Annotated in this window: 56 protein-coding genes, 1 tRNA gene and 1 other RNA gene (2 of these 58 cut by a window edge); 24 read left to right on the forward strand and 34 right to left on the reverse strand. The window is 67.8% G+C overall.

Annotated elements, in window-relative coordinates; genetic code table 11:
* The 4 genes from H6900_09105 to H6900_09120 all read left to right on the forward strand — a co-directional run.
* Positions 1–65, forward strand: the end of a protein-coding gene (locus H6900_09105) for an isoprenylcysteine carboxylmethyltransferase family protein (protein ID MCC0073434.1). The gene continues 556 nt to the left of window position 1, outside the view; only the last 65 of its 621 coding nucleotides appear in the window; its start codon lies off the left edge, out of view; its stop codon occupies positions 63–65.
* A gap of 152 nt (positions 66–217) precedes the next feature.
* Positions 218–1,219 (forward strand): DUF1611 domain-containing protein, encoded by a 1,002-nt coding sequence (locus tag H6900_09110; GenBank protein MCC0073435.1) that lies wholly within the window; start codon positions 218–220, stop codon positions 1,217–1,219.
* Positions 1,220–1,330: 111 nt separating this feature from the next.
* The gene (locus H6900_09115; GenBank protein ID MCC0073436.1) at positions 1,331–2,293 is read left to right on the forward strand and encodes a dipeptide epimerase; all 963 of its coding nucleotides are present in this window, start codon (positions 1,331–1,333) and stop codon (positions 2,291–2,293) included.
* A 60-nt stretch (positions 2,294–2,353) separates the two neighbouring features.
* Positions 2,354–3,217: a D-amino-acid transaminase gene (locus H6900_09120; GenBank protein ID MCC0073437.1), complete on the forward strand. Its 864-nt coding sequence runs from the start codon at positions 2,354–2,356 to the stop codon at positions 3,215–3,217.
* Positions 3,218–3,344: 127 nt separating this feature from the next.
* Here H6900_09120 and H6900_09125 read toward each other — a convergent pair whose 3' ends face one another.
* Both H6900_09125 and H6900_09130 read right to left on the reverse strand, forming a co-directional pair.
* Complete coding sequence (locus H6900_09125) at positions 3,345–4,661, reverse strand: calcium-binding protein (GenBank protein MCC0073438.1); 1,317 nt, start codon at positions 4,659–4,661, stop codon at positions 3,345–3,347.
* 224 nt (positions 4,662–4,885) lie between these two features.
* On the reverse strand, positions 4,886–5,200 hold the full coding sequence (locus H6900_09130) for a DUF1244 domain-containing protein (protein MCC0073439.1): 315 nt from the start codon (positions 5,198–5,200) through the stop codon (positions 4,886–4,888).
* 169 nt (positions 5,201–5,369) lie between these two features.
* Between H6900_09130 and pyk the strand changes: the two genes are divergently transcribed.
* Both pyk and H6900_09140 read left to right on the forward strand, forming a co-directional pair.
* Positions 5,370–6,815, forward strand: a complete 1,446-nt coding sequence (gene pyk, locus H6900_09135) for a pyruvate kinase (GenBank protein MCC0073440.1) — start codon at positions 5,370–5,372, stop codon at positions 6,813–6,815.
* 26 nt (positions 6,816–6,841) lie between these two features.
* On the forward strand, positions 6,842–7,072 hold the full coding sequence (locus H6900_09140) for a hypothetical protein (GenBank protein MCC0073441.1): 231 nt from the start codon (positions 6,842–6,844) through the stop codon (positions 7,070–7,072).
* Here the strand turns inward: H6900_09140 and H6900_09145 are convergent.
* Positions 7,057–7,521 carry a hotdog fold thioesterase gene (locus tag H6900_09145; GenBank protein MCC0073442.1) on the reverse strand — a complete coding sequence of 155 codons (465 nt, stop codon included), beginning with the start codon at positions 7,519–7,521 and terminating at the stop codon, positions 7,057–7,059. The genes H6900_09140 and H6900_09145 overlap by 16 nt on opposite strands.
* 197 nt (positions 7,522–7,718) lie before the next feature.
* Between H6900_09145 and rpmI the strand changes: the two genes are divergently transcribed.
* Together rpmI and rplT are read left to right on the forward strand one after the other, a co-directional pair.
* Positions 7,719–7,919, forward strand: coding sequence for a 50S ribosomal protein L35 (rpmI, locus tag H6900_09150; protein MCC0073443.1), 201 nt, complete (start codon positions 7,719–7,721; stop codon positions 7,917–7,919).
* Positions 7,920–7,936: 17 nt separating this feature from the next.
* Positions 7,937–8,299: a 50S ribosomal protein L20 gene (gene rplT / locus H6900_09155; protein ID MCC0073444.1), complete on the forward strand. Its 363-nt coding sequence runs from the start codon at positions 7,937–7,939 to the stop codon at positions 8,297–8,299.
* 57 nt (positions 8,300–8,356) lie between these two features.
* On the opposite strand, the gene H6900_09160 is transcribed toward rplT, so the two are convergent.
* On the reverse strand, positions 8,357–8,788 hold the full coding sequence (locus H6900_09160; GenBank protein MCC0073445.1) for an Lrp/AsnC family transcriptional regulator: 432 nt from the start codon (positions 8,786–8,788) through the stop codon (positions 8,357–8,359).
* 162 nt (positions 8,789–8,950) lie between these two features.
* Between H6900_09160 and H6900_09165 the strand changes: the two genes are divergently transcribed.
* From H6900_09165 to H6900_09180, 4 genes are all read left to right on the forward strand, one after another.
* A complete protein-coding gene (locus H6900_09165) occupies positions 8,951–10,111 on the forward strand; it encodes a type III PLP-dependent enzyme (GenBank protein ID MCC0073446.1) in 1,161 nt (386 codons plus the stop codon).
* Between the two features lie 68 nt (positions 10,112–10,179).
* The gene (locus H6900_09170) at positions 10,180–12,462 is read left to right on the forward strand and encodes a xanthine dehydrogenase family protein molybdopterin-binding subunit (protein ID MCC0073447.1); all 2,283 of its coding nucleotides are present in this window, start codon (positions 10,180–10,182) and stop codon (positions 12,460–12,462) included.
* Between the two features lie 73 nt (positions 12,463–12,535).
* Positions 12,536–13,654 (forward strand): pyridoxal phosphate-dependent aminotransferase, encoded by a 1,119-nt coding sequence (locus H6900_09175; protein ID MCC0073448.1) that lies wholly within the window; start codon positions 12,536–12,538, stop codon positions 13,652–13,654.
* The gene (locus tag H6900_09180) at positions 13,651–14,139 is read left to right on the forward strand and encodes a PaaI family thioesterase (GenBank protein MCC0073449.1); all 489 of its coding nucleotides are present in this window, start codon (positions 13,651–13,653) and stop codon (positions 14,137–14,139) included. Before H6900_09175 ends, H6900_09180 begins: the two co-directional genes overlap by 4 nt.
* On the opposite strand, the gene H6900_09185 is transcribed toward H6900_09180, so the two are convergent.
* The 3 genes from H6900_09185 to H6900_09195 form a co-directional block, all read right to left on the reverse strand.
* Complete coding sequence (locus tag H6900_09185; protein ID MCC0073450.1) at positions 14,124–16,181, reverse strand: capsular polysaccharide biosynthesis protein; 2,058 nt, start codon at positions 16,179–16,181, stop codon at positions 14,124–14,126. The two genes, H6900_09180 and H6900_09185, sit on opposite strands and share 16 nt — an antisense overlap.
* 16 nt (positions 16,182–16,197) lie before the next feature.
* Positions 16,198–17,247, reverse strand: a complete 1,050-nt coding sequence (locus H6900_09190) for a polysaccharide biosynthesis/export family protein (GenBank protein MCC0073451.1) — start codon at positions 17,245–17,247, stop codon at positions 16,198–16,200.
* A 330-nt stretch (positions 17,248–17,577) separates the two neighbouring features.
* Entirely contained in the window at positions 17,578–18,867 is a 1,290-nt protein-coding gene (locus tag H6900_09195; protein MCC0073452.1) for a capsular biosynthesis protein, read from the reverse strand.
* 129 nt (positions 18,868–18,996) lie between these two features.
* Here H6900_09195 and H6900_09200 point away from each other — a divergent pair, with 129 nt between their 5' ends.
* Positions 18,997–19,608 (forward strand): riboflavin synthase, encoded by a 612-nt coding sequence (locus H6900_09200; protein MCC0073453.1) that lies wholly within the window; start codon positions 18,997–18,999, stop codon positions 19,606–19,608.
* On the opposite strand, the gene guaD is transcribed toward H6900_09200, so the two are convergent.
* The gene (gene guaD, locus H6900_09205) at positions 19,605–20,885 is read right to left on the reverse strand and encodes a guanine deaminase (protein MCC0073454.1); all 1,281 of its coding nucleotides are present in this window, start codon (positions 20,883–20,885) and stop codon (positions 19,605–19,607) included. The two genes, H6900_09200 and guaD, sit on opposite strands and share 4 nt — an antisense overlap.
* Before the next feature lie 189 nt (positions 20,886–21,074).
* Between guaD and mgtE the strand changes: the two genes are divergently transcribed.
* A complete protein-coding gene (gene mgtE / locus H6900_09210; GenBank protein MCC0073455.1) occupies positions 21,075–22,430 on the forward strand; it encodes a magnesium transporter in 1,356 nt (451 codons plus the stop codon).
* Positions 22,427–22,984: a 5-formyltetrahydrofolate cyclo-ligase gene (locus H6900_09215; GenBank protein MCC0073456.1), complete on the forward strand. Its 558-nt coding sequence runs from the start codon at positions 22,427–22,429 to the stop codon at positions 22,982–22,984. The genes mgtE and H6900_09215 overlap by 4 nt, the downstream gene beginning before the upstream one ends.
* Here the strand turns inward: H6900_09215 and H6900_09220 are convergent.
* Together H6900_09220 and H6900_09225 are read right to left on the reverse strand one after the other, a co-directional pair.
* The gene (locus H6900_09220; protein ID MCC0073457.1) at positions 22,981–23,787 is read right to left on the reverse strand and encodes an inositol monophosphatase family protein; all 807 of its coding nucleotides are present in this window, start codon (positions 23,785–23,787) and stop codon (positions 22,981–22,983) included. The genes H6900_09215 and H6900_09220 overlap by 4 nt on opposite strands.
* An 87-nt stretch (positions 23,788–23,874) precedes the next feature.
* Positions 23,875–24,237, reverse strand: a complete 363-nt coding sequence (locus H6900_09225; GenBank protein ID MCC0073458.1) for a helix-turn-helix transcriptional regulator — start codon at positions 24,235–24,237, stop codon at positions 23,875–23,877.
* Between the two features lie 495 nt (positions 24,238–24,732).
* On the opposite strand from H6900_09225, the gene H6900_09230 reads away from it, so the two are divergent.
* The gene (locus H6900_09230) at positions 24,733–25,692 is read left to right on the forward strand and encodes an NADPH:quinone oxidoreductase family protein (GenBank protein MCC0073459.1); all 960 of its coding nucleotides are present in this window, start codon (positions 24,733–24,735) and stop codon (positions 25,690–25,692) included.
* A 3-nt stretch (positions 25,693–25,695) separates the two neighbouring features.
* Here the strand turns inward: H6900_09230 and H6900_09235 are convergent, their stop codons facing one another.
* On the reverse strand, positions 25,696–26,574 hold the full coding sequence (locus tag H6900_09235; GenBank protein MCC0073460.1) for a LysR family transcriptional regulator: 879 nt from the start codon (positions 26,572–26,574) through the stop codon (positions 25,696–25,698).
* 123 nt (positions 26,575–26,697) lie between these two features.
* On the opposite strand from H6900_09235, the gene H6900_09240 reads away from it, so the two are divergent.
* On the forward strand, positions 26,698–26,925 hold the full coding sequence (locus tag H6900_09240) for a DUF1127 domain-containing protein (GenBank protein ID MCC0073461.1): 228 nt from the start codon (positions 26,698–26,700) through the stop codon (positions 26,923–26,925).
* 98 nt (positions 26,926–27,023) lie between these two features.
* On the forward strand, positions 27,024–27,824 hold the full coding sequence (locus H6900_09245) for a Bax inhibitor-1/YccA family protein (GenBank protein ID MCC0073462.1): 801 nt from the start codon (positions 27,024–27,026) through the stop codon (positions 27,822–27,824).
* A 266-nt stretch (positions 27,825–28,090) separates the two neighbouring features.
* Here the strand turns inward: H6900_09245 and rpmG are convergent, their stop codons facing one another.
* The 3 genes from rpmG to rnpB all read right to left on the reverse strand — a co-directional run bounded on the left by rpmG (position 28,091) and on the right by rnpB (position 30,383).
* Positions 28,091–28,258, reverse strand: coding sequence for a 50S ribosomal protein L33 (gene rpmG / locus H6900_09250; protein ID MCC0073463.1), 168 nt, complete (start codon positions 28,256–28,258; stop codon positions 28,091–28,093).
* 99 nt (positions 28,259–28,357) lie between these two features.
* Positions 28,358–29,887 (reverse strand): undecaprenyl-phosphate glucose phosphotransferase, encoded by a 1,530-nt coding sequence (locus H6900_09255; GenBank protein MCC0073464.1) that lies wholly within the window; start codon positions 29,885–29,887, stop codon positions 28,358–28,360.
* A 107-nt stretch (positions 29,888–29,994) separates the two neighbouring features.
* An RNA gene (gene rnpB / locus H6900_09260) (RNase P RNA component class A) lies at positions 29,995–30,383 on the reverse strand.
* A 109-nt stretch (positions 30,384–30,492) separates the two neighbouring features.
* Between rnpB and H6900_09265 the strand changes: the two genes are divergently transcribed.
* Both H6900_09265 and H6900_09270 read left to right on the forward strand, forming a co-directional pair.
* Entirely contained in the window at positions 30,493–31,545 is a 1,053-nt protein-coding gene (locus H6900_09265) for an aldo/keto reductase (protein MCC0073465.1), read from the forward strand.
* Positions 31,546–31,555: 10 nt separating this feature from the next.
* Positions 31,556–32,038, forward strand: coding sequence for a hypothetical protein (locus H6900_09270; protein MCC0073466.1), 483 nt, complete (start codon positions 31,556–31,558; stop codon positions 32,036–32,038).
* A gap of 91 nt (positions 32,039–32,129) precedes the next feature.
* On the opposite strand, the gene H6900_09275 is transcribed toward H6900_09270, so the two are convergent.
* The 6 genes from H6900_09275 to H6900_09300 form a co-directional block, all read right to left on the reverse strand.
* The gene (locus H6900_09275; protein ID MCC0073467.1) at positions 32,130–32,549 is read right to left on the reverse strand and encodes a F0F1 ATP synthase subunit epsilon; all 420 of its coding nucleotides are present in this window, start codon (positions 32,547–32,549) and stop codon (positions 32,130–32,132) included.
* Between the two features lie 23 nt (positions 32,550–32,572).
* Positions 32,573–34,000, reverse strand: a complete 1,428-nt coding sequence (gene atpD / locus H6900_09280) for a F0F1 ATP synthase subunit beta (GenBank protein ID MCC0073468.1) — start codon at positions 33,998–34,000, stop codon at positions 32,573–32,575.
* Between the two features lie 19 nt (positions 34,001–34,019).
* On the reverse strand, positions 34,020–34,889 hold the full coding sequence (locus H6900_09285; GenBank protein MCC0073469.1) for a F0F1 ATP synthase subunit gamma: 870 nt from the start codon (positions 34,887–34,889) through the stop codon (positions 34,020–34,022).
* 23 nt (positions 34,890–34,912) lie between these two features.
* Complete coding sequence (locus H6900_09290) at positions 34,913–36,451, reverse strand: F0F1 ATP synthase subunit alpha (protein MCC0073470.1); 1,539 nt, start codon at positions 36,449–36,451, stop codon at positions 34,913–34,915.
* On the reverse strand, positions 36,451–37,011 hold the full coding sequence (locus tag H6900_09295) for a F0F1 ATP synthase subunit delta (GenBank protein MCC0073471.1): 561 nt from the start codon (positions 37,009–37,011) through the stop codon (positions 36,451–36,453). Before H6900_09295 ends, H6900_09290 begins: the two co-directional genes overlap by 1 nt.
* Positions 37,012–37,297: 286 nt before the next feature.
* Positions 37,298–38,092 carry a methyltransferase domain-containing protein gene (locus H6900_09300; GenBank protein MCC0073472.1) on the reverse strand — a complete coding sequence of 265 codons (795 nt, stop codon included), beginning with the start codon at positions 38,090–38,092 and terminating at the stop codon, positions 37,298–37,300.
* Positions 38,093–38,176: 84 nt separating this feature from the next.
* On the opposite strand from H6900_09300, the gene gloB reads away from it, so the two are divergent.
* Complete coding sequence (gloB, locus tag H6900_09305) at positions 38,177–38,929, forward strand: hydroxyacylglutathione hydrolase (protein MCC0073473.1); 753 nt, start codon at positions 38,177–38,179, stop codon at positions 38,927–38,929.
* 213 nt (positions 38,930–39,142) lie between these two features.
* Positions 39,143–41,464, forward strand: coding sequence for an ATP-dependent Clp protease ATP-binding subunit ClpA (clpA, locus tag H6900_09310; protein ID MCC0073474.1), 2,322 nt, complete (start codon positions 39,143–39,145; stop codon positions 41,462–41,464).
* Between the two features lie 45 nt (positions 41,465–41,509).
* Here the strand turns inward: clpA and plsY are convergent, their stop codons facing one another.
* The 8 genes from plsY to selD all read right to left on the reverse strand — a co-directional run bounded on the left by plsY (position 41,510) and on the right by selD (position 50,386).
* Entirely contained in the window at positions 41,510–42,121 is a 612-nt protein-coding gene (gene plsY, locus H6900_09315) for a glycerol-3-phosphate 1-O-acyltransferase PlsY (GenBank protein MCC0073475.1), read from the reverse strand.
* Positions 42,121–43,398, reverse strand: a complete 1,278-nt coding sequence (pyrC, locus tag H6900_09320) for a dihydroorotase (protein MCC0073476.1) — start codon at positions 43,396–43,398, stop codon at positions 42,121–42,123. Before pyrC ends, plsY begins: the two co-directional genes overlap by 1 nt.
* Before the next feature lie 55 nt (positions 43,399–43,453).
* A complete protein-coding gene (locus H6900_09325) occupies positions 43,454–43,996 on the reverse strand; it encodes a hypothetical protein (GenBank protein ID MCC0073477.1) in 543 nt (180 codons plus the stop codon).
* A gap of 66 nt (positions 43,997–44,062) precedes the next feature.
* Positions 44,063–44,512 carry a hypothetical protein gene (locus H6900_09330; GenBank protein MCC0073478.1) on the reverse strand — a complete coding sequence of 150 codons (450 nt, stop codon included), beginning with the start codon at positions 44,510–44,512 and terminating at the stop codon, positions 44,063–44,065.
* A 58-nt stretch (positions 44,513–44,570) separates the two neighbouring features.
* Positions 44,571–45,509, reverse strand: a complete 939-nt coding sequence (locus tag H6900_09335) for a protease modulator HflC (GenBank protein MCC0073479.1) — start codon at positions 45,507–45,509, stop codon at positions 44,571–44,573.
* Positions 45,509–46,693, reverse strand: a complete 1,185-nt coding sequence (hflK, locus tag H6900_09340; GenBank protein MCC0073480.1) for an FtsH protease activity modulator HflK — start codon at positions 46,691–46,693, stop codon at positions 45,509–45,511. Before hflK ends, H6900_09335 begins: the two co-directional genes overlap by 1 nt.
* Positions 46,694–46,797: 104 nt before the next feature.
* The gene (gene gorA, locus H6900_09345; protein MCC0073481.1) at positions 46,798–48,159 is read right to left on the reverse strand and encodes a glutathione-disulfide reductase; all 1,362 of its coding nucleotides are present in this window, start codon (positions 48,157–48,159) and stop codon (positions 46,798–46,800) included.
* A 67-nt stretch (positions 48,160–48,226) separates the two neighbouring features.
* Positions 48,227–50,386, reverse strand: a complete 2,160-nt coding sequence (gene selD / locus H6900_09350; protein MCC0073482.1) for a selenide, water dikinase SelD — start codon at positions 50,384–50,386, stop codon at positions 48,227–48,229.
* 128 nt (positions 50,387–50,514) lie between these two features.
* On the opposite strand from selD, the gene H6900_09355 reads away from it, so the two are divergent.
* Positions 50,515–50,591, forward strand: a tRNA-Met gene (locus H6900_09355).
* Positions 50,592–50,642: 51 nt separating this feature from the next.
* Here H6900_09355 and H6900_09360 read toward each other — a convergent pair.
* Positions 50,643–51,635: a WYL domain-containing protein gene (locus H6900_09360; GenBank protein MCC0073483.1), complete on the reverse strand. Its 993-nt coding sequence runs from the start codon at positions 51,633–51,635 to the stop codon at positions 50,643–50,645.
* Between the two features lie 106 nt (positions 51,636–51,741).
* On the opposite strand from H6900_09360, the gene H6900_09365 reads away from it, so the two are divergent.
* On the forward strand, positions 51,742–52,212 hold the full coding sequence (locus H6900_09365) for a hypothetical protein (GenBank protein MCC0073484.1): 471 nt from the start codon (positions 51,742–51,744) through the stop codon (positions 52,210–52,212).
* 99 nt (positions 52,213–52,311) lie between these two features.
* Here H6900_09365 and H6900_09370 read toward each other — a convergent pair whose 3' ends face one another.
* From H6900_09370 to H6900_09390, 5 genes are all read right to left on the reverse strand, one after another.
* On the reverse strand, positions 52,312–52,521 hold the full coding sequence (locus tag H6900_09370; GenBank protein MCC0073485.1) for a hypothetical protein: 210 nt from the start codon (positions 52,519–52,521) through the stop codon (positions 52,312–52,314).
* 223 nt (positions 52,522–52,744) lie between these two features.
* Complete coding sequence (locus tag H6900_09375) at positions 52,745–53,200, reverse strand: hypothetical protein (GenBank protein ID MCC0073486.1); 456 nt, start codon at positions 53,198–53,200, stop codon at positions 52,745–52,747.
* 64 nt (positions 53,201–53,264) lie between these two features.
* Positions 53,265–53,681, reverse strand: a complete 417-nt coding sequence (locus tag H6900_09380; protein ID MCC0073487.1) for a hypothetical protein — start codon at positions 53,679–53,681, stop codon at positions 53,265–53,267.
* Positions 53,682–54,087: 406 nt separating this feature from the next.
* Positions 54,088–54,924, reverse strand: a complete 837-nt coding sequence (locus H6900_09385) for a DMT family transporter (protein ID MCC0073488.1) — start codon at positions 54,922–54,924, stop codon at positions 54,088–54,090.
* A 3-nt stretch (positions 54,925–54,927) separates the two neighbouring features.
* Positions 54,928–55,167 carry the 3' portion of an alanine--glyoxylate aminotransferase family protein gene (locus H6900_09390; GenBank protein MCC0073489.1) on the reverse strand. 888 nt of this gene lie beyond the right edge of the window, so 240 of the gene's 1,128 nt are visible here — the last part of the coding sequence; its start codon lies off the right edge, out of view — the gene reads right to left on this strand; the stop codon is at positions 54,928–54,930.

Here is a 55,167-nt window from a genome sequence, read left to right on the forward strand (position 1 = left end):
CGCTGGTGGCGCTGCTCGATCTGGCGCATGCCTGGGGCCTGCCCAGCCTGTTTTCGATCTTCTGACGGGCCGTGGCAGGGACGCGCACGAAATTTGCGCGCAAACGCTTGCCCTGTGAAGAATCTTCGCCACTTTCCGCTGTGGTGTCGTGATTTTCCAAGGACATTGCGCCCGAGGCGCGGCATTCTTGCCGCCAAATCCCTGCGAGGTCCCTGCGATGATCGAAACCCCCTATCTTCTGTTCCTGGGCGATGCGCCCGACCAACTGGCGGCCAAGGTCGCGCAGGGCATCAAGGACTGGCGCCCGGAATATGCCGTGGGCCAGCTGCGTCTGGAAGGCTGCAAGGCCGACATGGGCGTGCCCGACATGACCCTGGCCGAGGCCAAGGCGGCGGGCGTGAAAACCCTGGTGATCGGCGTCGCGAACCGCGGCGGCGTCATCAGTCAGAGCTGGAAGAAGGTGCTGGTCGAAGCCCTGGAAGAGGGTTTCGACCTGGCCTCGGGGCTGCACAACCTGCTGCGCGACGAGGAGGACCTGGCCGCGGTCGCCCGGGCCACCGGGCGCACCCTGCACGATGTGCGCATCCCCTCAGTGAAATATCCGATCGCCAATGGTGTCAAGCGCACCGGCAAGAGGATGCTGGCGGTGGGCACGGATTGCTCGGTCGGCAAGATGTATACGGCGCTCTGCATGGAGCGCGAGATGCGCGCGCGCGGCATGAAGGCCACGTTCCGCGCCACCGGGCAGACCGGTATCCTGATCACCGGCGGTGGTGTGCCGCTGGATGCGGTGATCGCCGATTTCATGGCCGGCTCGATCGAGTATCTGACGCCCGACAACGACGCCGACCACTGGGACCTGATCGAGGGTCAGGGGAGCCTCTATCACGTCAGCTATTCGGGGGTGACGCTGGCCCTGGTGCACGGCGGTCAGCCGGATGCGCTGGTCCTCTGCCATGAGCCGACGCGCCCCCACATGCGCGGGCTTCCGGGGTATCAACTGCCCTCGATCGAGGCGGTGCGCGATACGGCGCTGGCGCTGGCGCGGGTGGCGAACCCGGCCTGCGTGGCGGTGGGCGTGTCGGTGAACACGCAGCATATGGCGGATGCCGAGGCCCGGGCCTATCTGGCCGAGGTCGAGGCTCGGCTGGGTCTGCCGGCGACCGACCCGTTCCGCTATGGCGCGGCCAAGCTGGTGGACGCGCTGGAAAACCTGTGACGGAGCGTCGGGGGGCTGCCGCCCCCCGAACCCCCCGCCCAAAGGGGGTTTTCCACCCCCTTTGGATACCCCCGAGGATATTTCGGGCACAAAGATGAGAAGGACATGCGCATGATCCGGGTCGAGGCCGAGAGTTTTCGTCTGGCCGAGGTATTCACCATCTCGCGCGGGTCGCGCACCGAGGCGCGGGTTCTGACCGTCCGGATCGAGCGGGACGGGCTGACCGGCCGGGGAGAGTGCGTGCCCTACGCGCGCTATGGCGAGACGATCGAGTCGGTGGCGGCGCAGATCGCGGGCTTGCCGGGCGGGATCGACCGCGACGCGCTGCAATCGGCGTTGCCCGCCGGTGCGGCGCGCAACGCCGTCGATTGCGCGCTGTGGGACCTGGAGGCGAAGCGCCGGGGCACGCGGGTCTGGACCTTGGCGGGGCTGGCCGCGCCGGGGCCCATGGAAACCTGTTTCACGCTGTCGCTGGACACCCCCGAGCGGATGCGCGCCGCCGCCGCGCGGAATGCCCATCGGCCGCTTCTGAAGATCAAGCTGGGCACGCCCGACGACATGGCGCGGCTGGAGGCGGTGCGCGCCGGCGCTCCGAACGCGCGCATCGTCGTCGATGCGAACGAGGGGTGGACGGCCGAGGTCTACTCCGACCTGGCGCCGCATCTGCTGCGCCTGGGCGTGCAGATGGTCGAACAGCCCCTGCCGGCCGGTCAGGACGACCTGCTGGCCGAGATCGCGCGCCCGCTGCCGGTCTGCGCGGATGAAAGCTGCCATGACCGGGCCAGCCTGCCGGCGCTGCGGGGCAAGTATGACATGGTCAACATCAAGCTGGACAAGACCGGCGGGTTGACCGAGGCGCTTGCGCTGCGTGACGCGGCCCGGGCCGAGGGCTACCGGGTGATGGTGGGCTGCATGGTCGGCACGTCGCTGGCGATGGCGCCCGCGGTGCTGGTCGCGCAGGGCGCCGAGGTGGTGGATCTGGACGGCCCGCTGTTGCTGGCCGAGGACCGGGCGACGCCGCTGGCCTATGACGCCGCCGGCGTGCACCCGCCCGAGGCCGCGCTCTGGGGGTGAGCCCTCTTGACGGCGCGCGCCCTTGCGCCGATGAACCGACCAAACCGAATGGAGAGCCTCATGTCCCGCACTGTCTATGTCAATGGCGACTATCTGCCCGAGGAAGAGGCGAGGGTCTCGATCTTTGACCGGGCGTTCCTGATGTCGGATGGCGTCTACGAGGTGACCTCGGTGCTGGGCGGCAAGTTGATCGACTTTGGCGGTCATTTGAAGCGGCTGGCGCGGTCGCTTTCGGAACTGGAGATCCGCAATCCGCTGTCCGATGAGGACTGGCTGGCCATTCACCGCGACCTGGTGGCGAAGAACGCCATCATCGACGGGCTGGTGTATCTGCAAGTCACGCGCGGCGCGCCCGGCGACCGCGATTTCGTCTGGCCCGACCCTGAGACCTGCCCGCCGACGGTGGTTCTGTTCACCCAGAACAAGCCGGGCATGGCCGATAGTCCCGCGGCCAGGGTCGGCATGAAGGTGATCTCGATCGAGGATATCCGCTGGGGCCGGCGCGACATCAAGACGGTGCAACTGCTCTATCCGTCGATGGGCAAGATGATGGCGAAAAAGGCCGGCTGCGATGACGCCTGGCTGGTCGAAGACGGCGCGGTGACCGAGGGGACCTCGAACAACGCCTATATCGTCAAGGGCAACCAGATCATCACGCGGCAGTTGTCGAACGACATCCTGCACGGGATCACCCGTGCCGCGGTTTTGCGCTTTGCGCGTGAGGCCCAGATGGAGGTGGTCGAACGCCCCTTTACCATCGCCGAGGCGCAGGCCGCGGACGAGGCGTTCATCACCTCGGCCTCGGCCTTTGTCATGCCGGTGGTCGAGATCGACGGTGCGGCGCTGGGCGCCGGCACGCCGGGCCCGGTGACCGCGCGACTGCGCGAGATCTACCTGGACGAAATGCGCAAGGCCGCGATCTGATCGGGTTGCGCCTTGGCGGCCTTTGGGTGGATTGGAACGCCCGTTCCCCGGGGATTGTCCACGCGCAGGAAACAAAGACACGCGGGCGCGGGATTGTTCCCGCGCCCGCCTGCTTTTGTCGCGGAAATCAGGCGGCCCGGTCCAGCGCCACGGTGAGATCGGTCGCCGCGTTGAACGTCGAGCCCGCGATTCGCGCCCAGACCTCGCCGCCGACGCTGACCACCGTCTGGTCATTCACCGCGTCATAGGTCGTGACCACGTCGGGCGGTGTCGCGCCGGTATAGGTCACGTTCAGTTCCAGCGAATCCTGGCCCGTGGTGAAGTCGGTGATGACCGCGCCGGTGCCCGTGGTCTCGTTCAGGTGCCCCTCGAGGCGGACCACGTCGAGTCCGTCCCCGGTTTCAACCGTATCCTCGCGGTCGGCAAGGATCGAGTCGTCGTCCTGACCGCCATAAAGGCTGTCCGCACCCGCGCCGCCATTGAGGTAATCGCCGCCTTCGCCCCCTTGCAGGATGTCGTTGCCGGCGCCGCCTTCGAGCGTGTCGATCCCCGCGCCGCCGATCAGCACATCGTTGCCGTCGCCGCCATAGAGCAGGTCGCCGCCGTCGCCCCCGTCGAGCGTGTCGTTGCCGGCGTCCCCGGCCAGCGTGTCGCGGCCGCTGCCGGCCAGCAGCCGGTCATTGCCGCCGCCGCCTTGCAACAGGTCGTTGCCCGCGCCGCCGTCCAGCGTGTCGTCGCCCTCGTCGCCCGCCAACCGGTCGTTGCCGGCCGCGCCCAGCATGAGGTCGTTGCCGCCGCCGCCGGTCAGGGTGTCGTTCCAGTCGCCGCCATCCAGCGTGTCGTTGCCGGCGCCGCCGTCCAGGCTGTCCTGGCCGCCGTTGCCCAGCAGGGAATCGTTGCCGTCACCGCCAAAGAGCGAGTCGTTGCCCATGTCGCCGGTCAATGAATCGTCGCCGGCCTCGCCGAACAGCCGGTCGTTGCCCTGGCCGCCCGACAGCAGATCGTTGCCGTTGCCGCCGTAGAGCGAATCCCAGCCGTTGCCGCCGGTCAGGACGTCGTCCCAGTCGCCGCCGTTCAGCGTGTCCGCGCCGTCGCCGCCAGAGAGGGAATCCCGGCCGCCCTCGCCCCACAGCAGGTCGTTGCCGGCATCGCCCGCGAGCGTGTCGTCACCGCGTTCGCCGCGCAGGAAGTCGTCGCCCAGCCCGCCGTCCACGCTGTCATTGCCGCCGCCGGCATTGACCTCGTCGTTGCCGGCCCCCGCGTCGATGGTGTCGTCGCCGCCAAAGCCGTTGATGAGGTCGCCGTTGTCCGTGCCCGTGAGCGTGTCATCGTCGTTCGTGCCGTCGATCGGTTCGGGCTCGGGCGTGTCCACCGGGTCGCTGGACCCGAAGCCTCCAGCCGCCATCAGCAGCGCAAGCGCAAGAAAAAGTCCGAGAAACGCCATGGCACACCCCCAAAAAATCTACGTCCGGTCACCCGGCGAGCATTGGAAATGGCATGGATGCCGGGGTCAAGGAAACTCGGTCCTGACCGGCTACTTTCAACCGGGGGTGGTGATTTCCGCAGCGCACAGCTTGCAGAACGCGACGAATATTGCAGAGGGGTTACGGACTGTCGCGAAACCGGAAACAACCGTTCCTGATCCGCGAAGAATGCCGAATCGCGACCTCAATCGGCTTTTCCGACATTCTCGGCAAAGCTTTTTTCAAAGGCCTTGAGTTGGTCGCCCGTGGCCTCGCGCTGATGGCGTGCGCGCCATTCGTCGTAGGGCATTCCATAAACGATGGCGCGGGCGTCGTCCTTGGTCAGGGTCAGGCCCTCGTCGGCTGCGGCCTCGCCATACCAGCGGCTCAGGCAGTTGCGGCAGAACCCGGCCAGGTTCATCAGGTCGATGTTCTGCGCGTCGGGGCGGTCGTGCATCAGGTGACGGATCAACCGGCGATAGGTTGCGGCCTCGATGCGGGTGCGGGTGGCGTCGTCCATGGCGGCCTCGTGTCGCTGCTATGCCCCAGAACTGGCCATTCGCGGCCGCGCCGTCAAGCGGACCCTGCCTGTTAGCGTTATCGACAATGCGCCGACAACGGTTGCCGGGGCGTCGCAATTGCGCGATACGGACAGCAGCAGCCGGAAAGATCAGGGAAGGACGCGCGCCATGCGACGCAACCGAAACGTCAAGATTGTCGCCACCTTGGGGCCCGCGTCGTCGGATCTGGCGACGATCCGCGCCTTGTATGAGGCCGGCGCCGATGTGTTCCGCCTGAACATGAGCCATGGCACGCACGAGGAGCAGGCCGCCCGCCACGGCCTGATCCGTCAGGTCGAGGCCGAGACCGGGCGCCCGATCGCCGTCCTTGCGGATCTGCAAGGGCCCAAGCTGCGGGTCGGGACCTTTGGCATCGGCGCCGTCGAACTGGAGGAAGGGCAGAGCTTTCGCGTCGATCTGGACCCGGCCGAGGGCGACCATCACCGCGTGACCCTGCCGCACCCCGAGATCTTCGCCGCGCTCGAACCCGGGGCGCGCCTGCTGGTGAATGACGGCAAGATCATCCTGCGAGTCGAGACCTGCGCCGAGGATCACGCCGATTGCACCGTGCTGGTGGGGGGAGTCATCTCGAACCGCAAGGGCGTGAACGTGCCCGATGTGGTGCTGCCGCTGCGCGCGCTCAGCGACAAGGACCGCGCGGATCTGGAATTTGCCTGCCAGTTGGGCGTGGACTGGCTGGCGCTCAGTTTCGTGCAGCGCCCCGAGGACGTGCTGGAGGCCCGCGAACTGGCCCGGGGCCGCGCCGCGGTCCTGGCCAAGATCGAAAAGCCGGCCGCGGTCAAGGCGTTCGATGCCATCGCCGAGGTGTCCGACGGGATCATGGTGGCGCGGGGCGATCTGGGCGTGGAACTGCCGGTGCATTCGGTGCCGCCGATCCAGAAGCGCCTGGTGCGGCGCGCGCGCGCGCTGGCCAAGCCGGTGATCGTGGCGACGCAGATGCTGGAAAGCATGATCGAAAGCCCCATGCCGACCCGGGCCGAGGTCTCGGACGTGGCGACGGCGATCTACGAGGGCGCCGACGCGGTCATGCTGTCGGCGGAATCGGCGGCCGGCAACTACCCGGTCGAGGCCGTGCGCACCATGCACAATGTCGCGCTGTCGGTCGAAGGCGACGCAACCTATCGGCAGGTCATCAACGCCTTCCGCACCTATGAGCGCACCTCGGTCGCGGATGCCATCGTCTCGGCCGCGCGCGAAATCGCGGAATCGACCGACATCAAGGCGATCTGCTGCTTCACCGAATCCGGCACCACGGCGCTCAAGGTGGCGCGCGAACGCCCGCAGGTGCCGATCCTGGCGCTCAGCCCCTCGGTGCATACGTTGCGGCGCTTGTGCCTGGTCTGGGGCGTCTCGTGCGTGGCGACGGGCAGCATCGACCGCTTCAAGTCGGCGGTGGTCAGCGCCGCACGGGCGATCCGCGATCTGAACATGGGCACGACCGAGGATCAGATCGTTGTCACGGCGGGGGTGCCCTTCAACGTGCCGGGCACCACCAACATCCTGCGCGTGGCGCCCTGCGACGAACGCTTGATTTACCGCGCCGAGGCGGAATAATCGTCGAGACCCCAACCGGAGAGCCCATGGACCGCGATCTTCTGTTCCTGATCGGGCTGATCTTTCTGCCCCTGTGCTTCGTCGCCTTCGTCTCGGCCTGGGCCGACCGGCGGCGGCCCTGGGCGGCGTTGATCCTGCTGGCGCTCGCCGCCGGTCTGATCGGCTGGGCCTGGGTCACCCATCCCGGCGGCGGCTACGACTGGCGCGAGATTCCCGATATCGCGCTGGCAACGTTGGCGCGTTACTGGCCGCGCTGAGGCATCTGCGCCGCGCCGGGGCGGTCCACCACCGCCAGCGTCATGCGCGAGATGCACACAAGCTTGCCGTCGTCGCCGGTGATGCGGATCTCCCACACCTGGCTGCGCCGGCCCAGATGGATCGGCCGCGCGGTGCCGGTGACCCAGCCGCCGGTCGCCGGGCGCAGGTGGTTGGCGTTGATCTCTTGCCCGACCACGGTTTGCTGCGTCGCATCGACGACAAAGGCCCCGGCCCAGGACGCCAGCGTTTCCGCCAGCAGGACCGAGGCCCCGCCGTGCAGAATACCCGCCGGTTGTTTGGTGCGGTGATCGACCGGCATCCGGCCCACGACGTAATCGGGGCCGGCCTCGAGCATCTCGATCCCCATGTGGGCGTTCGCGGTGTTCATTCCCACCCGGTTCGCCAGTTCGACGGTGAAGGGGGTTTTCCAGATCGGTTCGGTGGTCATCTTGGCCTCGTGCTGGTTTGTCGCCATGGCAGGACAAAAGCGGGCAGGGCGCAAGCGTGACCTCGCGTTCCGCCGGCCCCTCTTGCCATCCGGTCCGACCCGGGGTAATGGGCACCCCTCGAACACCCCGCGCGGCCGGCCGACAGTGGCATGCCGAGTCGCGCGTTCTGACCGCTCAGACAAGACAGGAGACGGAAATGCCCAAGATGAAGACCAAGTCGGCCGCCAAAAAGCGGTTCAAGGTCACCGCGACCGGCAAGATCAAATCGGCTCAGGCCGGCAAACGGCACGGCATGATCAAACGGACGACCAAGTTTATCCGCGACGCGCGCGGCACCATGGTGCTGAGCGAGCCGGATACCAAGATCGTCAAGACCTACATGCCCTACGCCCGCTGAGCTGAGGAGATCGACACATGGCACGCGTCAAATCCGGTAAGGTCACCCACGCCCGTCACCGCAAGGTCATCAAGCAGGCCGCGGGGTATTACAGCGCCCGGTCGCGCAACTTCCGCACGGCCACCCAGGCGGTGGACAAGGCGAACCAGTACGCCACCCGCGACCGCAAGAACCGCAAGCGCAACTTCCGCGCGCTGTGGATCCAGCGAATCAACGCCGCGGTGCGCGCGCTGGACCCCGCGCTGACCTATTCGCGCTTTATCAACCTGCTGGCCGTCGCCGGGATCGAGGTGGACCGCAAGGTTCTGGCCGATCTCGCGGTGCACGAGCCCGAGGCCTTTGCCCAGATCGTCAGCCAGGCGCAGGCCGCACAGGCCTGATCCGGCACGACAGAGTTTCCGAAAGGGCCGTCCCGGCATGGGGCGGCCCTTTTGCGTTCAGGCCACGCGGTCGATGCGGGTGGTCAGGTGGATCAGGCTTTCCGACGATTTCACCCCCGGCAGGGCGCCGATCCCGTCCAGCACGCTGTCCAGTTGTTCGGTGGTGGGGGCCGCGACCTGCAACAGCAGATCGAACCGCCCTGAGGTGGTGAAGGCGCGCTCGACCTCGGGCAGGGTGCGCAGGCGGGTCAGGATGGCGGCCTGATTGCGGGGTTCGATCGACACCAGAACCGAAGCCCGAATCAGCGGCCGCGCGGCCTCGGCCCCCAGCTTCAGCGTGTAGCCGACGATCGCGCCGGTGGCCTCCAGCCGCTCGAGCCGGGACTGAACGGTGGTGCGCGCGACCTTCAGCTTGCGGGCCAGGGTCGCCAGTGGTTGGCGCGCGTCCGCGATGAGAAGGGCGACCAGCGCCTTGTCGAGATCGTCCATGGGGTGCCTCGTCGATGTGCCGATTATTTCGTCAATTTAACGCCCCCACGCGACGATTCAATTCTTTTGCTTGATACAAAACTTGCCTATTTGCGCCATCCTGACTCTACAGTGCCGGAGGTGGTCCGGACACGATGAGCAGCGAGGCGAAAGGTCACGCCCATGGGATTCTCCGACACCATCTGGTCCGATCCGGTCGAGTATCTGCGCTCGGTCGGTCCGAACGATCCTGTCATGTTCCTGTCGCCGGCGGCCCTTCAGGCCCAGGCGCACCGCTTTCTCGAAGGGTTCCCGGGCCTGGTGACCTATGCGGTGAAATCGAACCCGGACGAGTCGATCATCACCAATCTGGCCGCCTCCGGCGTGACCGGGTTCGATGTCGCCTCGCCCGAGGAGATCGCCCTGATCCGCCGCCTGGTTCCCGAGGCCGCGCTGCACTACAACAACCCCGTCCGCGCCCGGCACGAGATCGTCTTTGCCGTCGGCCGCGATGTGGCCAGCTATTCCGTCGATTCGCTGAGCGAACTGGACAAGCTGTTCGCGCTGGTTCCCACCACCCGCGCCAACGGCCAACGCGTCGAGATCACCGCGCGCTACAAGCTGCCTGTCGCGGGCGCCACCTATGACTTCGGCGCCAAGTTCGGCGCGACCGAGGACCTGGCGACCGAGATCCTGCGCCGCGTGGCCGCGCGGGGCTACACGCCGTCGCTGACCTTTCACCCGGGCACGCAGTGCGTCGATCCGCAAGCCTGGGACGCCTATATCCGCGCCGCCGGGCGCATCGCGCAGGCGGCGGGCGTGCGCATCCAGCGGCTCAATGTGGGCGGCGGCTTCCCGTCGCACCGGGTGCAGGCCGTGGTGCCGTCGCTCGACGCGATCTTCCACCTGATCGGCCGCGTGACCGAAGAAACCTTTGGCGCCGACGCGCCCGCGCTGATCTGCGAACCGGGCCGCGGGCTGGTCGCCGATTCGATGGCGCTGTGCGCGCGCATCAAGGGGCTGCGGGACGACAACCACGTCTTTCTCAACGATGGGGTCTATGGCGCGTTCGCCGAGCTGCCGCTGATGGGCGCGATGGACCGCATCACCGTCTGGTCGCCCGAGGGCACGCAGCGCACCGGCGAGATCCAGCGCCGCGTGGTCTTTGGCCCGACCTGCGATTCGGTGGACCGCCTGCCGGGGGAAACCCCGCTGCCGTGCGACATCGAAGAGGGCGATTTCCTGCTGGTCCAGGGGATGGGCGCCTATTCGGTGGCGACAAACACCCGGTTCAACGGGTTCGGCGCGCTGGCCGTGCATATGGTGATGGACCTGCACGCCTGACGCTACCCCTTGCCCTTGCGGCGGGCGGGGCTATCCTGCCCCCGCGAAACAGGACAGGTGGGCGGGGAATGCGGGCTTTCGGACAATCGCAGGGCGTCAAGCGGCGCGAGGACTTGCGCTTTTTGACCGGCACCGGGCGCTACGTCGCCGACACCCTGCCCGATGGCTGCCTGCACGCCGTTTTCCTGCGCGCGCCGGTGGCCCATGCGACGGACCTGGTGCTGGACGTGGACGCCGCGCGGCAGATGCCCGGAATCGCGCTGGTGCTGACAGCCGGCGACCTGCACGCGGCCGGTGTCACGGCGGGGATCTGGGCGGTGACCGCGCGCGACCAGCGTGGACAGCGTGGCATCGACACCCGACGCCCCATCCTGGCCGAGGGCACGATCCGCCATGTCGGCGAACCGCTGGCGCTGATCGTCGCCGAGACCCGCGAGCAGGGGCTGGACGCGGCCGAGGCGATCGAATTCGACTACACCGAACACCCCGCGCATCTGGCGCTGGAACCGGGCGGCCCGGCGGTTCACGCCGAGGCCCCCGACAATGTCGCCATGGACTGGCTTTTGGGTGACGAGGACGCGGTGGCCGACGCCTTTGCCCGCGCGGCCCATGTCACGCGGCTGTCGGTGCGCCAGAACCGCGTCGCGGTCGCCAGCCTCGAACCGCGCGCCTGTCTGGCCGAATGGGACGGTGCGCGGTTGCATTTCGCCTTCAACGGCCAGGGGGTCTGGAACCTGAAGCGCGAGCTGGCCCGAACCCTGTCCCTGCCCGAGGCGGCCGTGCAGGTCACCACCCCCGACGTGGGGGGCGGGTTCGGCATGAAAAGCATGGGATACCCCGAACATTTCGCCGTCGCACAGGCCAGCCGGGCATTGGGTCGGCCGGTTGCCTGGATCTCGGACCGGGCCGAGGCGATGGTCTCGGACAATGGCGCGCGCGATCTGGAAAGCCTGGCCGAACTGGCCTTTGACGCGGACCTCCGTCTGACGGGCTATCGGGTCACGACCCGCTCGAACCTGGGTGCCTACAATTCGCAATTCGGGCAGAACATCCAGTCCGAACTGTTCTCAAAGGTTCTGACGGGGGTTTATGACATCCCTTGCGCGGTCTTGCGGGTGCAGGGGCTCTATTCCCACACGACCCCGGTCGATGCCTATCGCGGGGCCGGCCGACCCGAGGCGATCACGCTGCTGGAACGCGCCATGGATAGCGCCGCGCGGGATCTGGGGGTTTCGCCCTTCGACCTGCGGCGGCGCAATTTCATTGCGCCGGACCGCTTTCCCTATACCACCCCCGGGCGCATGACCTATGACGTGGGCGATTTCGCCCGCGTGTTGTCCCGGGCCGAGGGGCTGGGCGATGTGTCGGGCTTTGCCGCGCGTCGAAAGGCCAGCGAATCCGGGGGGATGCTGCGCGGCCTGGGGCTTTGCTACTATATTGAAAGCATTCTGGGCGACGATACCGAGGGCGCCACGGTCGAGTTCGCCGACGATGGCGATGTGCGGCTTTACGTCGGCACGCAGTCGAACGGGCAGGGGCACGAGACGGTCTATGCGCAGTATCTGGCGGATCTGACAGGCGTGCCCTTCGAGCGGATCGCGGTGATCCAGGGCGACAGCGACCGCATCGCCACGGGCGGTGGCACCGGGGGGTCGCGGTCGGTCACGGTGCAGTCGGTGGCGACGCTGGGCACCGTGGAACAGATGGTTGCGGCCTTTGCGGCCTTTCTGGAGTCCGAGGGCGAGCCTGCCCCGGTCACGTTCGAGGACGGGATCTTCTCGGCCCCCGGGTCGAACCGTCGGCTGACGCTGCTGGAGGCTGCCGATCTGGCGCGGGCGCGGGGCCGGATCGACCTGCTCAGGCACGAAAAACGCACCAAACTGCCCGGGCGCAGCTTTCCCAACGGCGCCCATCTGTGCGAGGTCGAGGTTGACCCCGAGACCGGCGCGCTCAGGCTGGACCGCTATCTGGCGGTGGACGATCTGGGCACCCTCATGCATCCGCAACTGGCCGAGGGGCAGGTCCACGGCGGCGTGGCGCAGGGGTTCGGGCAGGCGGTGGTCGAAGACGCGCGCTTCGACCCCGACGGCCAGCTTCTGACCGGCAGCTTCATGGATTACGCGATGCCCCGCGCCACCGATTTGCCGTTGATCCGCTTCGTCAGCGAGCCGACGCCCTCGCGCAACAATCCGATCGGCATGAAGGGCTGCGGCGAAGCTGGCACCGTGGGCGCGCTGGCCGCGATCGGCAACGCGGCACTCGATGCACTGTGGTCGCGTGGCGTGCGTCATGTCGATATGCCGCTGACGCCCCAGCGCATCTGGGGCTGGTTGCAAGAGGCCGCCGCATGAGTGTCCGCCATCCAGCAAGTGACCCAGGCGCCACCTGGCGCCCGTCCCTGCCTCCAGTCCGAAGGTGCCGCCCATGACCGGTCCCCGCTACACCCGCCTTGTCCAGTCGCTGCCCGCGACCGTGCCCTTTGTCGGCCCCGAAACACAGGAACGCGCGCGCGGCGCCGGGTTCGAGGCCCGCCTCGGGGCCAACGAGAACGGCTTTGGCCCGTCGCCCCGGGCCATCGCCGCCATGGCTGAGGCTGCGGCCGGGCAATGGATGTATGGCGACCCCGAAAACCACGATCTGAAGCGCGAGATCGCGGCCCGGATGGGCGTCACGCCCGCGCATGTCATGGTGGGCGAGGGGATCGACGGTTTGCTGGGCTATCTGGTGCGCCTGTTGATCGAGGTGGGCGATCCGGTCGTGACGTCGGACGGGGCGTATCCGACCTTCAATTTCCACGTCGCGGGGTATGGCGGCACCTTGGTCAAGGTGCCCTATCTGGGCGACAGCGAGGACCCGTCCGCGTTGATCCACAAGGCGCGCGAGGTGGGGGCGAAGATCGTCTACCTGGCCAACCCCGACAACCCGATGGGCAGTTGGCACCCGGCCTCGGTGATCGAGGCGATGATCGCGCAGGTGCCCGAAGGAACGCTGCTGGCCTTGGACGAGGCCTATGTCGAATTCGCGCCCGAAGGCACCGCCGCCAGGATCGATCCGGACGACCCTCGGGTGATCCGCTTTCGCACGTTTTCAAAAGCTTACGGCATGGCGGGGGCGCGCGTCGCCTATGCCATCGCGGCGCCCGCCCTGATTGCGGCCTTTGACAAGGTGCGCAACCATTTCGGCATGAACCGGGCGGCGCAGATCGGCGCGCTGGCGGCGTTGCGCGATACGCAGCATCTGGATCAGACCCGTCAGGCGGTCGCCGTCGCCCGCGCCCGGTTGGCCGACATCGCGGCCGAGAACGGCCTGCGGGCGTTGCCGTCGGCCACCAATTTCGTCACCATCGACTGCGGCGGCGACGGCGATTTCGCGCGCCGGGTGCTGGCCGCGGTGGTCCGGCGCGGGGTGTTCATCCGCATGCCCTTTGTCGCGCCGCATGACCGCTGCATCCGCGTCAGCACCGGCCCCGACGCGCAGATCGATGCCTTTGCCCGCGCCCTCCCCGAGGCCCTGGCCGAGGCCCGCACAGGAGCCCCGGCATGACCCAGCACCCTGCCCGCACCCCCCAGGACATGCCGACCCGCGACGAGGTTCTGGCCCTCAGCGGGCTGGCCTTCATCGAGGCGATCCGCGACGGGAAGCTGGCCGGGCCACCGATTTCGGGAGTGATGAACATCCATGTGCACGCGGCCGAGCGCGGCTGCGTTCGCTTTCGCGGCACCCCCCGTTTCGAACATCTGAACCCGATGGGCGGCGTTCACGGCGGCTGGTATGGCACGATCCTGGATTCGGCCCTGGCTTGCGCGATCTCGACGGTGCTGGACGCCGGGGTCGGCCAGACCACGCTGGAATACAAGGTCAACCTGACCCGCGCGATCCCCCTGGACCTCGAGGTCGAATGCACCGCGCGCGTGCAGCACGCTGGCCGCACCACCGCGGTGGCCGAGGCCGAGATTCGCGGCGTCGCGGATGGCCGGCTCTATGCCACCGGATCGACGACCTGCCTGATCTTTCAGCCCCGCGGGTGACGCCACAGGGGCGCGTAGCTGGCCAGCGCGCCTTGCAGTCTGGCCAGGGCGCGCAAGCTGGGCGCGGGGCGGCCGGTCAGCCCCTGGGCCAGCCGTTCGACCGCCAGTTCGGGGGGGCAGGGGATGCGGGTCAGCGGGTCCAGATAGCGCGGGTAGGCGATCAGCGCGGCATGGGTCAGGCGGTCCAGGTCGGGCCGGGGATGCACCCGCAGGCGTCGGTCGGGCACCGGGCCGCGATCGTCGGTCAGGCCCCAGCCGGCATAGAACGGGGCGCCCAGCGTGGTCACCGGGATGCCGCGCAACAGGGCCTCGAACCCCAGGCCCGAGGTCATGGTCCACACCCGGTCGGCCAGATCGAGCGCGCCGGGCGCGTCGGTATCGGCCAGCACCAGATCGGCCAGGCGGTCGGCATCGGGGACCGCGCCGTCGCGCAGTCCGGCCTCGACATCGGGGTGGGGTTTGAACAGCAGGATCGCGTCGGGATGGGCGGTGCGGGCGGCCTCCAGCAGGGCGCGGTTGGTCCGCACGCTGCCCGCACCCAACCGGATCGAGGCGTCGTCCTCGACCTGGCCGGGGATCAGGATCACCTCGGCCCCCGGACGCTCTGCGCGCAGCGCCGCGACCCGGGCCGCCGGGTCGGTGGGGCCGGCCGGCAGGTTGTATTTGGTGACCCGGCCCGCCAGCAGCGCGGCGCGGAGCGCCCGCGCCCGGGCCTCGCCGCCCGGGGGCAGCGGGCCGGCGATCAACCGCTCCAACCGGCTTTCGCGCGTGGGGTCATAGTAGATGCCCAGATCGTCCACCGCCAGCGACAGGGGGGGCACCAGCGCCGCGCCCAACCCCTTTGACCGCACGAAGCCGTCCTCGACCCTGAGGCCGGCAAAATCGGGCCCAACGGCCGAGGCCCACCCCAAGGCATCCGTCCGGTCCGACGCGCGGACAAAGCGCAGCGGTTTCTCGCGGCCGAAGAAGGCCTGCATGTGCGGGCGTTTCCACAGGCGGATGCCGACGGCGTCGTGGCCATTGCGATCCTGGCGAAAGGCGACGAGCCGGGCCTCCATCTGGTCGATGACCTCTTCCAGCCCGCAAAGGCGGTCGCGCAGCGGGTCATACCACAGCGGATACAGGACCATGGCCAGCGCGAACATCTGGATGCGGGTCAGGGCGCGCTGACGGCGCGGGGGGGCGGCCTCGTCCTCGGACAGGCCCCAACCGGCGTAAAAGGGCGCGCCGAAAACGCGGGGCCGGTGCCCGGCGAGGATCGCCTCGAACCCCATTTGCGACGAGACCGTGTAGACCGCGACCGCGCCTTCGAACAGCGACCAGGGCGAGTGCGGGCCGTCGATGAAGCCGACGCGCCCCTGCGCGTCGGCGGGACCATAGTAACCGGCGCGGCGGCCCTGCGCGGTTTCCGGGTGGGCGCGGATCAGCACCCGGGCGCCGGGGTTGTCCTCTTGCGCGCGCACCAGCATTTCGCGGAAGACCCGCTCGGCCGGCAGCGGGCCGCCGGGGGCCCCGCGCGTCAGGGACGCATCCCCACGCACCTGGTCGATCACCAGCACATAGCCGGGATCGGGCGGCGGCAGGGCAGGGTCGTGGCTGTTGTATTTCGACAGGTGCAGTGCGCGCAGCCGTTCCAGACACAGCCGCGCCCGCGCCACAAGCCGCCCGTCGTCCAGCGGATGGGTCGCCAGAAGGTGTTCCAGTTCCGAGGGTTGCGTGGGATCGTAATGCATTCCCAGCGTATCGACCAACAACCCGACGGGCGGTTCGTGGCCCACGCGGGCCGGCTGGATCGAGCGGATCCAGGCGTCCTCGACCCGCCACAGCGCGGCGCCGGTGCGCCGGGTCAGGGCCTCGGCCCGCCAGGCGCGGGGGCTGTGGCCCCAGGCCAGAACGGCATCGCCGCCCTCAGGCCATCCGGCGCGCGGCCGTGCCAATGCCAGTTCCAGGATCCGGCGGATGCGGCGGGCCTGGGCCGAGGGGCCCAGAAACCCCAGGCTGGCGGCGATCAGGCGGCGCGGCGGGGCGCTGGATTGGGTCATCGCCCCGCCTCGGCGTCTAGAGGTTGCGCACGTCGGACACCGCGGTCGCCGCCGCGCCGGTGGCGCCCAGCGTGCCGGCCAGGGTCGAGATCTGCCGGTTCCAGGTCACATTGGCGGCCTCGGTCACATAGATCGTGTCGCCGTCGCGGATCTGGAAATCGCGGGCATTGAACATGCCGTTCGGGGCGGTCAGGTCCAGCACATAGATGATGCGCGTATCGCCGACGATGTCCTGCCGGCCCAGCACGGCGCGGGCAATTTCGGCCGGTTCGTCGCGGAAGACGAACACGCCGGTCGGATCGGCGCGGGTCGCGTCCAGCCCGCCGACGCGCGCCAGGGCCTCGATCGCGGTCATTTCCTGGCGGTCGAAGGTCACCAGCGCCTGGGTGCCGGTCGCGCCCAGCACGGTAAAGCTGCGTTGATCCTGCTCGACGAAGATCCGGTCCCCGCCGCGCATCGCGATATCCAGTTCGGGGTGTTCGAACAGGTCGTTCAGCCAGACGCGATCGGTGATCTGCCCGCGACTGACGGTGATCATGGCGGTCTGCGTCGGGATGCTGACGCCGCCCGCCGAGGCGACCATCGCCGTCAGCCTGCGGTTCGGGCGGGTGATGGGGTAGACGCCCTGCGCCCCGACCCGGCCGACCACCGAAACGGTCGCGCCGTCGCCGCCGGTGCGGCTGACATAGACCTGCGGATCGGGGGTCTGCTGGTCCAGTTGGCGGGCAATGGCGGTGCGCAGGTCCTCGGGCGACTGGCCGGCGGCGCGCACGCGGCCGGCAAAGGGCACATAGATGTAGCCCTGGTCGTCCACCTGCAATTCGGTCAGGCGGGCGCCGGGCGCGTCGGCCGCGGTCAGCAAGCCTTCGGGCACGTTTTCATAGATGGTGACGGACACGGTGTCGCCGGTGCGGATCGTGTCGCCTCCCAGCAGTCGCGCGCTGCGCAGCGCGTCTGAGAAGCCCAGCGCGGCCGGCACGTTGGCGGCACGGTTCACGCGGTCCCCGACGGCGACGATATACGCGTCCCCCTCGCGCAGGACCGATCCTGCAAAGATCTCGTTCATGTTGGGCCCGGGCCGGGGCACGCCACAGGCGCTGAGCCCCGCCACAAACACACCAAGCGCCAGCGCAACGGCGCGGCGTGAAGGTCTGACAATCACTGCTCGGGCTCCTTTGATGGATCTGCCTCAAGTTTTTCACGCAAGTATAGACAGAACCGACAGAATTTCCAAGTGGGATGTCATGTCGGGCGGCCGTTGCGAGGGGCGGCCAGCGGCCCGGCCGGGGCGCGGCGCGCCCGTCGGACAGGGCCGTGACGCGCGAAAGGCAAGATACGGGGGGCGCGCGGAATGTCACAAACCGGATGTTGTGTCGTGCGCCGGCCCGGCGGGCGGTCAGCGCACCAGCCGCAGGTGTTGCCGTGGCGCCGCATGTCCGCGGATCAGCGCGGTATACGGGTCCTCGGGCGAGAGCAGAAGATCGACCACCTGGCGCAGCAGCTGCCGCCGCCCGGCGGCGGAATAAAAGCCGCCCGGCAGTTGCGAGGTCTCCAGCAGGAAGCGGCGATAGTCGCGGTAGGCGCGCAGATCGGGGCGCGAGGGCTGTGCGAAGAAGTCCGGCAGCGGCTGGGTCGAGACGAACTCGGGCTTGTCATAGACCGCGGCACCGAAGACCTTGAGCGGCATCCCGCGCCACAGCACCTGTTGCGCGGCGGTCGAGTTGACGGTCACGGACGAGCGCGCGTGGTTCAGCAATCCCGCCAGCTTGCCGCCGCGAATGAAATGCACCCGGTCCGCCACCCCCGCGACGCGCGCCAGGCGCTGGATGTCGGCCTTCAGCCGCGTGCGCCCGTCTTCCAGCGGGTGGGCCTTGAACACCAGATGGTGGTGGCGCGGCGCGCCCTGGGCAAAGCCCTGTATCGTGACCTCCAGGAACTCGGTCATGGTGGAAAAGGGGCTATGTTGCTGAAAGCTCGAATCATGTTCCAGTTGCAGCAGCGCCAGGTGATAGGGAAAGCCGCCGGTTCGCACCCGCCAGGTTGCCAGCCGCCGTTCGATCGCGTGCAAGGGCATCGCCAGCAGGCGGCCCAGATACAACTGGAATTCCTGCGCGACATTCATCGCGCGGTGCGGGCGAAACCCCTTGTAGCGGCCATTCGCCAGCAGGACGCGCGCGTGATACGCAAAGCCGTAGAACACATGGTGGCGCATGTCGCCCCAATGCGCGGGCGCGTCGATCAGGTCGATCTCGCAGCGTTCGAGCGCGCGCTGCATGTCGGCGACGGACAGGTCCATCAGCCGCGAATGCCCGTTCGCGCCGCCGCGTTCATAGGTGACCCACCAGGGGCGCAGGTAGCCTTCCTCGAACACATGGACGGTGATGCCCCGCGCGCGGGCGCGGGTCACGGCCTCGGCATGGATGAAGCGTGTGTCGCCGTAAAGCACCAGGTCGGTGATCGCGAGGCGGTCGAAAACCCCCTCGACCGTCTGCGGCCAGTCGTCTTGCGTGCCGGTAAAGGGAATGTAGCCCTGCCGCCCCCAATAGGCCTGATCCCCGCGATTGAAGCCGACGCGCCAGACCTCGGCCCCGGCGCGACGCAGCATGGCGCCGAGGTCCTTGAAGAACGGCCCGTGCGGCCCTTGCAGGAATAGAAATCGGCGGTCGTCGCCCTGGGTGCGGATCATCGTGCTGCCTGCCTGTCTGCCCTTGGGGTGTTCCCCTTTGCGCGAAAGGATGCCAGAGATTGATTCGACCATAAAGCCCGAAGGTGTTCAAAAGGTGACCACTGACGGCAGAAACGACGGAAGGCGCGCATGTTCACGGGGATCATCACCGATATTGGCCGGATTCTGGCGGTAGAGGCGCGCGGCGATCTGCGCGCGCGGATCGGCACCGGCTATGATGTGGACGGGATCGAAATCGGCGCCTCGATCGCCTGCGACGGGGTCTGTCTGACCGTCGTTGCGCTGGGTCGCACGCCGCAGAACTGGTTCGACGTGGACATTTCCGCCGAAACCCAGGCCAAGACCGCCATTGGCCGCAGCGGATGGGCGGTCGGCAAGCGGCTGAATCTGGAGCGCGCGCTGAAAGTCGGCGACGAATTGGGCGGGCACATCGTCTCGGGGCATGTGGACGGGGTGGCCGAGGTCGTGGACCTGCGGCGCGATGGCGACAGCACCCGCGTGACCTTTCGCGCGCCCGAGGATCTGGCGCGGTTCATCGCGCCCAAAGGGTCGGTGGCGCTGAACGGCACCTCTCTGACGGTGAACGAGGTTCAGGGCCGCGAATTCGGCGTGAACCTGATCCCCCATACCCAGCAGGTGACCACCTGGGGCACGGTCGCCCGGGGCGATGCCGTCAACCTGGAGATCGACACGCTGGCCCGCTATGTCGCCCGGATGCGCGACTGGGACGACGGCCGCTAGACGGCGCGCCCGTTTACCCAGGTCGCGACCACGGCGCGGTCGTCGCCCATCATGATCGTCGGGAACAGGGCCTCCCACAGGTCGGTCGCGCGGGAGCTGCGCTGCGCGATCACCGGGGTCGAGGCCAGGTCGATCACCACCAGGTCGGCCTCCATCCCCGGCGCAAGGGCGCCGATCCGGTCCCCCAGCCCCAGCGCCCGGGCCGACCCCTGTGTCGCCAGCCACCACAGCTGCGAGGGATGCAGCGCCGCACCCCTGAGTTGCGCGATCTCGTAGGCCGCGGCCATGGTCCGGAACATCGACAGGTTCGACCCGCCGCCGATGTCGGTGGCCAGCCCGATGCGCTGCCCCTCGGCCTTGAGGCCGGCCATGTCGAACAGGCCCGAGCCGATGAAGGCGTTCGAGGTCGGGCAATGGATCAGCGCGGCGCCCACCTCGCGCAGGCGGGCCCGCTCGCGGTCGGTCAGGTGGATCGCGTGGCCATAAAGCCCCCGTTCGCCCAGCAGGCCAAAGTGCTCGTAGACTTCGAGATAGTCGCGCGCCTGCGGGAACAGCCGGGCCACCCAGGCGATTTCCTCGGGCTGTTCGCTGAGGTGGGTCTGCATCGGCACCTCGGGGTGTTCCGACCACAGCGCCCCCAGCGCGGCCAGTTGTTCGGGCGTCGAGGTGGGGGCGAAGCGCGGCGTGATGACATAGGACAGCCGGTCCACCCCGTGCCAGCGTTGCAGCAGCGCCCTGGACTGGTCATAGGCCGCCTGCGCGGTGTCGCGCAGCGTGTCGGGGGCGTTGCGGTCCATGCAGGTCTTGCCCGCCAGCACCCGCATCCCGCGGTCCCGCGCGGCGGTGAACAGCGCGTCAACGCTTTCGGGGTGGATGGTGCAGAAGCTGCACAGCGTCGTCGTGCCCTGCGCCAGCATCAGGTCGAGGCACATTCCGGCAATCGCCTGCGCGTGCGCCGGGTCGCCAAAGCGCGATTCCTCGGGAAAGGTGTAGGTGTTCAGCCAGTCGATCAGCCGCTTGCCCCAACTGGCGATGATACCGGTCTGCGGGTAGTGGACATGCGCGTCCACGAACCCGGCCGAAATCAGCGCCTGGCCGTAGTCGTGCACCCGCGCGCCGGGATGGGCGGCCCGCAATCGGTCGGCGGGGCCGGTCGCGATGATGCGCCCGGCGTCGATCACCACGCCGCCCCGGCTGTCGTGCCGCGCGGCGGCGGGGCCTTCCACGAACGGGTCGGCGGCGAAGGTCAGGGTCTGACCGATCAGCAGGTCGGGCATGGGGGCGGCCTTTTCGTGAACCGGGTAAGGTCTTTATCGCGTGGCTGTTTGCGCATAACAACCACTGGCGGGTCGGACCTGCATCGAATCACGAACGGACGCACCTCAGACCCCCGGGAGGCGAGCATGACGGAACCGGAACGCGACGATGCGCAACACGAGTCCCTTCACGCGCAACCGCAGGCCGAGATGAACGACAGCGGCGATCCGCTGGAAGGTCTGATTCCCGCCGTTCTCGAGGCGGTCGAGGCCGGCGACGGTCCTGCGGTCGAGGAAATGCTGGAACCGCTGCACCCGGCCGATATCGCGGATTTTCTGGAACAGATCAGCGGATCGCAGCGGCGTGCCTTCCTGGCTTTGGCGCCGGACGCCATCGACGGCGAGGTGCTGTCCGAACTGGACGAAAGCCTGCGCGAGGACGTGATCGACGCCCTGCCGCGCGCGGTCCTGGCCGAGGCGGTGCGCGAACTCGACACCGACGATGTCGTGGACATCATCGAGGACCTGGAAGACCACGATCAGGCCTTCATCCTGGACGCGCTGGAAAGCGAAGACCGGGCGGCGGTCGAAAGCTCGCTGGCCTGGCCCGAGTATTCCGCCGGCCGCCTGATGCAGTCGGAAACGGTGACCGTGCCGCAGGACTGGACAGTGGGCCAGACCATCGACCATCTGCGGTCGGTCGATTGGCTGCCCGATCAGTTCTATCACGTCATCCTGGTGGACGAACGGCACCGGCCGACCGGCCACGCGACGCTGGGTCGCGTTCTGGCCTCGCGACGGGATACGCCCCTGCGCGAAATCGTCGAAGGCAGCTTTCTGACAGTCGAGGCCACGGAAGAGGAATCCGAAGTGGCGCTGATGTTCAATAAGTATCATCTGATCTCGATGCCCGTGGTCGATGGCGCGGGGCGTCTGGTGGGGGTCATCACCATCGACGACGCCATGAACGTGCTGGACGAGGAGCACGAGGAAGACTTTCTGCGGATGGCCGGTGTGGGCGAGGAATCGAGCCTGTCGGACGGCGTCTGGGACACGGTGCGCCAGCGGTTCCCCTGGCTGGCCGTGAATCTGCTGACCGCCAACATTGCCGCCGCGGTGATCGGCCTGTTCGAAAACACCATCGCCGTGATCGTTGCGCTGGCCGCGCTGATGCCGATCGTCGCCTCGATGGGCGGCAACGCGGGCACGCAGTCGCTGACCGTGGCGGTGCGCGCCCTGGCGACCCGCGACCTGACGGCCTCGAACGCGTCGCGGGTGGTGCGGCGCGAGATCGTGGTCGGGCTGGTGAACGGGCTGGGCTTTGCCCTCATCATGGGCTGCATCGCCTGGGTGTTCTATGGCCAGAGCGTGCTTCTGGGCGTGGTGATCGCCGGCGCGCTGGTCATCAACCTGGCCGTGGCGGCGCTGGCTGGGGTGCTGGTGCCGTTGATCCTGGACCGGATGGAGCTGGACCCCGCGCTGGCCTCGGGCACCTTTGTGACCACGGTAACGGATGTCGTCGGCTTCTTCGCGTTTCTGGGGCTGGCGACGATGGTGCTGCTATGAGCGACATGGATCAGATCAAGGCCGAGGTCCGCAAGGCGGCGTTTGCCGCGCGCAAGGCGGTGTTCGGAACCGGGCGTGACGTGGCGGCCCAGGCGGGCTTGCGCGCCGCGCTGGCCGCGTTCGGACCCGTGCCCCTGGCCGGCTATCTGCCGATCCGGACCGAGATCGACCCCGTGCCCGTCATGACCACGCATTCCGGCCCGGTCGGCGTGCCGGTGATCCCGGGCGCGGCGCAGCCGCTGGAGTTCCATCTGTGGACGCCCGAGGGCGCGCTGCTCGATGGTCCGTTCGGCGCCAAGGTTCCCGCCGACGGCGTGGCGATGGTGCCGCGCGTGCTGATCGTGCCGATGCTGGCCTTCGATGCGCGCGGTTATCGGCTGGGCTATGGTGGCGGGTTTTACGACCGCACGCTGGCAAAGCTGCGCGCCGCGGGGCCGGTGACCGCGCTGGGCTTTGCCTTTGACGCGCAGGAACTGGCCGAGGTGCCTGTCGATGCCTATGACCAGCGGCTGGACGGCGTGGTCACCGAAAGCGGTCTCAGGCGGTTTTCCTAAGCGCTCAGCAGGGCCATCGCCTCGGCATGGATTTGCGGATTGGCCGCGGCCAGCACCCGACCGCCCTGGTGCGCCGGGCCCCCCTGCCAGTCGGTGACGAGCCCGCCCGCGGCCTCGATCACGGCGATGGGGGCCATGATGTCGTAGCTTTGCAAGCCGGCCTCGATCACCAGATCGATCTGGCCGGCGGCGAGCAGCGCGTAGGCGTAGCAATCCATCCCGTATCGGGTGAGCTGCGCCTGGGCCGAGACCCGGTGAAAGGCTTGCGCGTCGTCGGGGGTGCCGACCTCGGGAAAGGTCGTGAACACGATGGCCCGCGACAAGGGGCGCGGCGCGCGCGTCGCCAGGGCCGCGCGGCCCTGCGGCCCCTCGACCTGGGCCACGCCCGGGCCACCGGAAAAACGTTCGCCGATATAGGGCTGGTCGATCAGGCCCAGCACCGGCCCCTGCGCATCGGCCAGCGCGACCAGGACCCCCCAGGTCGGCGTGCCCGACAGAAAGCCGCGCGTGCCGTCGATCGGGTCCAGCACCCAGGTCAGGCCGGTGGTTCCGGGTTTCGCGCCGTGTTCTTCGCCCAGGATGGCGTCGTCGGGGCGCATCCGGGCCAGCACGGCGCGCATGGCGGACTCGGCCTCGCGGTCGCCCGCGGTCACCGGGTCAAAGCCCTGCGAATCCTTGTTGTCGGCAGACAGACCGGCGGCCCGGAAATGCGCCAGGGTTGCCGGTCGCGCGGCGTCGGCCATCGCGTGGGCCGTGCGCCACAGGTCGGCGGTCAGGTCTGGGGAAAGGGGCGCGCGCGTCATCGGTGTCTCCAAGGGCTGCGCGGCCTGTCTAGTCAGGACGACGCGGCCGGGCAAGGGCGCCGGCCGCGTCGGCGGGGTCGTGTGCCTTCAGGCGGCGTCCGAGAGCACGCGCGCCAGGTCGAACAGGCGTTTGCGCTGGGCCTCGGGGATCGCATAATAGGCGCGCACCAGCTCCATCGCTTCCTTGTTGGCCAGGATGTCGGTCTCGATGGCCGAATCGCTGCTGGCCTCGTTGCCCAACCCTTCGAAGAAGAAGCCGATTTCCACCCCCAGCGTCCGGGCGATGTCCCAAAGACGCGAGGCGCTGACGCGATTCATGCCGGTTTCGTATTTCTGGATCTGCTGGAACTTGATCCCGACGGAATCCGCCAGCTGTTGCTGGGTCATGCCCACCATCCAGCGCCGATGGCGAATGCGCTTTCCGACATGCACGTCAACTGGGTGCTTCACAGGTCTACTCCTCTGTCACGATCGGCCCGAGGGTGTTTCTGGCCGTTTATGGTTCCTCACTCGCACATCAAGCAATTTTCGTGCCAACTGTAACCGGGCGGCACGAATTCCGTTCAGTTCTTTCGAGTCGAGGCCGTTTTTGCAGGTTTCGGGCCTGTTCGGTCGAGGGCCAGAGGGTCATTCGTGGCCGCCTGCCGTTGGCCTCGGCGTTCGCGCCCTGGTTGACGTGGCGGCAGCTTGGCGGGCGACTCGGCTTGCCCGTCTTGATGTAATCACCCCCGGAACTTTCCATCAAGGCGTGTTTTGCAAAATGCAATGCGTCCTGCATCAACTTTTGCGTGTATATGCAATTTGCGAAACCCCACAGGCGGCGTCGCGTCACGCTTGCCCTTGTGCGGGGCCGTCGCCATGCTGCCGCGAGCCGTGAACGCGCCCCGGTCCCCGATCGCGCGAACACGGCTTTCGAACACGACCCGACACCGACCGGAGACCCCGATGCGCGCCTTTGTCCTGGCTTCGACCGATACGCCCCCCGCCGTGACTGACCTGCCGCTGCCTGAACCGGCCCCCGGCGAGATTCGTCTGAAGATTCGCGCCTGCGGACTGAATTTCGCCGATCTCCTGATGGCGCAAGGCCAATATCAGGAACGCCCGGCGCTGCCCTTCGTGATGGGCATGGAGGTCGCAGGCGAGGTGGATGCGCTGGGCGAGGGGGTCACGGCCTTTGCCCCCGGTCAGCGGGTCGCGGCCTTTTACGGGCAGGGCGGACTGGCGGAATACGGCTGTTTCCCGGCCACCGCCTGCCTGCCGATCCCCGAGGCCATGCCCTTTGACCAGGCGGCGGGGTTCATCGTCGCCTATGGCACTTCGCACCTGGCCCTGACTCACCGCGCGCGCCTGCGCGAGGGCGAGACCTTGCTGGTTCTGGGGGCCTCGGGCGGAGTCGGCCTGACGGCGGTCGAGATCGGCGCGCGGTTGGGCGCGCGGGTTGTCGCCGTGGCGCGCGGCGCCGACAAGCTGAAGGTCGCGCAGGCGGCGGGGGCCTCGATCCTGATCGACAGCGCCGAGGCCGATCTGAAAACGGCGTTCAAGGCCCTGGGCGGCGTGGACGTGGTCTATGACGCGGTCGGCGAACCGGCGGCCTCGGCGGCGTTGCGCGCCCTCAGGCCCGAGGGGCGCTTTGTCGTCATCGGTTTTGCCGGCGGGCAGGTGCCGCAGATCCCCGCGAACATCCTGTTGGTCAAGAACATCGACGTCATCGGCCTGTATTGGGGCGGCTACAACAGCTTTGCGCCGCAGGTCCTGACGCGGTCTCTGGCGGACCTGATGGCGCTTTATGCGCAAGGCGCGCTGCACCCCCACGTCAGCCACACCCTGCCGCTGGAGCGCACGGCCGAGGCCATGGACCTGCTGCGCAGCCGGGCCTCGACCGGCAAAGTCGTGGTGACGATGTAGCGGCTACGCGGCGGCGGCGACGGACAGGCCCGCGCCGTCCCAGGCCTTGCGCAGCAGATCGGCCAGCGCCAGCACCCCCGGCGAGGCGATGCCGGGCCGGATGTAGAGGTTGACCAGGTGGCTGCCCAGGTCGGGCAGCGTGCCATTGTGTGCGATGCGTTCGGCGTGTGGCGGCTCGGTCCCGGCCAGCAGCGCGTGAATCGCCATGTCGCAACTGACGGCGGCCTCGAGCGTGCGGTCCGATTCCGATTCGACCGCCGCTTCCCACGGGATACCGGCCCGGTCCAGCGCGGCGACGATCCCGGGCCGAAATGCGCAATAGCGGCCCAAGGCCAGCCGCAGCGGGCGCTGCCGCCATGCCTGCCCGGCCGGCGCGCCGATCCAGATCAGCGGCAGTCGGGTCAACGTCTCGCCACCCGGGCCGCAGTGCTGCTCGGTGGTCAGGATCAGGTCGCAATCGCCGTTCAGATAGGCCTCTTTCGCCTTGCGCGTGTTGCGCGCCTGAAGCTGCACCTGCATGCGCGGGAACATGGCCTGGAAATGCCGCAGCACGTGGGGGATATGGGGGTAGACGATGTCATGGGGCACGATGATGACGATCTCCCCCTCGAAATCGCTGTCGGTCAGGCGTTCGACGGCCTCGTCGTTCAGGGCCAGGATGCGCCGGCCATAGGCCAGCAACTGCTCGCCCTCGCCAGTCAGCGACACGCCGCGCCCGCTGCGATCCAGCACTGACAGGCCCAGCGATTCCTCCAGCCGCTTGATCTGCATCGAAACGGCCGATTGCGTCAGGTTCAGCACATGCGCCGCGCGCGTCACCCCGCCGAAATCCGCGATGGCAGCGAGGGCGCGCAGGGCGGCGAGATCGAGGTTGCGGCGCATATCAAGACCTTTGATGCAAGATATCAAGAACATTCGTTTTCATGATACGCCAGTTTCGCCTATCGGATCAACATCCGTCATGAGCCGCGCGCGACTCATTCGAATTGCAGAAGGACCCTACCGATGACCCGCACCCTTGCCGCCCCCGTGTCCCTGGCCGCGCCGCTGTCTGCCCCAGCCGGGCGCCGTTCGGTTCTGGGTGTTCTGCGTCTGGCACCGGCCCTTTTGCGCCAGCGCCGCGCCCTGGCCGAACTGGACGACGCGCGCCTGCGCGATCTGGGTCTGACCCGCGCCCAGGCCCGGTCCGAGGCCGACCGTCCGTTCTGGGACGCCCCCGCGCATTGGCGCTGATGCGGAATGCCTTGAAACCGTGACAGGTAATCCCGATATTGGAGGCATCTGCGGGGCCGTCGGTTTCCGCACAACGCTTGGTTCCAACGGAGGGTTTCATGGCCAACTACCAGTCGGTGCGCACGTCCGACACCGGCGCGCTCGGCGCACGGATTGATGCGGGCCTGCGCGCGCACATGAACAAGGTCTACGGCACGATGGCCGTGGGCATGCTGATCACCGCGCTGGCGGCCTGGGCGCTGGCCGGGCTGGCGGTGACGGCGGACATGGCCGGCGCGGCGCACAATGCGCAGGGTCAGGTCTATGCGCTGGGGCAGGGGGATTACCTGACCTCGTTCGGCGCGCTTCTGTATACCTCGCCGCTGAAATGGGTGGTGATGCTGGCGCCGCTGGGCATGGTGATGTTCTTTGGCGCCGCCATGAACCGCATGTCGGCGGCCGGCGCGCAGATCTATTTCTGGGTCTATGCCGGGCTGATGGGCGCCTCGCTCAGCTCCATCTTCCTGGTGTTCACCGGGTTCTCGATCATGCAGGTGTTCTTGATCACCGCGATCGCCTTCGCCGGGCTCAGCCTGTATGGCTACACCACGAAGCGCGATCTGTCGGGCATGGGAACCTTCCTGATGATGGGAGTCATCGGGCTGCTGGTGGCGATGATCGTCAACTGGTTCCTTCAGTCCTCGGCGATGGAATTCGCGATCTCGGCGATCGGCGTGCTGCTGTTCGCCGGCCTGACCGCCTATGACACGCAGAGCATCAAGTCGACCTATGTGGCCCATGCGCACAATGGCGACACCGAGTGGCTGGGCAAGTCGGCGATCATGGGTGCGTTGCAGCTCTATCTCGACTTCATCAACATGTTCATGTTCCTGCTGCAACTTTTCGGCGACCGCCGCTGAGCGCAGGCAATCGCCTCGCAAACGACGGGCCGGTCCTTTGGACCGGCCCGTTTTCGTTTGACCCGGTCTCGGCCGTCGCCGGGGGGCCATCCCTGTGCCGGATTTATCCCCTGGGGGATCCAGAGGCGTGGAAAACCCCATTGGCCAAAGGGCGCCAGGGGGGCGCCTGGTCCGCAGCATCGCCGTCCGCAGCCTTGCCGGACGGCCCGCGCAAACGAAAAGAGCCGCCCCGAAGGGCGGCCCAAGTCCACAGCGGAGGGCAGATCTTACTTGATCTTGCCTTCCTTGTATTCCACGTGCTGACGCGCGACCGGGTCGAATTTGCGGATGGTCATCTTCTCGGTCATCGTGCGGGCGTTCTTTTTGGTCACATAGAAGTGGCCCGTGCCCGCCGAAGAGTTCAGACGGATCTTGATCGTCGTCGGTTTCGCCATGATGGTCTCCTAGCGCGCGGTAGCGCCCTGGCCACCGGTGTAATCCTTTGAAGTCCGCCTTTTACGCAACTCGGGGGCAGAGTCAACGCCTCCTCGCCGTCAGTAGGCGTTTTTCGTGGTGACCAGGCTCCAGGGGGTCATCAGCATGATCTTCAGGTCCAGCCACAGCGACCAGTGCTCGATGTAATAGAGGTCGTGCTCGACCCGTTTAATGATCTTCTCGGACGAGTTTATCTCGCCGCGCCAACCGTTGATCTGCGCCCAGCCGGTGATGCCGGGCTTGACCTTGTGGCGGGCGGAATAGGCGTCGGCGATCTGGTCATAAACGATGTCGCCAGTGCGCGCCGAGGTTGCGTGCGGGCGCGGGCCGACCAGCGACAGCGAGCCCATCAGCACGTTGAAGAACTGCGGCAATTCGTCGATCGAGGCCCGGCGGATGAACCGCCCGACCCGCGTGACCCGCGCGTCGCCGCGGCGGACGGCCTTGACCGCGGTCGGGTCGCATTGTTCGACATACATCGAGCGGAACTTCAGCACCGCGATGGGCTTGTTGTTGTAGCCGTGGCGCATCTGCCGAAACAGCACCGGCCCGCGCGAGTCGAGCTTGATCGCCAGCGCGATCACCGCCATCACCGGGGCGAACACCACGATGGCAAACGACGCAAAGACGACATCGAACACGCGCTTGCGGAACGCGGCGAAGCCGCCCAGCGGGGGCTTGTAGATTTCGATCAGGCGGAACGGCCCGATCTGCGAGCGCCGCTGGCGCGAGAATTCCGGGATCTCGGCGCCTTCGAGCACGCGAATGTCCACCGGCAGCACAAAGAGACGCGCCAGCAATTCGCGGATGCGCTGCTGCGAGGCGTTGGGGATGGTGATGATGACGGTGTGAATCTTGGCAAGTCGGGCGAATTCGACCAGATCATCCACGTCGCCGGTTTTGTGATGCCCGGCCACGACCGAGGGCGAGCGGGCGTCCATGCGCTCGTCGAAGAAGCCGCAGAAGCGGCGGCCGCGGCGGCGTTCCTTGTTGATTTCGGTGAGCAGGGGCACGATGTCCTCGCCGCCGCCGACCAGCACGATCCGGTGCTCCAGCCGCCCCGTGCGCACGAGGTCCATGATCCGCAAGTGCATCGCCACCCGGGCCGCCAGGATCAGCCCCAGTGCGGTCGCGAACCACAGGACGAGCCAGGGCTCGATGGCCCGCGAGCGCACGCCGGCGGCGATCAGCAACGCGTAGACCGTGGTCAGGCCCAGCGCCAGCGCCACCGTCGCGCCCAGCAGCGCGCGCGGCGCGCTGCGCATCTGGCGAAAGCCGTAGCCGCCCAGCAGGCGCGCGAACATCGCCACCGCCAGCGCCCCCAGCACGACCCCGCCATTGCGGGCCTCCTCGGGCAGGGTGGCGTCGGGCAGCAACAGGTGGCAGATCAGCCCGGCCAGCGTTACCAGCCCCACATCGACCAGAAAAAGGATGAAACCCAGCAGCGCGGGATTGATCGGCGTCCGGCTGAGACGCTGGGCCTGGGCCTGGGCCTGACCACCAAGCAGCCGTGGACGCGCGCCGCCGGTCCAGGGTCGGCGGCGATGGGTCTCCGTGAACAGGCGTTTTCGACTCAGGGATTCGGACATACGCATACCGGGTTCGGCGGATCATCGGACAACAGGCGGGGCCCCATCGGAATGGGGGGCGATGATCGACGCTAACGCCGGGATGCGGCACAATTGTGGCGGCAGGCGCGCGCGGATGGCCTGTAAGCCGGATTCTGTGCCGGGTTGCCCCGGCGGCGACCATTCATCTGCTCCGTCCGTTACCGGCGGAGTCGAGCTGCCAACCCGGGCCTCTGGGCTGAGACGTCCCTGCGGCGATATCGACCGAGGCCGATCATGCCCGCGCGAGGCCCCTATTCGGCATTGCTCCCGGTGGGGCTTGCCGTGCCGGTCCGGTTGCCCGTCCCGCGGTGGGCTCTTACCCCACCGTTTCACCCTGACCTTTGCGAACAAAGGCGGTCTGTTCTCTGTGGCGCTTTCCCTCGGGTTGCCCCGGCCGGGCGTTACCCGGCACCGTTGCCTCATGGAGTCCGGACTTTCCTCGGGTCCTGGGACCCGCGGCCGCCCGGCCATCCGCGCCCGCCCCTCCTACGCCTGTGCTTCCTGGGCGTCAATGCGCCCGCGCAAAGGGCCCTGTCGCGCCTGTCTCTTGTCTTTCTTTCGTCAGACGGTAGTGTTCGCGATTGATGAACAATCCTGAGAACAAACGCCGGATCGGTGCCGACGGTCCTACAATCCCCGCGTTCTGCCTGGGCACCATGACCTGGGGGCGGCAGACCGAGCCTGCGCAGGCCCATCGCCAGATCGATCTGGCACTGGAACACGGGTTGAATTTCCTCGACACCGCCGAGATGTATCCGACGAATCCCGTGTCGGCCGATACCCGCGGTCTGAGTGAAACGGTGATCGGCGACTGGATCGCGGCGCGTGGTGGCCGCGACCGGCTGGTGATCGCCACCAAGGTCACCGGCGAGGGCAGCGCGGTCATCGCGGGCGGCACGCCCCGGATCGGCGCGGCCCGCCTGCGCGCGGCGGTCGAGGGCTCTCTGGCGCGGCTGCGCACCGAGCACATCGACCTGTTCCAGTTGCATTGGCCCAATCGCGGCTCGTATCACTTTCGGCGCAACTGGGGCTTTCGCCCGGCGACCGACGCGGCCGGCTTTCGGGCCCATATCCACGAGATTCTGACCGAGGCCGGTCGGCTGATCGCCGAGGGAAAGATTGGCGCGCTGGGCCTTTCGAACGAAAGCGCCTGGGGGTTGGCGCAGTGGCTGGCCGGGGCAGGGGGATGCCTGCCGCGCATCGCCAGCGTGCAGAACGAGTATTCGTTGTTGTGTCGCTTGCCAGACACCGACATGGCCGAGGCCTGCGCGATGGAGGACCTGCCGCTGCTGGCCTTTTCGCCGCTGGGGGCGGGGTTGTTGACGGGGAAATACGCGGGCGACGTGACGCCCGAGGGGTCGCGCCGGTCCGCGGTGCCCGACCTGGGGGGCCGCATCACGCCGCGCGTGTTCGAGACGGTCTCGGCCTATCTGGGGCTGGCCCGCGAGCGGGGGCTCGATCCCGTGCATATGGCGCTGCTCTGGCTGCGCGCCCGGCCTTTCCCGGTGATCCCGATCCTGGGGGCGACCACCGTCGCGCAACTGGCGCACCAGTTGCCCGCGCTTTCCCTGTCCCTGATGCCCGACACGCTTGAGGCGATCGACGCGCTTCATCGTGCCCATCCCATGCCGTATTGAGGAGGAAACCATGCGTCGGACCCCGACCCTTCTTGCGACCGTTCTGGCCGCTGCCGTGCTGCTGTCCGCCTGTGTGCCGACCACGGCGCCGACCTTGACGGGGGCGCCCGAAACCGTCCAGCCGCAGCGCGCCACGCCTGAGCCGCGGGTGGTGGACGAGCCCGTGGTTCCCGGCCCGGCGATCGCGGCCGAACCCGAGGTTCAGGTCATCACCACCGCGCCCCAGGATGACCTGCCACCGCCCGATCCGCCCATGTTGGCCCAGCAGCGCGCCGCCTGCGAGCGCGACGGGGGGCGGATGACACCGCGCGCGCAGGGGGTGTTCGCCTGCGTCCGACCCACCCGCGACGCCTATCACCACTGCGAATCGAACGCCGATTGCGAGGGGGTTTGCCTGGCGCGCTCGGGCACCTGCGCGCCGCTGCAACCGCTGTATGGATGCCAGGATGTGCTGACCCTGCCCGGACGGCGCGAGACGCTGTGCATCGACTGATCCGGCCCCGGGGTGCCGGGCGTTCGGCTGCCCGCCCGACCACGCAAAAGGCCCCGCGATGCGGGGCCTTTCAGCATTCCGGGGTGCCGGATCAGAAGTTCGGCACGTTCGGGTTCAGCCCCACGTGGGTGCCCATCGCGACCATGTCGGACAGCAGATGGGCGGCATCGTCCACGACCGTGTGATGCGCTTCCTTGTGGGCCTTGTGGGCCTCGGCAACCCATTCGTCCAGGACGGTCTGGGTCACTTCGCCCTTGGGCAGCGAGCGTTCGGCGAGAACCGAAACGCCCTCGGGCGTGATCTCGGCAAAGCCGCCGGTCACGGCGAATTCGGTCACTTGACCATTCGCCGTCACCTTCAGGATTCCCGGGCGCAGGGTGGTGATCAGCGGCGAATGCCCGGGCATAGCCGTCAGCTCACCCTCGGCGCCGGGGATCTGCACCTCGGTTGCCTGGGCGGACATCAGCTTCCGCTCAGGCGAGACCAGGTCGAACTGCATCGTGTCGGCCATGACAGGCCCTCCTTGGCGTCAGATCAGGCGGCGGCGGCCAGGCGCTGCGCCTTGGCGATCGCTTCGTCGATGTCGCCGACCATGTAGAAGGCGGCTTCCGGCAGGTGGTCGTATTCACCGGCAACAACCGCCTTGAACGAGGCGATGGTCTTTTCCAGCGGAACCTGGACGCCGTCCGACCCCGTGAACACCTTGGCCACGTCGAAGGGCTGCGACAGGAAGCGTTCCAGCTTGCGGGCGCGGGCCACGGTCAGCTTGTCCTCTTCCGACAGTTCGTCCATGCCCAGAATGGCGATGATGTCTTGCAGCGACTTGTAGCGCTGAAGCACCTGCTGAACGTCGGTCGCGACCTTGTAGTGCTCTTCGCCGATGATCATCGGGTCCAGCAGGCGCGAGGTCGAACCCAGCGGGTCCACGGCCGGGTAGATCCCCTTTTCCGAGATCGCACGGTCCAGAACGGTCGTGGCGTCGAGGTGCGCGAACGAGGTGGCCGGCGCGGGGTCGGTCAAGTCGTCGGCGGGAACGTAGACGGCCTGCACCGAGGTGATCGAGCCGTTCTTGGTCGAGGTGATGCGTTCCTGCATCGCGCCCATGTCGGTGGCCAGCGTCGGCTGGTAACCCACGGCAGAGGGGATGCGGCCCAGCAGCGCCGACACTTCCGAACCGGCCTGCGTGAAGCGGAAGATGTTGTCCACGAAGAACAGCACGTCCGAACCGGTGTCATCGCGGAACTGCTCGGCCAGCGTCAGGCCCGACAGCGCGATCCGCATCCGGGCGCCCGGGGGCTCGTTCATCTGGCCGTAGACCAGGGCGATCTTCGACTCTTCGAGGTTGTCGATGTTGATGACGCCCGATTCGATCATCTCGTGATACAGGTCGTTGCCTTCACGGGTCCGTTCGCCGACGCCCGCGAACACCGACACGCCCGAGTGCACCTTGGCGATGTTGTTGATCAGTTCCATGATGAGAACCGTCTTGCCCACGCCGGCGCCGCCGAACAGGCCGATCTTGCCGCCCTTGGTGTAGGGGGCCAGCAGGTCGATGACCTTGATCCCGGTGACCAGGATTTCCGACGCGGTCGACTGGTTCTCGAACGAGGGGGCCGGCTGGTGGATGGCGCGGGTCGCGGTGGCGTTGACCGGGCCCTTTTCGTCCACCGGCTCGCCGACGACGTTCAGGATGCGGCCGAGCGTCGCGGTGCCCACGGGCACTTCGATCGGCGAACCCGTGTCCGCCACCGGCTGGCCGCGCACGAGGCCCTCGGTCGCGTCCATGGCGATGGCGCGCACGGTGTTCTCGCCCAGGTGCTGGGCGACTTCCAGAATCAGGGTCTTGCCGTTGTTCTCGGTCGTCAGGGCGTTCAGAATCGCGGGCAGGGTTCCGTCGAACTGCACGTCGACGACGGCGCCGATCACCTGGGTGATCTTGCCGGTGGCTTTGTCAGTGGCCATTGTGTGTTTCTCCGGTTCCTCAGAGCGCCTCGGCGCCCGAAATGATTTCGATCAGCTCGTTGGTGATGACGGCCTGACGCGAGCGGTTGAACTCGATCGTCAGCTTGTCGATCATGTCGCCCGCGTTGCGCGTCGCGTTGTCCATCGCGGACATTTGCGCGCCGTTGAACGAGGCGTTGTTTTCCAGCAGCGCGGTGAAGATCTGCGTCGCGACCGAGCGCGGCAGCAGGTCCGCAAGGATCGCGTCCTCGGACGGCTCGTAGTCATAGACGGCCGAACTGTCCGTGGCCTCGCCCACCGGGGCGGGGATGATCTGTTGCGCGGTCGGAATCTGGGTCATCACCGACTGGAAGCGGTTGAAGAAGAGCGTCGCGACGTCGAATTCGCCGCCGTCGAACCGCGACAGGATGTCCTGGGCGATCGCACGGGCGTTGTCATAGCCGATGCGGCGCACTTCGGACAGGTCAACGTGACCGACGAACAGATGGCCCATGTCGCGCTTCAGCTGATCGCGGCCCTTCTTGCCGACGGTCAGGATCTTCACCGTCTTGCCCAGCGCCAGCAGGTCGTTCGCCCGCGCCCGCGCCAGTTTGACGATCGACGAGTTGAAACCCCCGCAGAGGCCCCGCTCGCCGGTCATCACCACCAGCAGGTGCACCTTGTCGGCGCCGGTGCCGGCCAGCAGGCGCGGCGCGCTGCCCGATCCGGCGACCGAGCTGGCCAATCCGTTGACGACGGCTTCCATCCGCGCGGCATAGGGCCGCGCGGCTTCGGCGGCTTCCTGGGCACGGCGGAGTTTCGCCGCCGCGACCATCTGCATCGCCTTCGTGATCTTGCGCGTGTTCTTGACACTCGCGATCCGGTTCTTGAGGTCCTTGAGGCTTGGCATCTACCTGTCCTCTTGCCCCGCCCTCAGGCGAAGTCTTTCGCGAATTCGTCCAGAGCCGACTTGATCTTGTCCTCGAGCTCGCCCTTCACCTTGCGGTCGTTGTTGGTGATGTCGTCGAGCAACGCCGCATGCTTGCCGCGCAGATGCCCCAGCAGGCCCTTTTCGAAGCGGCCGACGTCCTTCACCGGGATACCGTCCAGGTAGCCGTTGGTGCCGGCATAGATCACGCAGACGATCTCGGCGTTGGTCAGCGGCGAATACTGCGGCTGCTTCATCAGCTCGGTCAGGCGGGCGCCGCGGTTCAGCAGCTTCTGCGTGGCGGCGTCGAGGTCGGAGCCGAACTGCGCGAAGGCGGCCATCTCGCGATACTGCGCGAGTTCCAGCTTCACCGGGCCGGCGACCGATTTCATCGCGTTGGTCTGGGCCGACGAACCGACGCGCGACACCGACAGACCGGTGTTCACGGCCGGGCGGATGCCCTGGTAGAACAGTTCGGTTTCCAGGAAGATCTGGCCGTCGGTGATCGAGATCACGTTGGTCGGAATGAAGGCCGACACGTCGCCGCCCTGGGTTTCGATGATCGGCAGCGCCGTCAGCGAGCCCGAGCCGTTGTCCGCGTTCAGCTTGGCCGAACGTTCCAGCAGGCGCGAGTGCAGGTAGAACACGTCGCCCGGGTAGGCTTCGCGCCCCGGCGGGCGGCGCAGCAGCAGCGACATCTGGCGATAGGCGACGGCCTGCTTGGACAGGTCATCGTAGATGATCAGCGCGTGGCGACCGTTGTCGCGGAAATACTCGGCCATCGCGGTCGCGGCATAGGGCGCCAGGAATTGCAGCGGGGCCGGGTCCGAGGCGGTCGCGGCGACGACGATCGAATAGTCCATCGCGCCGTTTTCTTCCAGCTTCTTCACCAGCTGCGCCACGGTGGACCGCTTCTGGCCGACCGCGACATAGATGCAGTAGAGCTTCTTCGACTCGTCCGAACCGGCGGCCGCGTTATACGACTTCTGGTTCAGGATCGCGTCGAGCGCCACGGCGGTCTTGCCGGTCTGGCGGTCGCCGATGATGAGTTCGCGCTGGCCGCGGCCGATCGGGATCATCGCGTCCACCGACTTGAGGCCGGTCGCCATCGGTTCGTGCACCGATTTCCGCGGAATGATGCCCGGGGCCTTGACGTCGGCCACGCGGCGTTCCGAGGCGACGATCGGGCCCTTGCCGTCGATCGGGTTGCCCAGGCCGTCCACGACACGACCCAGCAGGCCTTCGCCGGCGGGCACGTCCACGATCGACTTGGTGCGCTTGACGGTGTCGCCTTCCTTGATGGCGCGGTCGTCACCGAAGATCACGATACCGACGTTGTCGGCTTCCAGGTTCAGCGCCATGCCGCGGATGCCGCCGGGGAATTCCACCATCTCGCCGGCCTGGACGTTGTCCAGACCGTGGACGCGCGCGATCCCGTCGCCGACCGACAGAACGCGGCCGACTTCGGCCACCTCGACCTCCTGGCCGAAGTTCTTGATCTGCTCCTTGAGGATCGCAGAGATCTCGCTTGCTTGGATACCCATTATCCGACCTCTTTCATGCTGTTCTGGAGGGCCGCGAGCTTGGAACGGATCGAGGTGTCGATCATCTTCGAGCCCACTTTGACGATAAGACCACCGATGAGATCCTCATCGACGGCGACATTCAGTTTCACGGTCTTGCCGATGCGCGCCTTCAGCGTCGCGGCCAGCTGGTCGGCCTGCGCCTTGGTCAGCACGGTGGCCGAGGTCACGTCCGCGGTGACTTCGCCCTTTTCGTCGGCGATCATCGCGCGCAACGCACCCAGCAGTTGGGGCAGGGCAAACAGGCGGCGATTGCGCGCCATCATGCCCAGCGTGCCGTGCATGATGGCAGAAAGGCCCAGCTTGTCGGCCAGGGCGGTGATCGCCTTGCCCATGTCGTCACGGCTGTAGACCGGCGAGGACAGCATCGCACGCAGGTCGGCGCTGTCGTTGACGGCGGTTTCCAGCGTGTCGATGTCGGTCTCGAGCGCGGCCAGGGCCTTGCTCTCTTTCGCCAGGTCGAAGACGGCGGTGGCATAGCGCGCGGCGATGCCTGTTGAGATCGAAGCAGGTTCGGACACGTCCACCCTTTCGAGTTTGTGCTCCCTCCGACCTCGCGCAAGGCCCGGGCAATGGTCAGGGTGCTGTCTGTGGCGCGGCACCCGAAATCGGCGCGGGTGTAGCAGAGCAAACCCCGTCCCGCAACCATCAACGACTCGTGATAGCGCCCGTTGTTAGCGCTTAGTTTGCCACCCGTCCGGCAGATTTCGGTGCGGGCCCTTCTTTGCCGTGGAAAGACGTCGCGGCAGCGCAGAAAAGTGCCTGCAAATCCGGCGTTAGCGGCCGTTCCCGCGCGCGCAGAATCGTTCACCTGTGCAGATTCGCCGGGTCCTCGACCGGGGGCCGGGTTCCCGTCCTCCAGGCCGGTTGCGCGCCGCTGATCGGCACCCCTTCGAGCACCCTGAGGGGGCGCCGGGCGGTTTGCGGCAGGCCGCGCGGCGCGGCGGTGTCGCGGCGCATGGCCTCGACCATCAGCACCCCGGCGAAGCGTTGCAGCCGCCAGCGATGCCCCATCTTTTCGATCCCGCGCGCCGAGCGCAGCCAGAAGCGCCGGTCGGACGGGGGGAAGAACAGCGCCGAGGTCGCGCCCGAGCAGATGAAGCCGCTTTCATTCAGCAGCCGTTCCAGTTGCCCCCGCGAATAGGGCCGGCCGAACCCGAACGGGGTCGCGTCCGAGCGCGCCCACAGGCCGCCGCGACTGGGCACCACCATCAACGCCCGCCCGCGCGGCGCCAGGACGCGGTGCACCTCGTCCAGCAGGGCCATCGGATGGTCGCTGGTTTCCAGCCCGTGCATCAGCACCAGGCGGTCCACGCTGTCGTTGGCCAAAGGCCAGCGCGCTTCGTCGCACAGAACCGAATGGTTGGGGCCGTCGGCGGGCCAGTGCATGACGCCTTGCGGGCCCGGCATCAGGCCGATGATCCGCTCTGCCTTGCCCAGAAACGGGCGCAGCAACGGCACCGCGAACCCATAGCCCGCCAGCGTCAGCCCCTGCGTGTTGCCCCAGCGCGCGACCACCTGATCGCGCACGCCTTTCTGGGCCGCCCGCCCCAGCTGGCTGCGATAGTAGAAGTCTCGCAATTGGCGCACGTCGAGATGCATTGAACCTCGGGACCCGCTGGGACAGACTGCACCCTGCCCCATCCGGGGGGCTTTGCAAAGACCGCGTTTGCCGCAGGAGCGCCCATGCCGATCGAGATCATCCGCTGCCTTGAGGACAATTATGCCTATCTGCTGCATGACGAGGCCACCGGTGAAACCACGCTGATCGACGCCCCCGAGGCCGCGCCGATCCTGGCCGTGCTGCGCGACAAGGGTTGGACCCTGACCCGCGTTCTGATCACCCACCACCATTGGGACCATGTCGAAGGGCTGTCGGCCATCCTGAACGCGGCCCCGGCGCCGGTTTTCGGTGCCCGGGCCGACGCGCACCGGCTGCCGCCGCTCGATCACGCCTTCGCGCCCGGTGACCGGCTGCCGGGCGGGGCCGAGGTTCTGGACGCGCCCGGGCACACGCTGGGCCATGTCGCGTTCCATTTTCCGGCGTTGCGCGCGGTGTTCACCGCGGACAGTCTGATGACCCACGGATGCGGCCGCCTGTTCGAGGGGACCGCCGACCAGATGTTCGACACCCTGGCCCGGCTGGACGCGCTGCCTGCCGACACGCGCATCTATTCGGGCCACGATTACGCGCGCGCGAACCTGGCCTTTGCCGCGCGCTTTGCCCCGGATCCGGCGGCGTTGGCCGCGCGGCAGGCGGAACTGCCCGTGCTGGCCGAACAGGGCCGGCCCACCACCGGCACCACGCTGGCCAGCGAGCGGCTGCTCAATCCCTATCTGCGCTGCGATCTGCCGCAGGTCGCCGCCGCCGCCGGTCTGCCCGGGGCGGACGCGCGCGCCGTGCTGGCCGAGATCCGCCGCCAGAAGGACGCCGCATGAGCGCGGCCGGCGCAAGTGCCGCCTGTTCAGTCGCCCGAAAAGGTGGCAAACTGAAACGTGAGGCAATTCCCGGGCAGTTAACCCTTGAAGCAGCGCCCGGAAAACCAAAGTTTAATCTCATGGCCCCACCCTGTGGTGGAGCGGACCGCGCCGGCGACGATGGCGTCGGTCCGACCCTTGCGGCATCCGCCGCGCAACTGAAGGAGCAAGGACGTGCCCTCGTTTTCTGCGACCCTTGAACAGGCGATCCACGGCGCGCTGGCCTTGGCCAACACCCGCCGGCACGAGCTTGCCACGCTGGAGCATCTGCTTCTGGCGTTGATCGACGAACCCGACGCCGCGCGTGTCATGCAGGCATGCAACGTCGATCTCGACGACCTCAGAAAGACGCTCGAGGAATTCATCGACGACGACCTGTCAACACTCATCACCACGGTCGAAGGGTCGGAGGCGGTGCCCACCGCGGCCTTTCAGCGCGTGATCCAGCGCGCGGCGATCCATGTGCAAAGCTCGGGCCGCAATGAGGTCACGGGCGCCAACGTGCTGGTCGCGATCTTTGCCGAACGCGAATCCAATGCCGCCTATTTCCTGCAAGAACAGGACATGACGCGGTATGATGCGGTGAATTTCATCGCCCATGGCGTGGCCAAGAACCCCGGCTTTTCCGAACCGCGCCCCGTCACCGGCGCCGAGGAAGGCGCGCAGGGCGAGGCGCAGCCGGCCAAGACCGACCCCAAGGATTCCGCCCTGGCCAAATATTGCGTCGATCTCAACGCGAAATCGCGCAAGGGCGATGTGGACCCGCTGATCGGCCGCGCGGCCGAGGTTGAGCGCTGCATCCAGGTGCTGTGCCGTCGGCGCAAGAACAACCCGCTGCTGGTGGGCGACCCCGGCGTCGGCAAGACCGCCATCGCCGAAGGCCTGGCCAAGAAGATCGTCGATGGCGAGACGCCGGACATCCTGGCCGGATCGACCATCTATTCGCTCGACATGGGGGCGCTGCTGGCCGGCACGCGCTATCGCGGCGACTTCGAGGAACGTCTGAAGGCGGTGATGAAGGAGCTCGAGGATCACGAGGACGCGGTGCTGTTCATCGACGAGATCCACACCGTGATCGGCGCGGGGGCGACCTCGGGCGGGGCGATGGATGCGTCGAACCTGTTGAAACCCGCGTTGCAGGGCGGAAAGCTGCGGTGCATGGGCTCGACCACCTACAAGGAGTTCCGCCAGCATTTCGAAAAGGACCGCGCGCTCAGCCGCCGGTTCCAGAAGATCGACGTGAACGAACCCACGGTCGAGGATTCGGTCAAGATCCTGATGGGGTTGAAGCCCTATTTCGAAAAGCACCACGATCTGCGCTATACCAATGACGCGATCCGCACCGCGGTGGAACTGGCGGCGCGCTACATCAACGACCGCAAGCTGCCGGACAAGGCGATCGACGTGATCGACGAGGCCGGCGCGGCGCAGCATCTGGTGGCGGCCAACAAGCGGCGCAAGACCATCACGCCCAAGGAAATCGAGGCTGTGGTGGCCAAGATCGCCCGCATTCCGCCCAAGAGCGTGTCCAAGAACGACACCGAAATGTTGCGCGATCTGGAAGCGGCGCTGAAACGCGTGGTCTTTGGTCAGGAATCGGCCATCGAGTCGCTGTCCTCGGCCATCAAGCTGGCGCGCGCCGGCCTGCGCGAGCCGGAAAAGCCGATCGGCAACTATCTGTTCGCCGGGCCCACCGGCGTCGGCAAGACCGAGGTGGCCAAGCAACTGGCGGCGACGCTGGGCGTGGAGCTTTTGCGCTTCGACATGTCGGAATACATGGAGAAACACGCGGTTTCGCGGCTGATCGGCGCACCGCCCGGCTACGTCGGTTTCGACCAGGGCGGGCTTCTGACCGATGGCGTGGACCAACATCCGCATTGCGTGCTGCTGCTCGACGAGATCGAAAAGGCGCACCCCGATGTCTACAACATCCTGTTGCAGGTGATGGACCACGGCAAGCTGACCGACCACAACGGCCGGACAGTGGATTTCCGCAACGTGATCCTCATTATGACCTCGAACGCGGGGGCGGCCGAGCAGGCGAAATCCGCCATCGGCTTTGGCCGCGAACGGCGCGAAGGCGAGGACACGGCCGCCATCGAGCGCACCTTCACGCCCGAGTTCCGCAACCGTCTGGACGCGGTCATCAGCTTCAGCCCGCTGGGCAAGGCGACGATCATGAAGGTGGTCGAAAAGTTCGTGCTGCAACTGGAAGCGCAGCTCATGGACCGCAACGTGACCTTCGAACTCAGCGATGCCGCGGCCGCCTGGCTGGGCGACAAGGGTTATGACGACAAGATGGGCGCGCGACCGCTGGCCCGGGTGATCCAGGAGAACGTCAAGAAGCCCCTGGCCGAGGAACTGCTCTTTGGCCGTCTGACCAAGGGCGGTCTGGTTCGGGTTGTGCTGCGCGACGACCAGATCGCGCTGGAGATCGAGGAAACCGACAAGCCGCGCATCGCGGGGTCGAAACCGCCGCTTCTGACCGCAGACTGACGACAATAGGCCGGATCGCAGGATCCGGCCTTTTCCATGGTGCGCCTAGCGGCTGATCCGTGGCTCGGTTCCGGCCAGCAGCCGCTCGATGTTGGCGCGGTGACGCAGCCAGACCAGCCCCGCCAGCGCCAGCGCCAGAACGATCATGCTGCGCGGCCCCAGGCCCCACAGGAACGGCGTGGCCGCCAGCGACGCCACCAGCGCCGAGGCCGAGGAAATGCGCGTCACCCGCGCGATGACCAGCCAAGTCGCGCAGCACAGCAGGCCAACCGGCCAGGCCAGCGCCAGCATCGTGCCCAAGAAGGTCGCGACGCCCTTGCCGCCCTTGAAACCCAGCCAGACCGGGAACAGGTGCCCCAGGAACGACGCGAGCGCCGCCAGCTGCGCCGCGTCCTCGCCGGCGATGGCGCGCGCGATCAGCACGGCGACAGCGCCCTTGCCCGCGTCCAGCAGCAACGTCGCCGCCGCCGCGCCCTTGTTGCCGGTTCGCAGCACGTTGGTCGCGCCGATGTTGCCCGAGCCGATCTTGCGCACGTCGCCCAGGCCCAACGCCCGGGTGATCACGACGCCAAAGGGGATCGAGCCCAGCAGATAGGCGCCCAGGCCGATGGCGACCAGCAGCAGGGGTTGGGTGGTGATCTCGGGCAGCACGGTCATCAGGCGGCCTCGCGGGTAAAGACGGGGGTTCCGGCGACGTAAGTGGCCAGAACCTTACCTTGCAGGCGGGCGCCGTCAAACGGCGAGTTTCGGGATTTGGACCGCAGCGTGGAGCGGTCCAGCACGAAGGGGGCGTCCGGGTCGAACAGCACCAGGTCCGCCGGCGCGCCCGGGCTGAGACGTCCGCATGTCAGCCCCAGGCGGTTCGCGGGGTTCAGCGCCATGGCCCGCCAGAGCTGCGGCAGCGTCAGGTGCCCTGCGTGATACAGGCGCAACGCCGCCGGCAGCAGGGTTTCCAGCCCGACGGCGCCGGGTGCGGCTTCCTCGAACGGCAGGCGTTTCGATTCCTCGTCCTGCGGGGTGTGCATGGAGCCGATCACGTCGATCAGGCCATCGGCCACGGCCGCGACCACCGCCAGCCGGTCGTCCTCGGATCGCAGGGGCGGCGTCAGCTTGAAGAAGGTGCGGTAGTCGCCCACGTCGAATTCGTTCAGCGTGAGGTGGTGGATCGACACGCCCGCCGTGACATCGAGCCCGTTCTTCTTGGCGCGTTCCAGCGCGGGAAGGGTGCGTGCGCAGGTGATCTGATCGGCGTGATAGCGCGCCCCGGTCATCTCGATCAGGGCCATGTCGCGGTCAAAGGCCATGCGTTCGGCCATCGGCGAGACCCCGGGCAGGCCACGCAACGAGGCGAATTTGCCCGAGGTCACCGCGGCGCCTGCGCTGAGCCCGGGGTCCTGTGGATGGCCCACGACCAGGGCACCCAGGCTGCGGGCATAGGTCAGGCAACGGGCCAGGATGCGGGTGTCCCGGGTGACGCGATCGCCATCGCTGAAGGCGACCGCACCGGCGTCCAGAAGAAAGCCGATCTCGGCCATCTCGCGCCCCTCGCGGCCGCGGGTCAGGGTAGCCATGTGCCGGGTGTTCACGCGCGATTCGGCCCCGGCGCGGCGGCGCAGGAAATCCAGGGCCTCGGGCGTGTCGGTCGGGGGCGTGGTGTCGGGTCGGGTGATGAACGTCGTGACCCCGCCCGCCGCCGCCGCCAGCCCGGCCGAACGGTAGCTTTCCTTGTGCCGGGCCCCCGGTTCGCCGACATGCACGCCCCAGTCCACCAGGCCGGGAGCCAGACATTTGCCGCCCGCGTCGATCGTCGTGGCGCCGGCGGGTTGCGGTCCGTCGATCGCCACGATGCGCCCCTGCGCGACCGTCAGACTGCCGCGGGTGTCGGTGCCGGCCTCGGGGTCGATCAGCCGAGCGTTGGTGAAATGAAGGGTCATGCGCCGCCTCGAGAGCTGGGTCTGGCGGGCTTATAGCCCGCGGCGCGTGGCGGCGCTACCGCGGATGCGGCGGGGCGCGGGCCAGCGGGCAGAGTGCGGCGAGACCCCGCGCCAGGTTCGGGGCATCGCGCAAGCCGCACAGATGCAGCGCCTGTCGATCCGGCCCGTCAAGGCCGAGGAACAGCGGTCCGACCGCGATGCGGCGCAGGTCGGAAAGCCACAAGGTGGCACCTTGGCGTGTCACGATGCGCCGGTTCGTCACGCACCAGCCCCGCGCCGATTCGTCCCGCGCCAGCGCCGCACCAGCCAGACCGACGGGCACCAGGGCCAGCGACAGAGCGGCCGGGTCCGCGCCGGTGAGAAGCCGCAGCAGCACTGCGGCCGACACCAGCAGCACCGCCGCCAGCCCCGCCAGCATTGCCAGGATCGCGGGGTCGGGCCGCACCACGGCCAGCACCCGTTCCCCCGGGACCAGCGACGGGCGCGGCGCGCGCCGGTCAAGGGTAACCAGCGCGACGGACACCCCTGGCGCGGTGGCGACGAGGATCATCACGAGCGGCGTCAGCAAACGCGGGTCGAAGGGCAGGGTGGGTTGCATCGTGTCTCTCGGCAAGGCGGGGGACACTTTGGGGGCGAATCGGTTCCCCTCGGGTTAACGCGGCTGTCAGTCGCGCCGTTTTGCGCGCCGGTCGCGGGCCTCGAGGATGCGGCTGACCACACCGTCGGCATTGGGCAGATGCTTCATCAGATGCTTGTCGCCGGACCGCGTGACGAGTTGCACATCGCCCAGCAGCGGGCGCGCGGTCTGCAATTCCAGCAGCATGATGGACCGCTGTCCGCCCGGCAGGATCACCCGCCGGTCGGTCAGCACCCAGCGCAGGGCGAGGGTCTCAGGGGCGAGATAGAGCGCGCGCACGGCCACCGCCAGGATCGCGCCCAAGGACCCGATGGCGGGATAGGGCGACCCGATCGCCCACAACCCGCCCCCGGCCAGCGCCATCAGGCCCACCGCCATGATGCCGTGATCGCGCCAGTAGCGGCCCTTGTCGGGGCGGTAGTCCTGAAGCCGCTTCTCGCCGGGTTCGAGGAGGGCGTGGTCGATCTCGGCGGGCATGGTGGGGCTCCTGCGGAACGAGACGCGCCCCCGGACAAATCCGGGGGCGCGCAAGAGATCAGTTGCTGGCGGGCGTGTCCGCGGGCCGGGGCGTCGCGGGGTCTGTCACGGTCATGGCCGCCGGCATCCCGCCCGGGTCGATCGCGTTCAGATAGCGGAAGAAATCGCTGTCCGGGCTCAGCACCATCGAGGAATTCGCGCCGGTTAGCGCGCGCTCATAGGACATGAGCGACCGGCTGAAGGCGAAGAATTCGGGATCGCGGCCAAAGGCTTCGGCGTAGATCCGGTTGCGCTGCGCGTCGGCTTCACCGCGGACGATGTCGCCATCGCGACGGGCCGAGGACACCAGTTCCGTCACCGTCCGGTCGGCCTGAGCGCGCACCCGTTGCGCGGCTTCGTTGCCGCGTGCGATCTCGTCCGCGGCCTCGCGCTCGCGCTCGGCGCGCATCCTCGCATAGGTCGCGGCGAGGTTCTGTTCGGGCAGGTCGGTGCGGGTCAGGCGCACGTCGATGACATCCACCCCCAGCGAGCGCGCCTCGCGGCGGGCAATGTCGCGGATCTGGTTCATCAGCCCGGTGCGGTCTTCGGACAGCACGGCATTCGACGGGACCGAACCCAGAACCTCGCGGATGGCGGCGTTCAGGATCTGTTCGATCCGGCCCTGAGCGGCACTGATGCCGACCGCGCCGACCGCCTGACGGAACCGCTGCACATCGTCGATGCGCCAGCGCAGGAACGCGTCCACCACAAGGCGCCGGTCGTCGGCGGGCGTCACCTCGAGCGGTTGCGATTGCAGGCCGAGGATGCGCGAATCGTAGCGCACGACCTCCTGAATGAAGGGGATGCGGAAATAGAGCCCGGGCAAGGTGCGCACCTGCTTGACCTGCCCGAATTGCAGGACAAGCGCGTTTTCACGCTCATCGACGATGAACATTGACGACAGGCCCACCGCGCCGGCGATGATGATGGCGGGGATCACAAAGGACAGACGTTTCATCAATTGCTCCCCGTGTTCGCGGCGCTGTCGCGCGTCACGGCGCCGGCCGCCGGGGCCGGTGTGCCGCGCAGGCTTTCCAGCGGCAGGTAGGGCACGACGCCCTGTCCGCCGCCCTGACCGCTGACCCCGTCCAGAATCGTCAGGTTCATGCCACCCAGCACGCGTTCCATCGTTTCCAGATACATCCGCTCGCGCGTCACGCCGGGCGCGTTGCGGTATTCTTCCCAGACCGAGACGAAGCGGCTGGCCTCGCCCTCGGCGGTGTTGACCACCTCGGCGCGATAGGCTTCGGCCTGTTCGCGGATCTGCGCGGCCTCGCCGCGGGCGCCGGCCAACACGCGGTTGGCGTAGGCGTCGGCCTGGCGTTCCAGCCGGTCGCGTTCCTGGCGGGCGGCCTGCACCTCGCGGAAGCTGTCGATCACTTCGCGCGGCGGATCGGCCCGGTCGAAGTTGATGCGGATGACGTAGATGCCGGATTCGTAGCTGTCCAGGACCTCTTGCACGGCGGCGCGCAACTCGGCGGCGATGGTGCCGCGGTCCCGGTTCAGGATCGGCGACAGTTCCGAGCGGGCAATGATGTCGCGCATCGCCGATTCCGCGGCCGCGCGCACGGTGTTCGTGGGGTCGGCCAGGTTGAACAGGAATTTGCTGGGGTCCGAGATGTTCCAGACCACCTGGAATTCGATGTCCACCACGGCCTCGTCGCGGGTCAGCATCAGGCCCGAGTCGAGCTGCGAGCGCCCGGTGCCGACCTCGGTCACCCGTTCGGTCGTGGTCTGCACGACCTCGGCGCGGACAAAGGGCCAGGGGGCCAGGTGCGGGCCGTCATCCACGGTGCGGTAATATTTTCCGAACAGCAGTTCCACGCCACGTTCTTCGGGCTGCACCTGATAGAACGAGGCCCAAAGCCAGCCGGCGGCCAGAACCGCCGCGCCGATCAGGATGCCACGACCGGTCAGCCCGGGACCCGACGGGCCGCGCCCGCCGCCAGACCCGCTGCCATTGCCGCCACCCTGGCCACCCATCAGGACCTTCAGCTTCTGCTGGCCCTTTTTCACCAGATCGTCGATTTCCGGGATCTGGGGGCGTTCGGGGCCATTGCCGCCGCCCGGGGGGCGGTTCCCGTCGCCCGAGCCGCCGCGGTTTCCACCGCCGCCCCAGGGGCCTCCACTGTTGCCTGACATGGCCTCTCCTTGGTTCAGGTCTGTCAATTCGGTGTCCTCTGCCTGAATTGGGCACCCGGGCCCGGGATTCAAGGCAAAACGCCGCAGATAAGAGGCAAAGGGGCTCAGCGCGTCGGTTTGCGCAGCAGCACCAGTTCCTCGCTCATGGTCGGGTGGACCGCGACGGTGCGGTCGAAATCCTCTTTCGTGGCGCCCATCTTGACCGCGACGGCGGCAATCTGGATCAATTCGCCGGCGCCGGGTGCGACGATATGGCACCCCAGGACCCGGCGGGTTTCGGCGCAAACGACCAGCTTGAACAGGGCCTTGGTCTCGGCGTTGATGAAGGCCGATTGCATGGGCCGGAAGCTGGCCATGTAGATCTCGACCGGGCCCAGGGCGCGCGCCTCGTCCTCGGTCAGGCCGACCGTTCCGGCCTCGGGGCGGGTGAAGACGGCGCTGGCGACATTCGTGTGATCGACCTGGACCTGTCGGCCCCCGAATACCGTGTCGGCAAAGGCGTGCCCCTCGCGGATGGCGACCGGGGTCAACTGGATGCGGCCGGTCACATCCCCCACCGCATAGATCGAGGGCACGTTGGTCTGCGACCACGCATCGACCACCACGGCGCCACTTGCGTCCAGCGCGACCCCGGCCCGTTCAAGGCCCAGCCCGGCGGTGTTCGCCACCCGGCCGGTGGCAAAAAGAACGGCCTCGAAGTCGCGCGTGCGGCCCTGGGTGTCGGTGGTGCGGAACCGGCCGGCCTCGAGACGGTCGAGCGCGGTGAGGTCGGTGTTAACCTCGAGCTTGATGCCCTGTTGCACCAGTGCCGCCGCGACGTGGTCCTGCACGTCCCGGTCAAAGCCGCGCAGGATCTGGGCGCCGCGATACATCTGCGTGACCTGCACCCCCAACCCCTGCAACAGGCTGGCCATCTCGCAGGCGATGAAGCCGCCGCCCAGCACCAGAAGGTTCGCGGGCATCCGGTCCATCAGGAAGATGTCGTTCGAGGTCCAGGCGCCGAGGTCGCGATAGGGTTCGGGGATGAAGGGCGTGCCGCCGGTGGCGATCAGGATGTGCTTTGCCGTCACCTGCCGCCCGTCCGCCAGCCGCAGCGTGTGCGGATCGGTCACGGTCGCGCGCATCGGGTAGATGGTGACACCCGCGCTTTCGGCGTTGCGGGTATAGATCCCCTCGAGCCGGTTCAGTTCCGCGTGCAACCGCGCGCGAAAGACCGGCCAGTCGAAGCGACCCTTTTCCCCCTGCCAGCCATAGGCCGCGCCCTCGTCCATCGCGGCGCCGTGGCCGGCGGCGAAGACCATCAGCTTCTTGGGCACGCAGCCGCGGATCACGCAGGTGCCGCCCATGCGGTATTCTTCGGCCATGGCGACCTTGGCGCCGTGTTCGCTGGCCGCGATGCGCGCCGCCCTGACGCCGCCCGAGCCGCCGCCGATGACGAAGAGGTCATAGTCGAACTGGGTGGTCATGGCGCGCTCCGTGCATTCCGTCGGTCTGGGCCTTTACCTAAGCCGTCGGCACAGGAAACCCAAGGGGTCAGGTGACCCGCAGGGCGGGCCCGTCGCCGGCCGCGGTGACGCGGCCGATGCAGGCGGCGGCGTAGCCTGCCTGGGAAAGCCGCGACAGCAGATCGGCCACCGCGTCGTGGGGCACCGCGGCCATAAGACCGCCGGCCGTCTGCGGATCGAACAGCAGGGCGGCGCGGGCGGTCTGCGGCGCGGCGATGCGACCGAGCAGCGCGGCCCGGTTCGCCGGCGCGATGGTCGAGGCGATGCCCGCCGCCGCCAGGGCCTCGGCCCCCGAAAAGACGGGCACGGAGGCGAGGTCGATCTCGGCCCCGACCGAGCCCGCGCGCAGCATCTCGTCGAGATGCCCGGCCAGGCCAAAGCCGGTCACGTCCGTCATCGCCCGTGCCACGGGCGCCAGAATCGCCGAGGCCGCGCCCTGTGGCTGCGTGAGCCAGGGCCACAGCGCCGCGATATCGCGCCCGTCGGCCTGTTTCTGCATCTCGGCCGCCAGCAGGGTTCCCGAGCCGATGGGCTTGGTCATAAGCAGCGCGTCCCCGGGCTGCGCGCCGCCCTTGGTCAGCACCCGGTCACCGGCCAGACCCGTCACCGTCAGGCCGATGGTCAGTTCCGCGCCCTGCGTGGTGTGGCCGCCGGCGATGCCCGCGCCGGCGCCGGCCAACACATCGGCGATGCCGGACATGATCTCGGACAGGGTGCGGCCTTGCAAATCCTCGGACAGGCGCGGCAGGATCAGTTGCACCAGCGCCGCCTGTGGCGTGGCGCCCATGGCCCAGATGTCGCCCAGGGCGTGAACGGTCGCGATGCGCGCCATCAGCCAGGGGTCGTCGGTCACGGCGCGCAGATGATCCGTTGCGATCACCTGCCGCGCGCCGCCCACCGCCAGCACCGCGGCGTCATCGCCCGCGCCCAGCTCTACCGCGCCCGACGTCGCAAGGCCCCTGAGCGCGCCGCGCAGCGCGTCGGGTCCCACCTTGGCGCCGCAGCCGCCACACATCGGCTTGTCGCCCAGGACCTCGGCCAGGCCCAGCGCATGGGGGCGGGGCAGCGGGGGCTGCGGCATCCGGGGCAGGGTCTGGCACATGCGCATGAACTTGCGGTCGATGCGATCCTTGACGCGCCACAGCCAGCGGCCGGACAGCGGCAGGCCCCATTTGTCGGCCAGCGCCTCTTGCCCGCCCAACGAGATCAGCTTCAGGTAGTCGCGCTGCGGATGATAGGGCCGCAGCGCGTCGCCGGACAGCGCCGCGCGCAAGTTGTGCAGCAACACCGGCGCCTGACGGACCGCATAGACCCCGGCCTTGGCGCGGGGGCTTTCGGCCATATGCGCGCAATCGCCGGCGGCAAAGACATCGGGATGCGAGATCGAGCGCAGCATCGGGTCCACCGTGACGAAACCCTGCGTCAGGTGCAGCCCGGTCGCGGTCAGCCAGTCCTGCGGCCGGCTGCCCGCCGCGCCCAGAACGAAGCCGGCGTCGAGGCGTCGGCCATCGCCCAGCGTGACCCCCGCCGCATCGACCGAGACGGCCGCGCCCTGGCAAAGCACGATGCCGCGCCTGTCCAGCAGCGACAGCAGTTTCGTCCGCGCCGCCCGACCCAGATGCGGCAAGGGGCGGTCGCGCTCGACCAGCGTGATCGGTGCGCCCGGCAGGCGGTGCTGCATCGCCAGCGCCAGCTCCACCCCGCCCACGCCCGCGCCCAGGATGACGATCGGCGGCCGGGTTTCGCCCGCCTCGGCCACGAAATGCGCCCAGCGTTCGGAATAGCCGCCCAGCGGTTTCGCGGCGACAGCGTGGTCCATGAACCCCGGCAGGTCCGGCAAGGTCGAGGTGATGCCGATGTCGATCGAGGCCACGTCATAGGCGACCGGCGGGCGTCCCGGAACCTGAACCTGGCGCGCCACGGGATCCAGGCCGACCGCCCGCCCCAGGATCAGCCGCGCCCCGGCATTCCGGGCCAGGGCGACCAGGTTCATCTCCAACTCGGCGCGGGAGTAATGGCCGGCGATATGGCCGGGCAGCATGCCGGTATAGGGCGCGGTCGGATTCGGGTCGATCACCGTCAGGCGGGCGCCGGGCAAAGGGTCCATCGCCCATTTCAGCAACACCAGCGCATGGGCATGGCCGCCGCCGACAAGAACGAGATCACGGGTCTGGGGCAAGGTTTGCATGGCGCCTCCGTTTCGCCCCGACAGCTATCGCTTTGTCCGCCCCGAGGCGAGCGGACAAAGCGCCGCTGTGGTGGGTGATTTCCCTCTTGACGCCATCGGGGCGGTGGCCTAGGAAGCCGCCACTCCGGGGCGGAGTAGCTCAGTTGGTTAGAGCAGCGGAATCATAATCCGCGTGTCGGGGGTTCAAGTCCCTCCTCCGCTACCATCATTCCCCCGAAAAATCAGCGTGTTGACAGCCGCCGGCCGTGTTCTGTGGTCAGGGCAGGGCGTCGAAATCCGCGCGCTGCCATCGGGCGGTCATGGCGCGCAGCCCCTCGGGTTCCAGGACCTCGACCTTGTCGCCCCATTGGTAGAGGTGCCAGGACATTTCCAGCCAGCCGCTGGCGGCGAAGCGGACGGTCAGCGCGCCGTCGGGTTCGCGCGTCATGACCTGCCGGGGGTGAAACAGGAAATCGCGCGCGACATCCGCCACTTCGGCGGCAAAACGCCAGACCACGGGGCCGAACTCGGCCTCGGAGTGATACGAGCCAAAGGCCCGGGCGCTGTGCTCGGTCAGGTCGAAATCCTCGCGCCGGACAAACAGATCGGGCAGCAGGCGCGCGGTCGTCATGCGGTCCAGCCGGAAATGGCGGGGCGCTTCGTCCTTCTCCGGCTCGAACGCCACGAGATACCGGCGCACGCCCAGGATCAGCCCGTGCGGATCGACCACCCGCTCGCGTGGGGTGGCGTCGGTTGGTCCGCGATAGCCGATCAGCAGGCGGAACGGTCCCTTGAGGGCCTCGACGATGGTGTCGAGAAGCCGCGGTTCGACCGGGATCCGCGGACCGGGCCGCGAGGCATAGCCATAGGCCTCGAGCACCGCGTCGGCGTCCACCTCGGCACGACGGGCGTGCGGGCGGGGCAGGGTCGCCAGCAAGCGGTCGCGCAACGATTCCAGCGCGCGCACCTCATTGTCGGCGCCCTCGCGCCTGGCGCGGCGGATCGACAGGTCGAGCGCCACCAACTCGCTGTCGCGCAGCCCCTGCAACCGCAACAGGCGCGTGTCGCGCAGGCGCCAATGCTTGCGACGGGCCTCGTCGGTGAACACCTCGACGGTGTCGAAGGTATCCTCGAGCGCGCGGGTCATCCGTTGCGCGGTGCGGTGGTCGGCCGCGAAGGTCTCGGCGATTTCGGACAGCGTGACCCCCGCATGACGCGACGCGGCCATCTCGGCCAGACGCAACAGATCCCGGGCTTTGGTGAGCGACATGGTGGCTCCATGACAGGAATTGACGTGCAGCGACATTATAAGAGGAGTCAGCCCCGGACAACTGCGCAACGGGGTGCAAGGCAGAAACGAAAAAAGGCGATAAAAAATGTCGATGATTGGCCACCTGGAAAAGGAAACCCTCTTGCGACGATCGAACCGGATCGGTGAGGAAACGGAATGCTGGCCCGGGGTCGATACCGATCCCGGGTTTTTGTCGCGAACGCTTGCCATCGACCTGGCCTTTGAACGCGCGGTCAGCCGCAACCGCAACCTCGCGCTGTTTCAGCGCAATTGCGCGACCTGGGAATTGCTTTTGGTGTTGTGCGCCGCGCCGGAAACCGACAAGCCCGGGGTTTATGAACTGATCGAAGGCCTGCGGTCCAAAGGCCTGGGGCAGTCGGCCTTGTTGCGCTTTGTGCGGGACCGGCGCGATGATGGCTTGCTGGTCTTTGACCGTCACGCCCGAAAGAAAAGCAAGATGCACATCCGGCTCAGCCCGGCGGTGGAAAGCGCCCTGACCGCCCTGCTGATGGACCGGGCTGAAGCAATGCGGACGCAATCGGCGCGGGCGACTTAGTCCGCCCTTTGGTCAGAGCCGGCGGCAGGTCGGCTCTGGCATCGGACGCGGGAAAGGCGTGCGACAGAACGACAGATCCGGTCGCAAACGCGAGTCCGGTCAGGACAGCCGGGACAAATCCCGGCCTTCCGCTCGCGCGAGCAATCGGTTCAGTTCCCTGATTCGCGCCTTGAGCCGCTCATTTTCAATCACCAGACTTTGCAGCCGGGCATTCCCCGGGTCCGACGCCAAAAGGCGCGCCGGTCCTTTGGGCGGCGGATCGACAGATCCGAACATGCTGTCCGCATCCATTCCGGTAAAATCGGTCATCGATGTTTTCCAAAAAGGGTGAAACGGATCATGAATTGCCCGCGACGCCGGGATATTTCGACGCCCTATTCATCGTTTCCTTAATCGCGGATTGGGACAAGCCAAAAGAAAGGCTTCATTAATTGCCTGCCGGAAAGGTCGATAAATGGCGGCCTTGGCATTCCGGAAGAGGGTGGGCAATCGGAACGCGGCGAGCGGGGCGGGTGCCTTGGTGGCGCCGATCCTAGCGGGCGGTCGGGGCGAGCCGCGTGGCCCAGGCGTGCGCGGCATCACGCAACAGCAGATAGGCCGCCTGGTGGAACTCGCGGGATCGTTGGTGCGGGTCCAGAATGCCTTTCGCGCCGATCCACTGGTCAAAGAGCGCGAGTTTCGGCGCCAGTTCGGGGCTTTGTTCCCGCACTTCGGCCTGCACGGGCCGGTCAATGGCCAGGATCAGATCCGCCTGTCGCGCTGCGTCGGGCGTGAGGCGGCGCGCGCGGTGCGTGTCCAGCAGCAGGCCGTGGCGTTTGGCCAGAAGGCAGGTTTCGGGGTCGGCGGGCGTCCCGTCGCGCGCGTGCAACCCGGACGAATCGACGGCAATGCTGGCGCCGCGTTCCCGCAACGCCGCGCGCAACAATTCCGCGCCCAAGGGGGCGCGGCAAATATTCGCGGACGACACGACAAGCACCGATCCGATCATGCGGCACCCGTGCAGCAGGCCCGCCTCTCATAAGGTCGCCGACGGGGTTGCGACGCGGGCATGGTCAGGACTCGGACTTTGCCGGGGGCGCCGCGAACCGGGTGGCCGGCTCGTGGTTCGGTCGCGCCGAGGCGGCGATCAATTCGTCGTCCCGCCAGCGCAGCAAGGTTTCCAGATGTTCGATCAGTTTCTGATCGACCTGAATGATCCATTTGCTTTTCTTGTCGGCTTCCAGAAACCGAAGGTCCCCGTGGTCACGGCGTTCGCGAATGAATTTCAGCAAGGCCGAGTTTCCCAGATACCGCGTCTGCACCGCGTCGATCGTGCTGTAGAGCCCATCCATGGCGCCCTGCTCGCTTTGTGCGAGCAGCAGCAGAAATTCCCAGGTGGTGGGATTACGCCGAAACACGGACAGCTCGCGCGACTGGGCCAGCATCCGCTCGAATTCGAGCTCAATCTCGACGATTTTCGACCTTTCCATTGGTGTTGAACTCCTGTCAGACACGGACTTGAAACATGCTTCTCGCGATCGCTGAAAAAGGACGGGCGCTTGCTTGCGAAGCGTCGCAGCAGGCGCATGAAAAATCGCCTGGTTTTTGATCCGGTCCTCTCAATGGGGCGGCGAACGGGGCATTCCACCCCTGTAACCCGCGGTTGAACGGAAACGCTGAGGGCTTCAGGATAGGCGATCAAGGTATGGTTATAATATCAGCAAAATATGCCGCTAAGAGCTGCGCTCTGGAATTAGTTAAAAAAAGCAATCAATATGCAACCAAGGGTAGAAAAAGAATTTAACGCATCGCGATAACAGGGCGTTGTATCGCGAAAACCGATTTCATTCGGTCGGAATGGCCAACAATTGCGGGAAAGCTGTGACGATTGGCCGGTCAGTGGCGCCGGCGCGCGGGCAGTGTGGCCAGCGCCACGCCCGCCAACACCACGGCCGAGGCTGCCAGCGCCGCTGGGCCGAGCCGTTCGCCAAGCAATAGCGCGCCCGCGGCGATCGCGATCACCGGCACCGTCAATTGCGCGACGGCGGCGCGGGCTGCACCCAGTTGCGGCAGGACCGCATACCACAGCGCATAGCCCAGCCCCGAGGTGACCGCCCCCGCGACGGCAGCGAGGGCCATGCCCAGGGGCTGAGCCGGCGGTAGCGTCAGGTCCGGGCCCGTGGCCAGGGTGGCCAGCGCGACCATCGGCGTGGCCAGCAGGAAATTCGCGGCGGTGGCCTTGAGCGGTGCGGCCACGCCGCGACCGGCCAGGGAATAGAGGCCCCATCCCAGCGCCGCTGCGCCCATCAGCAGCGCCGGTTGCGGCGCCGGCACCGCCTGCGTGCCCGGCCACAACAGCGCCGCCAGGCCGAGCAGCGCCACGCCCGCGCCCAGAAGGCGCCGGGGCGGCTGCGATTCGCCCGCCAGTGCGGCGCCCGCCAGCATCGTGACCTGCACGCCGGCGAACAGGATCAACGCGCCGACGCCTGCGTCCAGCGCGGTATAGGCCATCGAGAAACCCACCAGGTAGAGGGTGAGCCAAAGCGCGGATTTCAGCGCGGCGCGCGTCGGACGGGCCCGGGCCAGAAGGCCCAGCACCAGGGCGCCCGAAGCCACCCGGATCAGCGCGAATGGCAGCGCGCCGATCAGGCCGCCGCCGACCGCCCAGCGGTTCAACAGCGAATTGGCGGCAAAGGCCACCATGACCAGCGCGCTCAGCGCCAGCAAGCGCATGGGTCAGCCTGCCACGGCCTTCAGCGCGGTATCGAGCCGCGCCAGGGTGCCGGGCACGTCCTTGAGCTTGTCCAGGCCGAACAGGCCGATGCGGAAGGTGCGGAACCCGTCGCCTTCGCCCACCATCAGCGGCACCCCGGCGGCGATCTGGTAGCCGGCGGCGGCAAAGGCCGCGCCGGTCTGCAACTCGGGCCTGTCGGTGAAGCAGACCACCACACCCGGCGCACCGAATCCTTCGGCCGC

Origin of the sequence: Rhodobacter sp. (assembly GCA_020637515.1) — a bacterium.
Lineage (GTDB): Bacteria > Pseudomonadota > Alphaproteobacteria > Rhodobacterales > Rhodobacteraceae > Pararhodobacter.

Excerpts from the sequence above, each read along its gene's own strand:
- H6900_09110 (MCC0073435.1), top strand. The coding sequence starts at position 218 with ATGATCGAAACCCCCTATCTTCTGTTCCTGGGCGATGCGCCCGACCAA.
- H6900_09115 (MCC0073436.1), top strand. The coding sequence starts at position 1,331 with ATGATCCGGGTCGAGGCCGAGAGTTTTCGTCTGGCCGAGGTATTCACC.
- H6900_09120 (MCC0073437.1), top strand. The coding sequence starts at position 2,354 with ATGTCCCGCACTGTCTATGTCAATGGCGACTATCTGCCCGAGGAAGAG.
- H6900_09125 (MCC0073438.1), bottom strand. The coding sequence starts at position 4,661 with ATGGCGTTTCTCGGACTTTTTCTTGCGCTTGCGCTGCTGATGGCGGCT.
- H6900_09130 (MCC0073439.1), bottom strand. The coding sequence starts at position 5,200 with ATGGACGACGCCACCCGCACCCGCATCGAGGCCGCAACCTATCGCCGG.
- pyk (MCC0073440.1), top strand. The coding sequence starts at position 5,370 with ATGCGACGCAACCGAAACGTCAAGATTGTCGCCACCTTGGGGCCCGCG.
- H6900_09140 (MCC0073441.1), top strand. The coding sequence starts at position 6,842 with ATGGACCGCGATCTTCTGTTCCTGATCGGGCTGATCTTTCTGCCCCTG.
- H6900_09145 (MCC0073442.1), bottom strand. The coding sequence starts at position 7,521 with ATGACCACCGAACCGATCTGGAAAACCCCCTTCACCGTCGAACTGGCG.
- rpmI (MCC0073443.1), top strand. The coding sequence starts at position 7,719 with ATGCCCAAGATGAAGACCAAGTCGGCCGCCAAAAAGCGGTTCAAGGTC.
- rplT (MCC0073444.1), top strand. The coding sequence starts at position 7,937 with ATGGCACGCGTCAAATCCGGTAAGGTCACCCACGCCCGTCACCGCAAG.
- H6900_09160 (MCC0073445.1), bottom strand. The coding sequence starts at position 8,788 with ATGGACGATCTCGACAAGGCGCTGGTCGCCCTTCTCATCGCGGACGCG.
- H6900_09165 (MCC0073446.1), top strand. The coding sequence starts at position 8,951 with ATGGGATTCTCCGACACCATCTGGTCCGATCCGGTCGAGTATCTGCGC.
- H6900_09170 (MCC0073447.1), top strand. The coding sequence starts at position 10,180 with ATGCGGGCTTTCGGACAATCGCAGGGCGTCAAGCGGCGCGAGGACTTG.
- H6900_09175 (MCC0073448.1), top strand. The coding sequence starts at position 12,536 with ATGACCGGTCCCCGCTACACCCGCCTTGTCCAGTCGCTGCCCGCGACC.
- H6900_09180 (MCC0073449.1), top strand. The coding sequence starts at position 13,651 with ATGACCCAGCACCCTGCCCGCACCCCCCAGGACATGCCGACCCGCGAC.
- H6900_09185 (MCC0073450.1), bottom strand. The coding sequence starts at position 16,181 with ATGACCCAATCCAGCGCCCCGCCGCGCCGCCTGATCGCCGCCAGCCTG.
- H6900_09190 (MCC0073451.1), bottom strand. The coding sequence starts at position 17,247 with ATGAACGAGATCTTTGCAGGATCGGTCCTGCGCGAGGGGGACGCGTAT.
- H6900_09195 (MCC0073452.1), bottom strand. The coding sequence starts at position 18,867 with ATGATCCGCACCCAGGGCGACGACCGCCGATTTCTATTCCTGCAAGGG.
- H6900_09200 (MCC0073453.1), top strand. The coding sequence starts at position 18,997 with ATGTTCACGGGGATCATCACCGATATTGGCCGGATTCTGGCGGTAGAG.
- guaD (MCC0073454.1), bottom strand. The coding sequence starts at position 20,885 with ATGCCCGACCTGCTGATCGGTCAGACCCTGACCTTCGCCGCCGACCCG.
- mgtE (MCC0073455.1), top strand. The coding sequence starts at position 21,075 with ATGAACGACAGCGGCGATCCGCTGGAAGGTCTGATTCCCGCCGTTCTC.
- H6900_09215 (MCC0073456.1), top strand. The coding sequence starts at position 22,427 with ATGAGCGACATGGATCAGATCAAGGCCGAGGTCCGCAAGGCGGCGTTT.
- H6900_09220 (MCC0073457.1), bottom strand. The coding sequence starts at position 23,787 with ATGACGCGCGCGCCCCTTTCCCCAGACCTGACCGCCGACCTGTGGCGC.
- H6900_09230 (MCC0073459.1), top strand. The coding sequence starts at position 24,733 with ATGCGCGCCTTTGTCCTGGCTTCGACCGATACGCCCCCCGCCGTGACT.
- H6900_09235 (MCC0073460.1), bottom strand. The coding sequence starts at position 26,574 with ATGCGCCGCAACCTCGATCTCGCCGCCCTGCGCGCCCTCGCTGCCATC.
- H6900_09240 (MCC0073461.1), top strand. The coding sequence starts at position 26,698 with ATGACCCGCACCCTTGCCGCCCCCGTGTCCCTGGCCGCGCCGCTGTCT.
- H6900_09245 (MCC0073462.1), top strand. The coding sequence starts at position 27,024 with ATGGCCAACTACCAGTCGGTGCGCACGTCCGACACCGGCGCGCTCGGC.
- rpmG (MCC0073463.1), bottom strand. The coding sequence starts at position 28,258 with ATGGCGAAACCGACGACGATCAAGATCCGTCTGAACTCTTCGGCGGGC.
- H6900_09255 (MCC0073464.1), bottom strand. The coding sequence starts at position 29,887 with ATGTCCGAATCCCTGAGTCGAAAACGCCTGTTCACGGAGACCCATCGC.
- H6900_09265 (MCC0073465.1), top strand. The coding sequence starts at position 30,493 with ATGAACAATCCTGAGAACAAACGCCGGATCGGTGCCGACGGTCCTACA.
- H6900_09270 (MCC0073466.1), top strand. The coding sequence starts at position 31,556 with ATGCGTCGGACCCCGACCCTTCTTGCGACCGTTCTGGCCGCTGCCGTG.
- H6900_09275 (MCC0073467.1), bottom strand. The coding sequence starts at position 32,549 with ATGGCCGACACGATGCAGTTCGACCTGGTCTCGCCTGAGCGGAAGCTG.
- atpD (MCC0073468.1), bottom strand. The coding sequence starts at position 34,000 with ATGGCCACTGACAAAGCCACCGGCAAGATCACCCAGGTGATCGGCGCC.
- H6900_09285 (MCC0073469.1), bottom strand. The coding sequence starts at position 34,889 with ATGCCAAGCCTCAAGGACCTCAAGAACCGGATCGCGAGTGTCAAGAAC.
- H6900_09290 (MCC0073470.1), bottom strand. The coding sequence starts at position 36,451 with ATGGGTATCCAAGCAAGCGAGATCTCTGCGATCCTCAAGGAGCAGATC.
- H6900_09300 (MCC0073472.1), bottom strand. The coding sequence starts at position 38,092 with ATGCATCTCGACGTGCGCCAATTGCGAGACTTCTACTATCGCAGCCAG.
- gloB (MCC0073473.1), top strand. The coding sequence starts at position 38,177 with ATGCCGATCGAGATCATCCGCTGCCTTGAGGACAATTATGCCTATCTG.
- plsY (MCC0073475.1), bottom strand. The coding sequence starts at position 42,121 with ATGACCGTGCTGCCCGAGATCACCACCCAACCCCTGCTGCTGGTCGCC.
- pyrC (MCC0073476.1), bottom strand. The coding sequence starts at position 43,398 with ATGACCCTTCATTTCACCAACGCTCGGCTGATCGACCCCGAGGCCGGC.
- H6900_09325 (MCC0073477.1), bottom strand. The coding sequence starts at position 43,996 with ATGCAACCCACCCTGCCCTTCGACCCGCGTTTGCTGACGCCGCTCGTG.
- H6900_09330 (MCC0073478.1), bottom strand. The coding sequence starts at position 44,512 with ATGCCCGCCGAGATCGACCACGCCCTCCTCGAACCCGGCGAGAAGCGG.
- H6900_09335 (MCC0073479.1), bottom strand. The coding sequence starts at position 45,509 with ATGAAACGTCTGTCCTTTGTGATCCCCGCCATCATCATCGCCGGCGCG.
- hflK (MCC0073480.1), bottom strand. The coding sequence starts at position 46,693 with ATGTCAGGCAACAGTGGAGGCCCCTGGGGCGGCGGTGGAAACCGCGGC.
- gorA (MCC0073481.1), bottom strand. The coding sequence starts at position 48,159 with ATGACCACCCAGTTCGACTATGACCTCTTCGTCATCGGCGGCGGCTCG.
- selD (MCC0073482.1), bottom strand. The coding sequence starts at position 50,386 with ATGCAAACCTTGCCCCAGACCCGTGATCTCGTTCTTGTCGGCGGCGGC.
- H6900_09360 (MCC0073483.1), bottom strand. The coding sequence starts at position 51,635 with ATGTCGCTCACCAAAGCCCGGGATCTGTTGCGTCTGGCCGAGATGGCC.
- H6900_09365 (MCC0073484.1), top strand. The coding sequence starts at position 51,742 with ATGTCGATGATTGGCCACCTGGAAAAGGAAACCCTCTTGCGACGATCG.
- H6900_09370 (MCC0073485.1), bottom strand. The coding sequence starts at position 52,521 with ATGACCGATTTTACCGGAATGGATGCGGACAGCATGTTCGGATCTGTC.
- H6900_09375 (MCC0073486.1), bottom strand. The coding sequence starts at position 53,200 with ATGATCGGATCGGTGCTTGTCGTGTCGTCCGCGAATATTTGCCGCGCC.
- H6900_09380 (MCC0073487.1), bottom strand. The coding sequence starts at position 53,681 with ATGGAAAGGTCGAAAATCGTCGAGATTGAGCTCGAATTCGAGCGGATG.
- H6900_09385 (MCC0073488.1), bottom strand. The coding sequence starts at position 54,924 with ATGCGCTTGCTGGCGCTGAGCGCGCTGGTCATGGTGGCCTTTGCCGCC.